48 protein-coding genes, 2 tRNA genes and 1 riboswitch (1 of these 51 running past the window's edge) are annotated in these 56735 nt (G+C 72.4%); of the genes, 35 read left to right on the top strand and 15 right to left on the bottom strand.

Features of this window, described 5'->3' with window-relative positions; all coding sequences use genetic code 11:
* Together ACWDR0_RS09660 and nudC are read left to right on the top strand one after the other, a co-directional pair.
* On the top strand, positions 1 to 976 hold the 3' portion of the coding sequence (locus tag ACWDR0_RS09660) for a dipeptidase (protein ID WP_456351094.1). It extends 422 nt beyond the left edge of the window; only the last 976 of its 1398 coding nucleotides appear in the window; the start codon falls outside the window, past its left edge; it ends in the stop codon at positions 974 to 976.
* Between the two features lie 189 nt (positions 977 to 1165).
* Positions 1166 to 2134, top strand: a complete 969-nt coding sequence (nudC, locus tag ACWDR0_RS09655) for an NAD(+) diphosphatase (protein WP_456351093.1) — start codon at positions 1166 to 1168, stop codon at positions 2132 to 2134.
* Between the two features lie 230 nt (positions 2135 to 2364).
* Here nudC and ACWDR0_RS09650 read toward each other — a convergent pair whose 3' ends face one another.
* Entirely contained in the window at positions 2365 to 2622 is a 258-nt protein-coding gene (locus ACWDR0_RS09650; protein WP_456351092.1) for a mycoredoxin, read from the bottom strand.
* A 475-nt stretch (positions 2623 to 3097) separates the two neighbouring features.
* Between ACWDR0_RS09650 and ACWDR0_RS09645 the strand changes: the two genes are divergently transcribed.
* From ACWDR0_RS09645 to ACWDR0_RS09625, 5 genes are all read left to right on the top strand, one after another.
* Positions 3098 to 5272, top strand: a complete 2175-nt coding sequence (locus ACWDR0_RS09645) for an ATP-dependent DNA helicase UvrD2 (RefSeq protein WP_456351091.1) — start codon at positions 3098 to 3100, stop codon at positions 5270 to 5272.
* 163 nt (positions 5273 to 5435) lie between these two features.
* Entirely contained in the window at positions 5436 to 5804 is a 369-nt protein-coding gene (locus tag ACWDR0_RS09640; RefSeq protein WP_456351090.1) for a hypothetical protein, read from the top strand.
* A 190-nt stretch (positions 5805 to 5994) separates the two neighbouring features.
* On the top strand, positions 5995 to 6363 hold the full coding sequence (locus ACWDR0_RS09635) for a WhiB family transcriptional regulator (protein WP_456351089.1): 369 nt from the start codon (positions 5995 to 5997) through the stop codon (positions 6361 to 6363).
* Positions 6360 to 6683, top strand: a complete 324-nt coding sequence (locus ACWDR0_RS09630) for a hypothetical protein (RefSeq protein ID WP_456351088.1) — start codon at positions 6360 to 6362, stop codon at positions 6681 to 6683. Before ACWDR0_RS09635 ends, ACWDR0_RS09630 begins: the two co-directional genes overlap by 4 nt.
* A gap of 108 nt (positions 6684 to 6791) precedes the next feature.
* A complete protein-coding gene (locus ACWDR0_RS09625) occupies positions 6792 to 6995 on the top strand; it encodes a hypothetical protein (RefSeq protein WP_456351087.1) in 204 nt (67 codons plus the stop codon).
* A gap of 66 nt (positions 6996 to 7061) precedes the next feature.
* Here the strand turns inward: ACWDR0_RS09625 and ACWDR0_RS09620 are convergent, their stop codons facing one another.
* Entirely contained in the window at positions 7062 to 8651 is a 1590-nt protein-coding gene (locus ACWDR0_RS09620; protein ID WP_456351086.1) for an AarF/UbiB family protein, read from the bottom strand.
* A gap of 59 nt (positions 8652 to 8710) precedes the next feature.
* Positions 8711 to 9877, bottom strand: a complete 1167-nt coding sequence (locus ACWDR0_RS09615) for a TOMM precursor leader peptide-binding protein (protein ID WP_456351085.1) — start codon at positions 9875 to 9877, stop codon at positions 8711 to 8713.
* Positions 9878 to 10175: 298 nt separating this feature from the next.
* Here ACWDR0_RS09615 and ACWDR0_RS09610 point away from each other — a divergent pair, with 298 nt between their 5' ends.
* The 4 genes from ACWDR0_RS09610 (at position 10176) to ACWDR0_RS09595 (ending at position 14182) form a co-directional block, all read left to right on the top strand.
* A complete protein-coding gene (locus tag ACWDR0_RS09610) occupies positions 10176 to 10808 on the top strand; it encodes a M48 metallopeptidase family protein (RefSeq protein ID WP_456351084.1) in 633 nt (210 codons plus the stop codon).
* A gap of 239 nt (positions 10809 to 11047) precedes the next feature.
* A complete protein-coding gene (locus tag ACWDR0_RS09605; protein WP_456351083.1) occupies positions 11048 to 12730 on the top strand; it encodes a TerD family protein in 1683 nt (560 codons plus the stop codon).
* 14 nt (positions 12731 to 12744) lie between these two features.
* Positions 12745 to 13425 carry an AIM24 family protein gene (locus ACWDR0_RS09600; RefSeq protein WP_456351082.1) on the top strand — a complete coding sequence of 227 codons (681 nt, stop codon included), beginning with the start codon at positions 12745 to 12747 and terminating at the stop codon, positions 13423 to 13425.
* A gap of 16 nt (positions 13426 to 13441) precedes the next feature.
* Positions 13442 to 14182 carry an AIM24 family protein gene (locus tag ACWDR0_RS09595; protein WP_456351081.1) on the top strand — a complete coding sequence of 247 codons (741 nt, stop codon included), beginning with the start codon at positions 13442 to 13444 and terminating at the stop codon, positions 14180 to 14182.
* A gap of 180 nt (positions 14183 to 14362) precedes the next feature.
* On the opposite strand, the gene ACWDR0_RS09590 is transcribed toward ACWDR0_RS09595, so the two are convergent.
* Both ACWDR0_RS09590 and ACWDR0_RS09585 read right to left on the bottom strand, forming a co-directional pair.
* Positions 14363 to 14908, bottom strand: a complete 546-nt coding sequence (locus ACWDR0_RS09590) for an NUDIX hydrolase (RefSeq protein WP_456351080.1) — start codon at positions 14906 to 14908, stop codon at positions 14363 to 14365.
* Positions 14905 to 16416 (bottom strand): zinc-dependent metalloprotease, encoded by a 1512-nt coding sequence (locus ACWDR0_RS09585; protein WP_456351079.1) that lies wholly within the window; start codon positions 16414 to 16416, stop codon positions 14905 to 14907. The genes ACWDR0_RS09590 and ACWDR0_RS09585 overlap by 4 nt, the downstream gene beginning before the upstream one ends.
* Positions 16417 to 16609: 193 nt before the next feature.
* Between ACWDR0_RS09585 and ACWDR0_RS09580 the strand changes: the two genes are divergently transcribed.
* From ACWDR0_RS09580 to ACWDR0_RS09565, 4 genes are all read left to right on the top strand, one after another.
* The gene (locus tag ACWDR0_RS09580) at positions 16610 to 17737 is read left to right on the top strand and encodes an SDR family oxidoreductase (RefSeq protein ID WP_456351078.1); all 1128 of its coding nucleotides are present in this window, start codon (positions 16610 to 16612) and stop codon (positions 17735 to 17737) included.
* Between the two features lie 212 nt (positions 17738 to 17949).
* On the top strand, positions 17950 to 18408 hold the full coding sequence (locus tag ACWDR0_RS09575) for a molybdenum cofactor biosynthesis protein MoaE (protein WP_456351077.1): 459 nt from the start codon (positions 17950 to 17952) through the stop codon (positions 18406 to 18408).
* A gap of 182 nt (positions 18409 to 18590) precedes the next feature.
* On the top strand, positions 18591 to 18764 hold the full coding sequence (locus ACWDR0_RS09570) for a hypothetical protein (protein WP_456351076.1): 174 nt from the start codon (positions 18591 to 18593) through the stop codon (positions 18762 to 18764).
* 187 nt (positions 18765 to 18951) lie between these two features.
* A complete protein-coding gene (locus ACWDR0_RS09565; RefSeq protein ID WP_456351075.1) occupies positions 18952 to 20040 on the top strand; it encodes a YlbL family protein in 1089 nt (362 codons plus the stop codon).
* 232 nt (positions 20041 to 20272) lie between these two features.
* Here ACWDR0_RS09565 and ACWDR0_RS09560 read toward each other — a convergent pair whose 3' ends face one another.
* Positions 20273 to 20860 carry a PPA1309 family protein gene (locus tag ACWDR0_RS09560; RefSeq protein ID WP_456351074.1) on the bottom strand — a complete coding sequence of 196 codons (588 nt, stop codon included), beginning with the start codon at positions 20858 to 20860 and terminating at the stop codon, positions 20273 to 20275.
* Between the two features lie 473 nt (positions 20861 to 21333).
* Here ACWDR0_RS09560 and ACWDR0_RS09555 point away from each other — a divergent pair, with 473 nt between their 5' ends.
* From ACWDR0_RS09555 to ACWDR0_RS09540, 4 genes are all read left to right on the top strand, one after another.
* The gene (locus tag ACWDR0_RS09555; protein WP_456351135.1) at positions 21334 to 24321 is read left to right on the top strand and encodes a UPF0182 family membrane protein; all 2988 of its coding nucleotides are present in this window, start codon (positions 21334 to 21336) and stop codon (positions 24319 to 24321) included.
* A gap of 89 nt (positions 24322 to 24410) precedes the next feature.
* Positions 24411 to 24484 (top strand) — tRNA-Met (locus ACWDR0_RS09550).
* 218 nt (positions 24485 to 24702) lie between these two features.
* The gene (locus tag ACWDR0_RS09545) at positions 24703 to 26736 is read left to right on the top strand and encodes a sel1 repeat family protein (RefSeq protein WP_456351073.1); all 2034 of its coding nucleotides are present in this window, start codon (positions 24703 to 24705) and stop codon (positions 26734 to 26736) included.
* A gap of 336 nt (positions 26737 to 27072) precedes the next feature.
* Positions 27073 to 27146 (top strand) — tRNA-Met (locus tag ACWDR0_RS09540).
* Between the two features lie 179 nt (positions 27147 to 27325).
* On the opposite strand, the gene ACWDR0_RS09535 is transcribed toward ACWDR0_RS09540, so the two are convergent.
* Positions 27326 to 27739, bottom strand: coding sequence for a Fur family transcriptional regulator (locus ACWDR0_RS09535; protein ID WP_456351072.1), 414 nt, complete (start codon positions 27737 to 27739; stop codon positions 27326 to 27328).
* A gap of 127 nt (positions 27740 to 27866) precedes the next feature.
* On the opposite strand from ACWDR0_RS09535, the gene ACWDR0_RS09530 reads away from it, so the two are divergent.
* A complete protein-coding gene (locus ACWDR0_RS09530) occupies positions 27867 to 29339 on the top strand; it encodes a catalase (protein ID WP_456351071.1) in 1473 nt (490 codons plus the stop codon).
* Between the two features lie 126 nt (positions 29340 to 29465).
* Here the strand turns inward: ACWDR0_RS09530 and ACWDR0_RS09525 are convergent, their stop codons facing one another.
* Entirely contained in the window at positions 29466 to 29867 is a 402-nt protein-coding gene (locus ACWDR0_RS09525; protein WP_456351070.1) for a CBS domain-containing protein, read from the bottom strand.
* 265 nt (positions 29868 to 30132) lie between these two features.
* Positions 30133 to 30780 (bottom strand): TetR/AcrR family transcriptional regulator, encoded by a 648-nt coding sequence (locus ACWDR0_RS09520; RefSeq protein WP_456351069.1) that lies wholly within the window; start codon positions 30778 to 30780, stop codon positions 30133 to 30135.
* Positions 30781 to 30919: 139 nt separating this feature from the next.
* Between ACWDR0_RS09520 and hisN the strand changes: the two genes are divergently transcribed.
* Positions 30920 to 31729, top strand: coding sequence for a histidinol-phosphatase (gene hisN, locus ACWDR0_RS09515; RefSeq protein ID WP_456351068.1), 810 nt, complete (start codon positions 30920 to 30922; stop codon positions 31727 to 31729).
* Between the two features lie 194 nt (positions 31730 to 31923).
* The gene (locus ACWDR0_RS09510) at positions 31924 to 32247 is read left to right on the top strand and encodes a DMT family transporter (RefSeq protein ID WP_006346730.1); all 324 of its coding nucleotides are present in this window, start codon (positions 31924 to 31926) and stop codon (positions 32245 to 32247) included.
* A gap of 26 nt (positions 32248 to 32273) precedes the next feature.
* Here ACWDR0_RS09510 and rsgA read toward each other — a convergent pair whose 3' ends face one another.
* The 3 genes from rsgA to ACWDR0_RS09495 all read right to left on the bottom strand — a co-directional run bounded on the left by rsgA (position 32274) and on the right by ACWDR0_RS09495 (position 35545).
* Positions 32274 to 33287, bottom strand: coding sequence for a ribosome small subunit-dependent GTPase A (rsgA, locus tag ACWDR0_RS09505; RefSeq protein WP_456351067.1), 1014 nt, complete (start codon positions 33285 to 33287; stop codon positions 32274 to 32276).
* Between the two features lie 15 nt (positions 33288 to 33302).
* Positions 33303 to 34649 (bottom strand): 3-phosphoshikimate 1-carboxyvinyltransferase, encoded by a 1347-nt coding sequence (aroA, locus tag ACWDR0_RS09500; protein WP_456351066.1) that lies wholly within the window; start codon positions 34647 to 34649, stop codon positions 33303 to 33305.
* Between the two features lie 128 nt (positions 34650 to 34777).
* Positions 34778 to 35545, bottom strand: a complete 768-nt coding sequence (locus ACWDR0_RS09495) for a M50 family metallopeptidase (protein WP_456351065.1) — start codon at positions 35543 to 35545, stop codon at positions 34778 to 34780.
* A gap of 591 nt (positions 35546 to 36136) precedes the next feature.
* Here ACWDR0_RS09495 and ACWDR0_RS09490 point away from each other — a divergent pair.
* The 8 genes from ACWDR0_RS09490 (at position 36137) to def (ending at position 44942) form a co-directional block, all read left to right on the top strand.
* Positions 36137 to 36952: an SOS response-associated peptidase gene (locus ACWDR0_RS09490; RefSeq protein WP_456351064.1), complete on the top strand. Its 816-nt coding sequence runs from the start codon at positions 36137 to 36139 to the stop codon at positions 36950 to 36952.
* A gap of 198 nt (positions 36953 to 37150) precedes the next feature.
* Positions 37151 to 37915, top strand: coding sequence for an alpha/beta hydrolase family protein (locus ACWDR0_RS09485; protein WP_456351063.1), 765 nt, complete (start codon positions 37151 to 37153; stop codon positions 37913 to 37915).
* Between the two features lie 323 nt (positions 37916 to 38238).
* Positions 38239 to 38970 (top strand): sigma-70 family RNA polymerase sigma factor, encoded by a 732-nt coding sequence (locus ACWDR0_RS09480; RefSeq protein WP_456351134.1) that lies wholly within the window; start codon positions 38239 to 38241, stop codon positions 38968 to 38970.
* Complete coding sequence (gene rsrA / locus ACWDR0_RS09475) at positions 38967 to 39281, top strand: mycothiol system anti-sigma-R factor (RefSeq protein WP_456351062.1); 315 nt, start codon at positions 38967 to 38969, stop codon at positions 39279 to 39281. Before ACWDR0_RS09480 ends, rsrA begins: the two co-directional genes overlap by 4 nt.
* Before the next feature lie 243 nt (positions 39282 to 39524).
* Entirely contained in the window at positions 39525 to 41186 is a 1662-nt protein-coding gene (locus tag ACWDR0_RS09470; protein ID WP_456351061.1) for an HD-GYP domain-containing protein, read from the top strand.
* A gap of 392 nt (positions 41187 to 41578) precedes the next feature.
* Positions 41579 to 42853, top strand: a complete 1275-nt coding sequence (locus ACWDR0_RS09465) for an HD-GYP domain-containing protein (protein ID WP_456351133.1) — start codon at positions 41579 to 41581, stop codon at positions 42851 to 42853.
* Positions 42854 to 43011: 158 nt separating this feature from the next.
* On the top strand, positions 43012 to 44022 hold the full coding sequence (locus ACWDR0_RS09460) for a tetratricopeptide repeat protein (RefSeq protein ID WP_456351060.1): 1011 nt from the start codon (positions 43012 to 43014) through the stop codon (positions 44020 to 44022).
* 287 nt (positions 44023 to 44309) lie between these two features.
* Positions 44310 to 44942, top strand: coding sequence for a peptide deformylase (gene def, locus ACWDR0_RS09455; protein WP_456351059.1), 633 nt, complete (start codon positions 44310 to 44312; stop codon positions 44940 to 44942).
* Between the two features lie 236 nt (positions 44943 to 45178).
* On the opposite strand, the gene ACWDR0_RS09450 is transcribed toward def, so the two are convergent.
* The 3 genes from ACWDR0_RS09450 to ACWDR0_RS09440 form a co-directional block, all read right to left on the bottom strand.
* Complete coding sequence (locus tag ACWDR0_RS09450) at positions 45179 to 46210, bottom strand: ribonucleotide-diphosphate reductase subunit beta (protein ID WP_456351058.1); 1032 nt, start codon at positions 46208 to 46210, stop codon at positions 45179 to 45181.
* The gene (locus ACWDR0_RS09445; RefSeq protein WP_456351057.1) at positions 46210 to 48618 is read right to left on the bottom strand and encodes a ribonucleoside-diphosphate reductase subunit alpha; all 2409 of its coding nucleotides are present in this window, start codon (positions 48616 to 48618) and stop codon (positions 46210 to 46212) included. Before ACWDR0_RS09445 ends, ACWDR0_RS09450 begins: the two co-directional genes overlap by 1 nt.
* Before the next feature lie 142 nt (positions 48619 to 48760).
* A riboswitch (cobalamin riboswitch) is annotated at positions 48761 to 48918 on the bottom strand.
* A gap of 492 nt (positions 48919 to 49410) precedes the next feature.
* Positions 49411 to 50175, bottom strand: coding sequence for a GntR family transcriptional regulator (locus ACWDR0_RS09440; protein ID WP_456351056.1), 765 nt, complete (start codon positions 50173 to 50175; stop codon positions 49411 to 49413).
* A gap of 389 nt (positions 50176 to 50564) precedes the next feature.
* On the opposite strand from ACWDR0_RS09440, the gene ACWDR0_RS09435 reads away from it, so the two are divergent.
* From ACWDR0_RS09435 to ACWDR0_RS09415, 5 genes are all read left to right on the top strand, one after another.
* A complete protein-coding gene (locus ACWDR0_RS09435; protein WP_456351055.1) occupies positions 50565 to 51842 on the top strand; it encodes an extracellular solute-binding protein in 1278 nt (425 codons plus the stop codon).
* A gap of 86 nt (positions 51843 to 51928) precedes the next feature.
* Entirely contained in the window at positions 51929 to 52909 is a 981-nt protein-coding gene (locus ACWDR0_RS09430; protein ID WP_456351054.1) for a carbohydrate ABC transporter permease, read from the top strand.
* On the top strand, positions 52906 to 53736 hold the full coding sequence (locus ACWDR0_RS09425) for a carbohydrate ABC transporter permease (RefSeq protein WP_456351053.1): 831 nt from the start codon (positions 52906 to 52908) through the stop codon (positions 53734 to 53736). Before ACWDR0_RS09430 ends, ACWDR0_RS09425 begins: the two co-directional genes overlap by 4 nt.
* Before the next feature lie 15 nt (positions 53737 to 53751).
* Positions 53752 to 55335: a glycoside hydrolase family 3 protein gene (locus tag ACWDR0_RS09420; RefSeq protein WP_456351052.1), complete on the top strand. Its 1584-nt coding sequence runs from the start codon at positions 53752 to 53754 to the stop codon at positions 55333 to 55335.
* A 100-nt stretch (positions 55336 to 55435) separates the two neighbouring features.
* Positions 55436 to 56518 (top strand): SIS domain-containing protein, encoded by a 1083-nt coding sequence (locus tag ACWDR0_RS09415; protein ID WP_456351051.1) that lies wholly within the window; start codon positions 55436 to 55438, stop codon positions 56516 to 56518.
* Positions 56519 to 56735: the final 217 nt, after the last annotated feature.

Genomic DNA, 56735 nt, shown 5'->3' with positions numbered 1-56735 from the left:
CGCCGCCACCGGCCGTACCGCCCCCGCCGTTCATCTCAAGCTGCTGATCGAGGGCGAGGAGGAGTCCGGTTCGCCGCACTTCCGGGCGCTCGTCGAGGAGCAGTCGCAGCGGCTGGCCGCCGATGCCGTGATCGTCTCCGACACCGGTATGTGGTCGGAGAACACTCCCACCGTCTGCACCGGGATGCGCGGACTCGTCGACTGCGAGATCGAGCTGTACGGACCGGAGCAGGACATCCACTCCGGCTCCTTCGGCGGCGCCGTACCCAATCCGGCGACCGTCGCCGCACGGCTCGCGGGCGCCCTCCACGACGCGGACGAGCGCGTCGCCGTCCCCGGCTTCTACGACGGTGTGGTTCCCGTCGGCGAGGCCGAGCGGGAGCTCTTCGCCGAGCTGCCGTTCGACGAGTCGGAGTGGCTCGGCACCGCGAAGTCCTCCGGCACCCTCGGCGAGGCCGGCTACACCACCCTGGAGCGGATCTGGGCCCGCCCCACCGCCGAGGTCAACGGCATCGGCGGCGGATACCAGGGCGCCGGCGGGAAGACGATCATCCCCTCCGCCGCCCTGCTGAAGATCACCTTCCGGCTGGTGGCGGGCCAGGACCCCGACGCCGTCGAGGTCGCCGTCAGCCGCTGGGTGGCCGGCCGGGTACCCGACGGAATCCGCTACGACCTCACCTTCGCGGCCTCCACCCGGCCCTGTCTCACACCGCTGGACCACCCCGCCCTCCAGTCGGTCGTCAGGGCCATGAGCACCGCCTTCGACGGACAGAAGATCCGCTACACCCGGGAAGGCGGCTCCGGCCCGGCGGCCGACCTCCAGGACGTCCTGAAGGCACCCGTCCTCTTCCTCGGGATCTCGGTACCCTCCGACGGCTGGCACGCCCCGAACGAGAAGGTCGAGATCGACCTCCTCCTCAAGGGCGTGGAGACCGCCGCCCATCTGTGGGAGGACCTCGGAGGCGCCCTGCGCTGACCGCGGCCGGGACCGCCGCCGACCCACCGGCACCGCCGGAGTACGCGGCCGACCGCGACCGACACCGACGACCACGCGAAGCACCCTTCGGAACCGCCGGACGGCGCCCGGGAACCGCCCGGGGCCGTACCGGGGCCGCCGAACCGCCCGACCGCCGAACTGGAACCCGTCCGGGGGAGTTGCACGTACGTGAGCACCGAGAGCCATGCCACCGCCGACCAGCCCATCAGTCTGACCGCGCCCAGCGGAATCGACCGCGCGGCCCACCACCGGCTCGACGAGGCGTGGCTCGCGGCGGCCTGGAGCCACCCCACGACCCGGGTGTTCGTGGTCTCCGGCGGCCAGGCGCTGGTCGACGACACCGCCGACGGCCGTACCGAACTGGTCATGACCCCGGCCTTCGAAGCCCCCGTCACCGAGACCCACCGCTACTTCCTCGGCACCGACGAGGCGGGCGTCCGCTACTTTGCCCTCCAGAAGGACACCCTGCCCGGGCGCATGGACCAGTCCGCCCGCCCGGCGGGACTCCGGGAGGCCGGGATGCTGCTGTCCGCGCGCGACGCGGGGCTGCTGGCACACGCCGTCGCCCTGGAGAACTGGCAGCGGCTCCACCGCTTCTGCTCGCGCTGCGGCGAGCGCACGGTCATTGCCGCGGCGGGCCACGTCCGCCGCTGCCAGGCCTGCGGCGCCGAGCACTACCCCCGTACCGACCCGGCCGTGATCATGCTGATCACGGACGAGGAGGACCGGGCCCTGCTCGGCCGGCAGTTGCACTGGCCCGAAGGGCGCTTCTCCACCCTCGCGGGCTTCGTCGAGCCGGGGGAGTCCATCGAGCAGGCGGTGCGGCGCGAGGTCCGGGAGGAGGCGGGGGTGACCGTCGGCGACGTCGAGTACGTGGCCAGCCAGCCCTGGCCATTCCCGTCGAGCCTGATGCTCGGCTTCATGGCCCGCGCCACCTCCGCCGGGATAACGGTCGACGGCGAGGAGCTGCACGAGGCGCGGTGGTTCTCGCGAACCGAGCTGACCGCGGCCTTCGAGTCCGGCGAGGTCCTGCCTCCGTACGGCATCTCCATCGCGGCCCGGCTGATTGAGATGTGGTACGGCAAGCCGCTCCCCAGGCCCGGTACGGCGGGCCCCACGGGCCCCGCCACGGACTGAGCCCACACCGGCCCGCTACCGGCTGAGTCCACTCCGCCACCGGCCGGGACCGCAGGCGGGGCCCGGCCGGCCCGCGGGCGGGCCCCGGGAAACGCGACGGCCGTCCCGCCCGCCGCGAGGGCGGGCCGGACGGCCGGAGAAACGGCGGCGGACCGGACGGCGGCCGGTGGGCCCCCGGCGGGCCGCGGACCGGCACCGGGCGGGACGCCCGGGGCGCCCCGCCCGCCGGGTCAGGCGCCGAGTGCCTGCTTGACCTGCGCCAGGCTCGGGTTCGTCATCACGACCTCGGCCCCGCCGCCCACGGGCACGACCTGCACCGTCGGCACGGTCTGGTTGCCGCCGTTCGCCTTCTCGACGAAGGCCGCCGACTCCGGGTCCTGCTCGATGTTGATCTCGGTGTACGCGATGCCCTCGCGGTCCAGCTGGCTCTTCAGCCGGCGGCAGTATCCGCACCAGGTGGTGCTGTACATCGTCACAGTGCCCGACATCGTCCTCAGACTCCTCTGCTGTGTCACCGGGGTGTCGAAGCACCCACCCGGCGCGGTCCGGTCCGGTGCGATCCGCACCGCCAGAAGAACGTACGTGACGTGACCGGCATTCCCGTATCCGGTACCCCCGTCAGGGCTCCGTCCCGCCTCCGGCCCTGCCGCCCTCGCCCCGTGCCCGGCCTCTGCCACCGCCTCTGCCCACCGCCCCGCCTCCTGCCCTCCTGCCCTCTGCCCTCCTGCCCTCTGCCCACCGTCCCGGCCCCGTGCCCCGCCCCGCCCTCACCCCGTGCCCGGCGCCCGCACCCGTGACCTCGCCCACAGCGGTACGCCCCGGGCCGGCCGAGCCCGTACCGGAGGCATCCCCTCCCCGCCGGTCCCCCTCCCGGGACCGGTACGCCGCGGGCCGGTACGACAATCCATCGCCACCTGTGGACAACCGCCGCACCCGCCCCTCGGGACCTGGCAGCATGGCGGGGTGACAGCAGCAACGCACCCCTCCCTCTTCCCGCAGGTCCCCGAGACCGCCGACGCGGTGCTCGACGGGCTCGACCCCGAGCAGCGCGAAGTCGCGACCGCCCTGCACGGCCCGGTGTGCGTGCTGGCCGGCGCCGGCACGGGCAAGACGCGTGCCATCACCCACCGCATCGCCTACGGCGTCCGCGCCGGGATCCTCCCGCCCGCCAGTGTGCTCGCCGTCACCTTCACCAATCGCGCCGCCGGCGAGATGCGCGGCCGGCTGCGCCAGCTCGGCGCCGGCGGGGTCCAGGCCCGGACCTTCCACTCCGCCGCCCTCCGGCAGCTCCAGTATTTTTGGCCGAAAGCAGTCGGTGGCGAAATGCCCCGTCTTCTGGAGCGCAAGATCCAGCTCGTCGCCGAAGCCGCCGCGCGCTGCCGCATCCGGCTCGACCGCAATGAGCTGAGGGATGTGACCAGCGAAATCGAGTGGGCGAAGGTCACTCAGACAGTGCCCGCCGACTATCCGGCCGCCGTCGCCAAATCCCTCCGCGATGCCCCCCGCGACCCATCGGAAATCAGCCAGATCTACGCGTTGTACGAACAGCTCAAGCGTGATCGCGCGGTGATGGATTTCGAGGACGTCCTCCTCCTGACCGTCGGCATCCTCCAGGACCGCCACGACATCGCCGACCAGATCCGCCGCCAGTACCAGCACTTCGTCGTCGACGAGTACCAGGACGTCAGCCCCCTCCAGCAGCGCCTTCTCGACCTCTGGCTCGGCGACCGCGAGAACCTCTGCGTCGTCGGCGACGCCAGCCAGACGATCTACTCCTTCACCGGAGCCACCCCGGACCATCTGCTGAACTTCCGCACCCGCCACCCCTCGGCGACCGTCGTGAAACTGGTCCGCGACTACCGCTCCACCCCCCAGGTCGTCCATCTCGCCAACGGACTCCTCAACCAGGCCCGCGGCCGCGCCGCCGAACACCGCCTGGAACTGATCTCCCAGCGCGACCCCGGACCCGACCCCGCCTACACGGAGTACCCGGACGAGCCCGCCGAAGCCGAAGGCACGGCCCGCCGCATCCGCGACCTGATCGCCGCCGGTGTCCCCGCCGGAGAGATCGCCGTCCTCTACCGGATCAACGCCCAGTCCGAGGTCTACGAGCAGGCACTGGCCTACGCCGGAGTCCCCTACCAGCTGCGCGGCGCCGAGCGCTTCTTCGAACGCCAGGAGGTCCGCGAGGCCGGAGTCGCCCTCCGCGGCGCCGCCCGCGCCGGATCCAACGACGCCCTACTCGACGATGTCGAAGACCTCCCGGCCCAGGTCCGGGCCGTGCTCTCCACCAAGGGCTGGACCTCCGAGCCCCCCACCGGCTCCGGAGCCGTCCGCGACCGCTGGGAATCCCTGGCCGCCCTGGTCCGGCTCGCCGAGGACTTCGCCGGGGCCCGCCCCGGCGCCGGCCTCGCCGACCTCGTCACCGAACTCGACGAACGCGCCGCCGCCCAGCACGCCCCCACCGTCCAGGGCGTCACCCTCGCCTCCCTGCACGCGGCCAAGGGCCTCGAATGGGACGCCGTCTTCCTGGTCGGCCTCACCGAGGGCATGATGCCCATCACCTACGCCAAGACCGACGAGCAGATCGAGGAGGAGCGCCGGCTGCTCTACGTCGGCGTCACCCGCGCACGGCTCCACCTCACCCTCTCCTGGGCCCTCTCCCGGGCCCCCGGCGGCCGCGCGGGCCGCCGCCCCACCCGCTTCCTGAACGGACTGCGCCCCGGCTCCACCGCCCCCGGCGGCCGCGGCTCCGCGGGCGGGACGGGCGGCGTGGAACCCGGCTCCGGCCGCCGGAAGCGCCGCGGCCCCGTGCTCTGCCGGGTCTGCGGCAAGACCCTCACCGACGCCGGTGAGATGAAGCTGATGCGCTGCGAGGACTGCCCCTCCGACATGGACGAGGCCCTCTACGAGCGGCTGCGCGACTGGCGCTCCGGGCAGGCCAGGCTCCTCGGCCAGCCGGCCTACTGCGTCTTCACCGACAAGACCCTGATGGCCATCGCCGAAGCCGTCCCCGAGGACGAACGGCAGCTGTCCGCGATCTCCGGAGTCGGCGGCCGCAAGCTGGACCGCTTCGGTGCCGATGTCCTCGCCATCTGCGCAGGCCAGGACCCCGACGAGGCCCAGGACGAGGACTGAGGAAAACTCGTCGGAAAAATAGTTTGCGCATGCCCCGACCGTCCCCATAGGTTCTTAACTACGCGAACGGGAGCTTCTCCGAAGCCCTGTCCTCGTGATGTACTTATCCGAATACAGCGACCGGCCCCGGCCGGTCCCGAGACGCCGAGAGGAGGCGAGACCAGTGATCACCATCAAGAACCCGAACACCACCCGCAGCTTTATGACCGATCGCTTGGTCACCGTCTCCGCCTGCTCGCTCGGCTTCTCCGCGTCGCTGCTGATCGATGGCCCCGGCCTCGGCAATGGCACCGGTCTGTCCGGTGGTCTCGTCGCCGCTCACGCCACCCCCATGCCTGCCACCGGACTGTCGGTCCTGGGCGGCCTGGAGCGGGTCGAGCGACCGACCGAGGCACCGACTGCCGTCGAAACGGAGACGCAGGCCAAGACCTACGTCTCTGCGGCAGCCAGTGCCAAGACCTCGAAGCAGACCCAGCAGTACCCCACCAAGTGGGCCTTCCGTGGGCTCGAACCCTGGAGTGATCCAGCCTGATCTGATCAGGCCGGCGCCTTCAGGGCCGCGGAACCCACCAGGGATCCGCGGCCCTTCTGTTTGCCCCGAACCGGGGACGACGGAGCGAAGGGGCCTCGGGACAGCACCACCCGGTACCAAAGCACCCCGGCTCCACCGGGGAACCGCCTACCGGCCACCGGCCGGACCGACCTGACGAGGAAGACACACCGTGCAACTCGAAGCGCACGCCCCGTCCGTACCGCCTTCCCAGACGATCTCCCCGCCCGCGCACACGGAGGACTCCCTCTTGACCACCCCCACCGCGCTCACCGCGCTCGACGACGCCATCGAGAACCTCGGCGTACCCGTCCCCTGCCGGACCTACGACCCGGAGGTCTTCTTCGCGGAGTCGCCGGCCGACGTCGAGTACGCGAAGTCCCTCTGCCGTACCTGCCCGCTGATGGAGGCCTGCCTCACCGGCGCCAAGGACCGCCGCGAGCCGTGGGGTGTCTGGGGCGGAGAGCTCTTCGTCCAGGGTGTCGTCGTCGCCCGCAAGCGGCCCCGTGGTCGCCCGCGTAAGAACCCGGTCTCGGCATGAAAGCCCTCGGAACCATCGACCGCCCCTACGCGCACGACCCCCAGAAGCAGGACCCCATGCCCACTGCCGTTCACGAGCTCCCGGGCTCGGCCACCCCAGATGTGAACACCACCGGCGCCGCCGTCGCGCGCCAGAACAGGACCCACGCCATGCAACTCATCCCAGAAGCCATGGCTCGTGCGCAGATGCACGACCGGCTGCGTGAAGCCGACGCGGAACGCCGGGCCATGCGCCTGGTCGCCGCGCGGCGCATGCAGCGCCGGGCCGAGCGCGCCTCCCTGCGCGCCCGCCGTGCGCTCGCCATGGCCGTCATGAACTGACGTCGCTCCGAGAACAGCGACAGCAGCACCGCGGGGGCCGGTCCGGACGGACCGGCCCCCGCGGTGCGTTGAACCCCGGCCGGCCCCGCCCGGGGTTATCGTCACCGGGTGGACCAGCAGAACACCTCCCGCCCGGACGGAACGGGCGCCGAGCGCACCGTGTGCTCCCGCTGCGGCAGCACGGCCGAGGGAACGATCCCCCTCACCTGGACCTGCTCCGTGGAGAACGGCACCCGCCACTACTTCTGCGACACCTGCGCCCGAGCCAACCTCCGCTCCATCGAAGGCCGCCTCGACTCCACCTGGTGGTAAAGGGACAAGGGGCCCTCCCCCCCGCCCCCTCCCCCCCGCCCCTCCCCCTCCAGGTCCTTTCTTTGGTCAGGCCGGTGCCGGGGCCGGGGTCTGACCGTCGCCGGGACCGCCGGCCGGTTCCGGTTCCGGTTCCACGGCCGGATCACCCACGGGCTCCGCCGAGTCGTCAGCCGCGCCCTCGGCGGGCTCCGCCGGGCCATCGGCCGTAGCCCCGGTGGGCTCCGCCGGTGCATCGGCCGGATCACCGACGGGTTCCGCCGAGTCGTCAGCCGCGCCCACGGCGGGCTCCGCCGGGTCACCGGCCGGATCTCCGGTGGGCTCGTCCGGGTAGTCGGCGAGGAAGCCCGGCAGCCAGTCCTCCAGCTCGTCCCGGAGGCGGACGGTCGCGTTCAACTGGCAGAGCACCCCGATCGTGCTGAGCGTCACCCGGTGGATCAGCAGATACGACGGCGGAAGGTTCAGCTGCTTGCCGAGCTGATGCGCGGGGGAGCGGATATCGGCGATCCTGGCGGCCTGCGCCCGTATCCAGCCCCGGGTGAAGGTGAACTCGTCCACCTCCGCGGGCTCGATGATCGGCAGCAGATACTCCAGCACCGCATCCGGATCCAGGTCGATCTTCTCCCTGACGAAGCCCTCCTCCCGCAGCCCCTCGTAGACCGCTTCCGCCTCGCCCTCCAGCGTCATCCGCAGACAGTCGCCGATCTGCGGCGGCAGCCCGCCGGGAAGCCGGTCGACCGTGCCGAAGTCGAGGACTCCCAGCCGCCACTCCTCCCCTTCCTCTCCGGGCACCAGCCGGAAGTTCCCCGGATGGGGATCCGCGTGCAGCAGCCCGGTGCGCGCCGGACCGGAGAAGAGGAACCGGGCCAGCAACTGCCCCGCACGGTCCCGCTGCTCCGGGGTGCCCCGGTCGATCACCTCAGCCAGGGGTATCCCGTCCATCCACTCCGTGACCAGCACCTGATCCGACTGGTGCACCACACCGGGGACCAGCACATCCGGATCGTCCGCGAACTCCGCCGCATGCGCCCGCTGCGCCTCCGCCTCCAGCGCGTAGTCCAGCTCCTCGGCGATCCGGTCCCGCAACTCCGTGATCAGCGGCTTGATGTCCATGCCCGGTATCAGCGGGCCCAGCAGCCTGGCGAACCGGCTCAGCTGGGAGAGATCGGAGAGCAGCGCCTCCCCGGCCCCCGGGTACTGCACCTTCACCGCCACCCGCCGGCCGTCGTGCCACACGGCCCGGTGGACCTGGCCGATGGACGCCGCGGCCGACGGCTTCTCCTCGAACTCCAGGAACAGCTCCTGCCACTGATCACCCAGACGCTCCTTCAGCACCGTATGCACCGTGCTCGTCGGCATCGGGGGAGCGGCGTCCTGGAGCTTCGTCAGCGCCGCACGGTACGGCCCGGCGATGTCCTCCGGGAGCGCGGACTCGAAGACGGACAGCGCCTGCCCGAACTTCATCGCCCCGCCCTTCAGCTCCCCCAGCACCTTGAACAACTGCTCCGCCGTGCGCTGTTGCAGCTCCCGGGCGACGATCTCCGCCGGTCTGCCTCCGATGCGCTTGCCCAGACCCCAGGTGGCCCGGCCCGCGAACCCCAGGGGAAGTGCGGCCAACTTGGCGGTCCGGGTGACCGCCTTCCGGGGAAGATCAGACATACGCCCCTCCTCACAGCCGTGCCGCGTGAGCCCGCCGGTGTGGGTGGCCCCGTGACGCGTTACCCCGTCATTGTCTCGTGAGACCCCGCCGGCCCGGAGGTGTCCTCCCCCTCAGTTTTCCCGGATGCCCCCGGACCCCGGGCGGCTCCACAGACACACCGCGGATGCGGAACGAGCGCCTCCCGGCGCCAGTCCAGCAGCGGCAGCGATGTCTCCCAGCGGGCGCCCGCCGTCAGCGGCAGCTCCCCGTCCAGAAAGGAGAGCGCATGCGCCGCGGTCAGCCCGGCGACCGCCGAGGCCAGCGCCACATCACAGGCGGGCACCGGTATCCGGCGGCCGCCCGAACGCCACTGCGCCAGCAGCCGCGGCCTGCCCGGATCCCGGTCGGCGCGGTCCAGCTCAAGACAGCCCGCGCAGGCCGTCCCGCCGGGCAGCACCAGCGGACCCACCACCCCGGTCGCCTCGACCACCCCCGCATACAGATGAGGAACACCACCCGTGATCCACCCGGCCGCCGGACCCGGATCGGGCGCATAGGCACCCAGACCCTCCCGGGGACAGACCACCACCAGGGACAGACCCGGCTCGGCGCCCCCGGCAGCGGTACCTCCCGCCGCCGAACGGGGCGGCGGCTGCGGGGCGCAGCGGCGCACCACTCCCCGGGCCGCCAGATCACGGCGCTCACCGACCGCTCCCGCGGGCAGCCCGCCGGGCGTCACATCTCCCGGCTCGGCCCGGCCCCCGTCCAGCACATCGACCCGACCCACCCCGGCGGCGGAGAGCAGCGCCGCCACGGACGCGCCCACCCGGCCGGCGCCGCGCACCTGGACCCGGGTGCCCCGGCGGGCCGCCAGCCGCCGCATTCCGCCGCCCGGCTCACGGTCCACGACCGACAGGGCGGCCGCGTCCGGCCGCAGCCGGTCGACCACGGCGGTCCGTCGGCGCAGGGCGTCGGCCGCGGGCCCGCCGCAGGTCGCGTCGTCGATCAGACCGGCCGCCGTCAGCCGGCGCACCAGCTCCGGGACCAGTCCGTCCGGCAGCCCCATCGCCCGCGCCTGTGCCTCCAGGAGGTCCAGCCCGCGGGTCCCGTCGAGCAGCTCCAGCAGCGAGCCGGTCGCGGTGTCCACCGGGCCGATCGTCACCGCGTGCGCCGGTGTCACCCCGAACTGGACCGTCTGCCGCTCCCGCCAGGCCCGCCGTAAGGCAGGCTTCACCATCGGATGCATATCGGTTCCCCCGTCTCTCCAGCCTTGTCTTCTCCGGCACGGTCAGAATGCCCGGCGGAGGAGGCGGGCGGGAAAAGTTGTCCACAGGGCCGGGGTATTAGTCGTTCTAATGCTGCGAACGTTGCCGTTGCCGCCGCCGTTGCCGTCGCCATGGTCGTTTCAGTAGCCGTTGCAGTAGTCGGCGGTGCGGATGCCGGTGCGGCCGTTGGTGCGGCCCTGGGGTGGTTCATGGAGCGGTTCGGCGGAGAACCGACGCGGAGCCGGTGCTTCGGAGGCATTCAGCGGGTAACGTCGTGGCGTGTCAGCCGACCCTTCCTCCCGTATCGCCGGGCGGACTCCGTCGCACGGCGGGGAAAGCCCGCGGCACAGTGCGACCGGCCGCGTCCCCCGCGGCGCGGCGACGAGCGCGGTCGAGGTCCGCCGGAGCGCCCGCCGGAGCCGGACCGTCTCCGCCTACCGCGAGGGCGACCGTACGATCGTGCTGATCCCGGCCCGGATGTCGGAGGCCGAGGAGCGGCGGTGGGTCGGCGTGATGCTCGACAAACTGGCCGCCCAGGAGAGCAAGCGAATCCTCGGCGACGGGGAGCTGGCCGAGCGCGCGGAGCGCCTCTCCGCGCAGTACCTCGACGGCCGGGCCCGGCCCGCGTCCGTCCGCTGGGTGACCAATCAGAACACCCGCTGGGGCTCCTGCACCCCCGCCGAGGGCAGTATCCGGCTCTCCCACCGGCTCCAGGGCATGCCCGAATACGTCGTCGACTACGTCCTCGTCCACGAACTGGCGCATCTGCTCGTTCCCGGACACGGCCCCCGCTTCTGGCGGCTGCTGGAGGCGTATCCCCGCACCGAGCGGGCCCGCGGCTATCTGGAGGGCGTCGTCGCCGCGCAGCGCCTGCCCCGTACCCATCCCGGTCCCGGTACCGACGCGGACTGACACCGCCGGAGCGGTCGACCGGACGGCCCCGCGGGCGGTGCGGCGGGCCGTCGCACCGGGAGGCGCCGGCGAACGCGCCGGGGAACGCGCGAGGGAACGCGCCGGTATCACCGGACGTTGATCGGCATGTATCGAATGTGTCCCGGCGCGGCTTCAGCCCTTGGCCGGAAGTGGTGGGCAGCCGTTAGCCTGGCGCGACGCATTCGTAGTTTTTTCGGGATGGGGGACGGTCGTTACGCATGGCCAGGGAATTCCAACGCGGCCACAAGGCCAAGATCAGTGATCTCACCGCGGGTACGGATCTGTATGTCGGCGTATCGATCGCCGCTCCCGGTCTGACCTTCGACATCAGTTGTTTCGGCCTCGACGCCGCCGAAAAACTCTCCGACGACCGGTACTTCGTCTTCTTCAACCAGCCGAAGTCGCCCGAGGAGTCCATCCAGCTGCTCGGCGCGCAGTCCGGGGACACCGAATCCTTCCGGGTGACCCTGGACCGTATTCCGCCGCACATCACCAAGCTCAGCTTTACCGCCACCATCGACGGCGACGGTGTGATGTCCCAGGTCGGACCGGGTTACATCCGGATCGTGGCCGGTGGCGAGGAGGTCGCCCGCTACCCCTTCACAGGGGCGGAGTTCAGCACCGAGCGCGCGGTCATGCTGGCCGATTTCTATCTGAAGGACGTCTGGCGGTTCGCCGCCGTCGGCCAGGGCTTCGACGGCGGGCTGGACGCCCTCCTGCGGAACTTCGGCGGTGAGGTCGCGGAGGACCAGCCGGCCGCCGCTCCCGAGGCGCCCGCGCCTGCCGCCGTGCCCGCGCCCGCGCCGACGTTCGCGGCGCCGCCGCCGCTCCAGGCCGTGGCGCAGCCGCCCCAGGCGTACACCCCCCAGCCGCCCGCTCCCGCTCCCGCGTTCGGCGCGCCCGCGGCCGCACCCCCCGGCGCCGTACCTCCGGCCGTGGTGCCCCCGGCCGCGCCGCGCGCCGCGGTACCCCCCGCCGCGGCGCCGCCCGGCGCCGTACCGCCGCCCGGTCAGCCGCAGTTCGCCCAGCCGCCGTTCGGCCAGGTCCCGGGCCAGCCGCCGTTCGGGCAGGTGCCGGGCCAGATTCCGGGGCAGCCCCCCGGCCAGATGCCCGGCCAGCTACCCGGGATGGCGCCGCCGCCCGGCGCCGGGGGATTCGTACAGCAGGCGCCCTTCGCCTACGGCCAGACCGGTATCCAGGGACAGCCCGGCGGCATCCCGCAAGGTGTGCCCGCCGCGGGCCCCGGGCTCAACGCGGCCCTCCAGGCCTACCGCGAGACCCCCACCGGCCAGCGCTGGACCCCGCAGAACCAGCACCTGATGCGGGTCGACGTCGCCATGGGCGGCACCGCCGTCCTCGCCCGCAGCGGCAGCATGGTGATGTACCAGGGGAAGATCGACTTCAGCCACAAGAGCGGCGGCTTCACCGGCCGCGTCGTCGGCAATGCCACCGGCCAGGAGATGCAGCTCATGCGCTGTACCGGCCGCGGCCAGGTCTTCCTCGCCGAGGACAACGCCCATCTCCACCCCATCGAACTCCAGGGTGACGCGATCTGCGTCTCCGCCGAGAACGTCCTCGCGTTCGACGAGTCCCTCCAGTACGAGGTCCGCCGGATCGAGGGCCACGGCATCCCGGGCGGGGTGCTGTTCACCCTCCAGTTCCAGGGCACCGGCACCGTCGTCGTCAAGACGCACGGCATCCCCGTCGTCCTCCCGGTGACCGCCTCCACCTTCGCCGACACCAACGCGATCGTGGCCTGGTCGGCGGCCTCGCAGGTGAAGCTCGCGTCCCAGGTCCGGCTCCGCCGCAACTCCTACCCCGGACACAGCGGCGAGACCGTCAACCTGCAGTTCCGGGGCGCCCCCGGCAACTTCATCGTCGTCCAGCCCTACGAGGTCTGAGGGAGCCCGGATCCATGAACCAGCAACTCGCGGGCTACGCCCCGACCCCCCTCGCGGCCCGGATGGAGAACCACGGCCGCACCATGCTCAAGGTGGCCATGGCCACCGGCCACGACCTCTTCGCCCGCACCGGCTCCATGGTCGCCTACGAGGGCTTCGTCCAGTACGAGGCCAATCCGCCGTCCGCCCAGCAGGCCGTCGCCCAGTGGGCGACCGGCGAAGGCGCGCCCATCATGCGCTGCCACGGCGACGGCGTCCTCTATCTCGCCGACTACGGCGCCGACGTGGTCGTCATCTACCTCAACAACGACTCCCTGTCCGTCAACGGCTCCAATGTGCTCGCCTTCGACGCCCACCTCCAGTGGAGCGTCCAGAAGGTCAAGGGCATGGCGAAGCTCGCCGGCACCGGCCTGTGGAACGTGGAGATCGCGGGCACCGGCTGGGTCGCCCTGACCTCCCGCGGCACGCCCATCGTCGTCGACTGCGGCCGCGGCCAGGACGAGACCTACGTCGACCCGGACGCCCTGGTGGCCTGGTCGCCGCATCTGAAGGTGAAGGCCAAGCGGAGCATGAAGGCGAGCGCCCTCATCGGCCGCGGCACCGGCGAGGCGTACCAGATGGCCTTCTCCGGCGAGGGCATCGTCGTCGTCCAGCCGAGCGAGGACAACACCGACCGGCTGCGGATCCGGGGCTGAGGGAGCGGGAAACATCATGCAGAGCCCACTTTTCACCTATGGCGAGCAGCAGACCCAGGAACGCATCGCCGTCCAGAACCCGCAGCTGCTGCGGATCACCCTCCAGGGCAATGACGACATCCTCGCCCGCAAGGGCGCCATGGTCGCCTACCAGGGGCTGATCGACTTCGACGGCGAGTACCAGAGCGCCAGCGAGCGCCGCAACCGGCAGCGGACCGGCGAGGGCCTCGACCTGATGCGCTGCTCCGGCCAGGGCACGGTCTACCTCGCCAACCTCGCCCAGTACATCCATGTCGTCGAGGTCGACAGCGGCGGGCTGACCGTGGACAGCGACTATGTGCTGGCGCTCGACCCCGCGCTGAACACCGAGGTCCTCGCGGTGGACAGCGAGTACGGGATCTCCGGATCCGGCAAGTACCAGCTCAACATCACCGGCCACGGCAAGGTGGCCCTGATGACCTCCGGGCAGCCGCTGATGCTCCCGGTGAGCGCGGAATCGCCGGTGAACGTCGACTCCGACGCCATCGTCGCCTGGTCCACCCGGCTGCGCGTCCAGATGGAGGCGCCGACGACCTCCACCAGTGTCCGCACCCGCCGCGGCAGCACCGGCGAGGGCTGGGAGCTGAGCTTCCTCGGCCAGGGCTTCGTCCTGGTGCAGCCCAGCGAGGTGATGCCGCCGCAGAACGCCCAGATCGGCGAGGGCATCCGCGGCCAGTTCGGCGCCGACGGCCGTAACCGCGGCAACTCCTGGAACTGAACCGCACTGAACCGAACCACGCTGAACCGAACCACGCTGAACTGAACCGTGCTGAGCTGAACCGTGCTGAGCTGAACCGCGCCGGGCCCGTTACGGCGAAGGGCGCCCGTGGTCACCGGAATCCCCGGTGACCACGGGCGCCCCGCGCGTTGCCGGGCGCAGCAGGCCCGTACGGGACCGTCAGAGCACGGCCCGGGCCCGCTCCAGCAGCCGGACGACGGACGTGTCCGCGACCTCCGGCACCTCGTCGTAACCGAACCAGCGCAGGTCCAGCGACTCGTCACTGATCACCGCGGCGGCGCCCGCCGGGGCCAGCGCCGCGTACTGCACATCCAGATGCCAGTGGCAGGGCGCCGGAATCGGATGCCGGTCGAGCCGCACCGGCTCCGGCGCACCGCCCGGGAGCAGCGTCAGCCCGGGGATACCCGATTCCTCGGTGGCCTCCCGCAGCGCCGCCGCGGCCAGCGTCGGATCGCCGGGCTCGCAGTGGCCGCCCATCTGGAGCCACATACCGAGCTTCCGGTGGAGGGTCAGCAGCACCCGCTGCCGCTCCGGATCCACGATCAGGGCGCTCGCCGTCAGATGGCCCGCCCCGCACGCCTTCCACAGTCCGTCCGGATGGGCCGACAGGTGGTCCAGATACCGCTGTCGCAGCTCCGCCTGCTCCGGGTCGCCGCCATCCCGGTAGGACTTCAGCACCAGGACGGCGTCGTCGTGCAGGCTCACCGGCCGGAACCTCCGGGCCCGGCCCCCGGCGTGCCCTTGCCGCCGCCGCTGTCGCCGTCACTGCCGGCGTCGCCCTTGCCGTCACTCTCCGTGCCGGTGCCGGTGCCGGTGCCGGTCTCCGGGGCCTTGCCGCCGGACGCGGCCTCGCCCAGTATCCGGTCCAGCTCCGAGAAGTCGAGCTGCTCGCGGTGGACGAAACCGTCCGGGTCGTCCAGGTCGGTTGCGGTCGGCAGCATGTCCGGGTGCTCCCAGAGCGCGTCCCGGCCGTCCATACCGCGGGCGTCCGTCAGCGACGCCCAGAGCCGGGAGGCGTCCCGCAGCCGGCGCGGCCGCAGCTGGAGCCCGATCAGCGTGGCGAACGTCTGCTCCGCGGGCCCGCCGGACGCCCGGCGGCGGCGCAGCGTCTCCCGCAGCGCCGAGGCGGACGTCAGCCGGGCCGCGGCGGCCTCGTGGACCACCGCGTCCACCCAGCCCTCGACCAGCGCCAGCGCCGTCTCCAGCCGGGCCAGTGCCGCCTTCTGCTCCGGGGTGTCCTCCGGCTGGAACATGCCCTGCTGGAGTGCCTCCTGCAACTGCTCGGGATGCGTCGGGTCGAACTGCCCGACGACGTCCTCCAGCTTCGAGGTGTCGACCTTGATACCGCGGGCGTACCCCTCGACGGCGCCGAAGAGATGCGAGCGCAGCCACGGCACATGGGCGAAGAGCCGCTGGTGGGCGGCCTCACGCAGGGCGAGATAGAGCCGCACCTCGTCCTTCGGGACACCGAGGTCCTTGCCGAGCGTCTCCACGTTCAGCGGCAGCAGGGCGGCCTTCCCGGCCGGACCCAGCGGCAGACCGATGTCCGTGGAGCCGACGACCTCGCCCGCCAGCACACCCATCGCCTGCCCGATCTGCTGGCCGAACATCGCGCCGCCCATCGAGCGCATCATGCCGATCAGCGGGCCCGCCATGGCCTGCATCTCCTCGGGCAGCACCCCGCCCATGGCCGCGCCGACCCGCTCGGCGACCGGGTCGACCAGCTGCTTCCACGCCGGAAGCGTCGCCTCCACCCATTCGGCCCGGCTCCACGCCACCGCGGTGCCCGCGCCGGACGGCAGGGACGTCACCCCGTCCAGCCAGACATCGGCCAGCCGCAGGGCCTCCTCCACCGCCGTACGGTCGGCGGGGCCCACGGAGGCGTCCTTGACACCGTCCGCCGTGCCCTGGGAGACGGTCTGCCGGGCGATCTGCTTGGCCATGTCCCAGTTCACCGGCCCGCCCTCGTAGCTCAGCATCTGGCCGAGCTGCTGGAAGGCGGCGCCCAGGTCCTGGGGATCGAAGGAGCCGAACATGGCGGCGAAGGGATTGTCGCCGCCCGCCCCGGGGCCGAAGCCGAACGGATTCTGCGGATTCCGCGGGGACGAGCCGCCGCCGCTGCTGCCACCGTCCGCGGCATCCTTCTTCCTGCCCTCGTCGCCGGGCTCCGGCTCCTCCGGCGGGAGGCCGAATCCGAATGGGGTGTCACTCACGGGTTTCCTCGGCTCGTAGGGCCGCCGGCGCCCGGCCGGCGGCGAATGCCCTCACAACACCACCCAGCGTAGACATCCCGGCCCGCATCCGGGCTCGGTGCTCCGCCGGCTCGGGGCCTGGGGCAGGATGGACGCCACCTGGTACGTACGCGTCATGACCGTACGTACTGAAGACAACCGCTGGAGACGCCTGGTGAGTTCCCCAGATCCGCAGGTTCGCGGAGCGCGAAACCGCTCAACCCCGGCCCCCGGCGACCGCGCCGCGGGCCGCGGACCCGTCATCGCGGTCACCGGCGCCGCCACCGGCATCGGTGAGCTGCTGGCCCGGCAACTGGCCGGGTCCGACGAGGTCGGGCGGGTCGTCGCGATCGACGAGCGCCGGGGCGATGTCCCCGGGGCGCAGTGGCACGTCCTCGACGTCCGCGACCCGGCCATCGCCGAGAAGCTGCGCGGCGCCGACGTCGTCGTGCACCTCGCGCTCGACCTCGACCTGGAGTCCGACTCCGCGGCCCGTACCGCGTACAACGTACGCGGCACCCAGACGGTCCTGACGGCGGCCGCGGCCGCCGGGGTGCGCCGGGTGGTGCTCTGCACCTCCGCCATGGTGTACGGAGCGCAGCCGGACAACGACGTTCCGCTGTCGGAGGACGCCGAACTGCGGGCCACCGCGGAGGCCACCGGCGTCGGCGACCTGCTGGAGATCGAGCATCTGGCCCGCCGGGCGCCCCGCGCCCACCCCGGGCTGAACGTCACCGTGGTGCGCCCCGCCGTCCTGGTCGGCGGTACGGACACCGCCCTGACCCGCTATTTCGAGTCGCCCCGGCTGCTCGTCGTCGCCGGATCCCGCCCCACCTGGCAGTTCTGCCATGTCGAGGACCTGGTCGGCGCCCTGGAGTACGCGGCCCTGGAGAAGGTCGACGGCGAGCTGGCCGTCGGCTGCGACGGCTGGCTGGAACAGGAGGAGGTCGAGGAGCTGACCGGAATCCGCCGGATGGAACTGCCGTCCGCGATCGCCCTGGGGGCCGCCGCCCGGCTCCACCGCATCGGGGTGACACCCTCCCCGGCCGGGGACCTCGCGTACACCATGCACCCCTGGGTGGTCAGCATCGGCAGGCTCCACGACGCCGGATGGCGGCCCCGCTGGACCAACGAGGAGGTGCTCGCCGCGCTCCTGGAGGAGGTCGCCGGACGCCATACGGTCGCCGGCCGCCGACTGGGCCGCAAGGACGCCGCCGCGGCCGGTGCGGCGGGCGCGACGGTCGCCCTGCTCGGTACGGCCGCCCTGGTGCGCCGCGCCCGCAAGGCCCGCCGCCGGCTGTAGCCCGCCGGGCCCCGCAGTCCCAGCCCCGGGCCGCCCGGCCCGGTCCCCGGCCCCGGCGGGCCGCCCGGCCCGTTCCCGGGCGGCCCCGGCCGCACCCCCCGGCTCCCGGCCCCGCCGTGCCCTGGCCCGCCCCGCGGCGGTGTCCGCGGCGGTCCGTGGCGGGCCGCGGCGGGCGGTGGCCCGGCGGGGACGGCGTACGGCACGATGTGGCCATGACCACCAGGCACGATCATCCCGGCGAGCGGGCGGGGCACGACCCGCTGCGGCTCGTCGCCGTCCGTGACGCCCCCCTCTCCGTCGACGAGGTCTTCGCCGCCGTCGGCGACCCCGCGGCGGGCGGTACGGCGCTGTTCGTCGGCACGGTCCGCAACCACGATGCCGGATCCGACGTCGACGCCCTCGGCTACTCGTGCCACCCCACCGCCGAGGCCGAGCTGCGGCGCGTCGCCGAGAAGGTCGCGGCCGACTTCCCGGTCCGCGCGCTCGCCGCCGTCCACCGGGTGGGCGACCTCGCCGTCGGCGATATCGCGGTGATCGTCGCGGTGTCCTGCCCCCACCGGGCCGAGGCCTTCGACGCCTGCCGCAGGCTGATCGACGACCTGAAGCGCGAAGTCCCCGTCTGGAAGCACCAGACGTTCTCCGACGGCACCGAGGAGTGGGTCGGCGCCTGACCCCCGCACCGGTTCCCGGACCCCGCCCCGGTACTCCGCCGCCGCCTCCCGCCCGCCCGATTTGCGTAACCGGGCCCCTGCCACGAGCGTTGAACCGGTGGACCATTAATCTGTTGATCACTCAGCCGGATGCGCCCGTACGGCGGCCCGGCCGTGTCGTTCCATGGGGTAGGGAGGTCGCGATGGCAGCACTCGCGTGGTTGCTGATTCCGCTGTTCGCTGCCGTCGGTGCCGCGATATGGGGAGGCTGGGCGTCACGGAACCGGACCACCGGGGACGTCGCCGAACTCGCCGGGTACGCGCGGTTCCGCGACGCGATGGAGAAGACCGGCTCCGCAGGCCCGCCCGGCCCGTAGCGCCCGCGGTTCCGTACGGTTCGGGACGCTCACGGCCCGCCCCCGAGCCCGCTCGTACGACGGGAACCGGCCGTTTCCGCGGCGGGCCCGGATCCGGTCCGGACCCTTCCGCCGGAGGCCCCCCGGGCCTCCCCGTACGGACCGGCCCGGACGGCGTACCGGGGGGCCCGTCCCGTACTGTCGTTCCATGCCACGCCGCACCGCGACGATGCTCGCATCCACGCTGATCGCCATCGCGCTGCTCTGCGCGGGCATCCTGATCCCGGTGAAGTACGCGGAGATGTCCCCGGGGCCCACGGTCAACACCCTCGGCGACGCCGGTGGCGAACCGGTTCTGCGGATCGACGGGCGCAAGACCTACCCGGCGTCCGGGCACCTCAACATGACCACGGTCCGGGTCACCGGCGCCGACTACCGGATGAACCTCGTCGAGGCCGTCCACGGCTGGCTCGCCCACGACAACGTCGTCGTCCCGAAGGACACGCTCTACCCCGACGGGCAGACCGAGGAACAGTCCACCCAGGAGAACGCCGAGGAGTTCAGCCAGTCCCAGGAGAGCGCCAAGGTCGCCGCCCTGAAGCAGCTGAAGATCCCCGTCACCTCGCGGGTCGTGGTCGCCACGGTCGTCAAGGACAGCCCCGCCGAGGGCCGGCTGCACGCCGGAGACGTGATCAGGGCGGTGGACGGTACCGCGGTCAAGGAGCCCGGCGATGTGGCGAAGCTGGTCACCAAGCGCCGCCCCGGCCAGCAGGTGGTCTTCACGATCGTCCCGGCGAAGACGGCCGCCGCGGCCGAGAAGGCGGGCCGGGAGCCCACCACCACCGAGGACGTCACCATCACCACCGCCAAGGCCGAGGGCGCGGACCGGGCGATCGTCGGCATCCAGGCGGGGACCGACCACACCTTCCCGTTCACCATCGACATCAACCTCGCCGACGTCGGCGGCCCCAGCGCCGGGCTGATGTTCGCCCTCGGCATCGTCGACAAGCTCACCCCCGGAAATATGACCGGCGGGAAGTTCGTGGCGGGCACCGGCACCATCGACGACGCCGGACGGGTCGGGCCGATCGGCGGGATCGCCATGAAGCTGGTCGGTGCCAGGGCCGCCGGCGCCGAGTACTTCCTCACCCCCGCCGACAACTGCGAGACTGCCGCCGCGGACATCCCCGAGGGGCTGACGCTGGTCAAGGTCGACACCATCGCCGACGCCACGAAGTCCCTGGAGAAGATCAGCAGCGGCCAGCGGACCGGGCTGCCGTCCTGCGCCAAGGGCTGATCCCCCCGGCCGGGGGGGATCAGACCGCACCCGCGCGGGTCCGGAACGGCGGACCGCCCGCCCGGCCCTCGCGCCGCCCGCCCGGCCCTCGCGCCGCCCGCCCGGCGGCGCGCCCGGACCGCCGCCCGCCCCCGCGTTTCCGCCGGAGCAGGCCGAGCGCCGCGTTCCCGCCGAGCGGACCGTGCCGCCGCGTCCACCGGGGCGGACCGGCGCCGCCCGCGCCCTTGCCGTACTACGCCTCGAAGGTCGCCGCCAGCGCCTCCGACAGACCCGGCACCAGGTCCGGGCCGGTGAGCACATCGGTGGCGGAGTCCTTCTCGCGCAGCCGCAGCGCCGACTCGCGCGCCCCGTCCCGCAGCACCGCCACGGTCATCCGGACCTCCTGCCGGTCCGGGTGCGACGCCACCCACTTCGCGAGCGCGCTCTCGCCCAGCTTCTCCGGTACCGACGCCTCCGCCGACGGGGGCAGCATCTGCCGCTCCACCGTCAGGGCGCAGCCCGCCACCGCGTCGGGCCAGGCGATCGTGGCGAGGAACTCGTCGAGCGGCGCGCCCGCGGGCAGCTCGTCCTGCTCGACGGGCGTCAGCGGCGACGCCGTGTCGTCGTCGCCCTCCAGCCCGAGCTGTTCGGCCAGCGCGGGCTCCTGGGCGCGCAGCGCGGCCGTGTCGACCAGGGCGAAGAGCCGTGCGGGCTGGTCCCAGCCGAGGGTGGCGGCGTATTCGTCGATCTCCAGTACGGCCCGGGTCAGCGGGCTCGCGGCGATCGGTCCCGGCGAGGACGGCGAGACGGGGGAGGGGGAAGCGGAGGATTCATTGGACATGGTTCATATCCTGCCCCGTCGGCGGCTTCCGGCGGGAACCGGCCACTCCGCCCGCCGCCCCCGGGCGGTCCCGCCGGGCCCGACCGCCCGGCCACCCCACCGCCGGGCCGCCTGACCGCCGGGCCCGGTCTCCCGACCGCCCGGCCGTCTGCGCCGCCCGCCACCCCACCGCCGGACGGCTCCCGGGCGCGGCCGGGCCCGTCCCGGAGCCGGTCCCCGGCCGGACGCCGGGACCGCCTCGGGGACCGCCGCCGGGACCGCCTCCCGGCCGGGATACGAAACAGCCACGAACCGGACACGGAAGGGCCACCGGACCGGGCCGGATCGATACCCCATGACGGGAACTAGGTAAAGCCTCAGTAAGTTGCATCAATGGGCTCTACGATCGCGGGGCCCGCTTGACACGGCCGTCCGGTACCCGTCCGGGCGGTCATACGATCGCGAACTTCGAGGTGCGCACGTTGGCTTTCCAGATGCCGGACCGCGGCGGAGGCCCCCCGACCGGGCCACGGATCAGGGTGGGACGGCCGTCCCGGCGTGTCCGCACCCTGCTGATGACACTGGGCGTGCTGGCGGTGCTGGCGATGGCGTTCGTCATGTTCGCCGGGTTCTGGACCGACTGGCTCTGGTACCGATCCGTCGAGTACTCGTCGGTGTTCACCACCACCCTCTGGACGAAGATCGGCCTCTTCGCCGTCTTCGGCCTCCTGATGGCGACCGTCGTGGGCCTGAACATCTGGCTCGCGCACCGGCTCCGCCCGCCGCTCAGCGCGATGTCGCTGGAGCAGCAGAGCCTCGACCGCTACCGGATGGGCATCGCCCCGTACAAGAAGTGGGTTCTCCTCTCGGTCACCGCGCTCGTCGGGCTGATCGCCGGAGCGTCCGCCACCGGTCAGTGGAAGACCTGGCTCCAGTGGGTCAACGGGGTGCCGTTCGGCGAGAAGGACCCCCAGTTCGGTCTGGACGTCGCGTTCTTCGCGTTCGACCTGCCCTGGTACCGCTTCCTCCTCGGCTTCGGCTTCGCGGCCGTGGTGCTGTCGCTGATCGCCGCCGCGCTGACCCACTATCTGTACGGCGGGCTGCGCATCACCAGCCCCGGCGCCCGGGCCACCGCCGCCGCCACCGGCCACCTCTCGGTGCTGCTCGGGATCTTCGTCTCGCTGAAGGCCGTGGCCTACTGGCTCGACCGCTACGGCCTGGCCGTGAAGTCCAGCGACTTCAAGGCCACCGGCAACTGGACGGGCCTGCGGTACGTCGACGCCAACGCCTACCTCCCGGCGAAGACCATCCTGTTCTTCATCGCCGTGATCTGCGCGGTGCTCTTCTTCGCCACCCTCTGGCGGCGCACCTGGCAGCTGCCCGTCATCGGCTTCGGCCTGATGGTGCTCTCGGCGATCCTGATCGGCGGGCTGTACCCGGCGATCGTGCAGAAGTTCCAGGTCCAGCCGAACGAGCAGGCCAAGGAAGCGCAGTACATCCAGAAGAACATCGACGCCACCCGCAAGGCGTACGGGATCGACCAGGCCAAGCCCGAGGACTATCCGGGCCGGTCGGCCGATCCGAGCCGCCGGGCCGAGCAGCGGGCCGAGGCCAATACGGCCGCCAGCTACCGCGTGGTCGACTCCAATGTGGTGTCGCCGGCGTTCCAGCAGCTCCAGCAGGAGCGGAAGTACTACCAGTTCCCGACGACCCTGGACGTCGACCGCTACCCGGGTCCCGACGGCAAGCCGCAGGACACCGTGATCGGTCTGCGCGAGCTGAACATCGAGGGCATTCCGAAGCGGAACTGGATCAACGACCACTTCACCTACACCCACGGCTACGGCGCGATCGCGGCCAAGGGCACCAGTGTGGTCACCGACCCCGGCAAGGGCACCGTCGGCTCGCCCGACTTCACCGAGTCCGGTATGCCCACCAAGGGCACGCTGATCGGCAAGGGCTCCTACGAGCAGCGGGTCTACTACGGCGAGAAGACGCAGCAGTACTCCATCGTCGGCGGCCCCCAGAAGGAGCTGGACTACGAGGCGGCCAGCGGTGACACGAAGTACACCAGCTTCAAGGGCAAGGGCGGCGTCAGCCTCTCCAGCACCCTGAACCGCGCCGCGTACGCGGTGGCCTTCGGCGAGCCGCAGATCCTCTACTCGGGCGCCGTGGGCGAGGGGTCGAAGATCCTCTACAACCGGACGCCCAAGGAGCGGGTCGAGGCCGTCGCGCCCTGGCTGACCATCGACGGAGACGCCTATCCGGCGGTCGTCGAGGGCCGGATCCAGTGGATCATCGACGCCTATACGACGACCAACGGCTATCCCTACGCCTCCCGCACCACGCTGGGCGACACCACGACCGACTCCACGACCACCAGTCAGCGGGCCGTCGTCGCGCAGCAGAACCAGGTCAACTACATCCGGAACTCGGTCAAGGCCACCGTCGACGCCTACGACGGCACGGTCAAGCTGTACCAGTGGGACACCAAGGACCCGGTGCTGAAGACCTGGATGAAGGCGTTCCCGGGGACGGTGAAGAAGAAGAGCGAGATCAGCTCCGAGCTGAAGTCGCATCTGCGCTACCCCCAGGACATGTTCAAGGTCCAGCGCGAGCTGCTGACCCGGTACCACGTCACCGAGCCCGACCAGTTCTACAGCGGCTCGGACGCCTGGCAGGTGCCGGACGACCCGACGAACAAGAAGGAGGCCAGCGCGGTTCCGCCGTACTACCTGAGCCTCAAGATGCCGGGCGACAAGGAACAGAAGTTCTCGCTGACGACGACGTTCACCCCCAACGGGCGGCCCAATCTGGGTGCCTATATGGCGGTGGACGCCGATGCCAACAGCCCCGAGTACGGCAAGATCAGGCTGCTGAGAGTCACCGAGACGGTCCAGGGCCCCTCGCAGGTGCAGAGCGAGCTGAACGGTGTGGAGGAAGTGGCGACCTTCGTCCGCGACCTCAGGGGCACCGACTCGGATATCGAGTACGGCAATCTGCTGACGATCCCCCTGGACGGCGGCTTCCTCTATGTGGAGCCCGTCTACGCCCGCGGCGGTAGTGCCAACTACCCGCTGCTGAAGAAGGTGGCCGCGGCCTACGGCGGCGGCAAGCCGGTCTTCAAGGACAGCCTGTCCCAGGCGCTGGACGCGGCCTTCGAGCAGCCGGTGAAGGAACCGACGACTCCGCCGGCCGAACAGCCGCCGGGCACCAAGCCGCCCGGGTCGGCCACACCGCCTCCGACGACTCCGCCGGCGACGGGCGACGCGGCCGTGAAGCAGGCCATCACGGAGGTCCTCGAAGCCCATGCCGCGGTCGACGCGGCGCTGAAGAAGGATCCGACCGACCGTGAGGCGGTCGGCCGTGCCGAGGACCAGCTCGATGCCGCGCTGGACCGGCTGGCCCGGCTTCAGGGCGGGTCCTCGGGCCCGGCGACGAAGCCACCGGCGGAATCGAAGAGTCCGCCGACGTCCACCTGACGGGAAGGCCGGTCCACCTCCGGGGGGACCGGCCTTCCGGCCGTATGTGCTGGTCATCCCGTGCGTCTGGTACTGTTGGGACATACCGACGCGGGGTGGAGCAGCTCGGTAGCTCGCTGGGCTCATAACCCAGAGGTCGCAGGTTCAAATCCTGTCCCCGCTACTGAATCATCGAGGGCCCGGATCCATTGAGGATCCGGGCCCTCGGTGTGCGTATTGCTGAGAGACGGCCCACAGCGGAGGGGGGAACCGTGCACCGCGCCCGGGGAGTTGAACAGATAAGTGTTTGACTTATCTCTCTGTGGGCATGTCGACAAAACGCTGAAGTGACCTCACCCACTGCGGTATACCAGGTGTGAGCGGGCTGCGGGTGGTGCGACGATGGAATTTATGGGGGACAGGGCGACTCTGTTGGAGACCGGGCGGTTTGTACGGCGAGATGCCGGTACGGCGGCGAACGCGCTGAATGCGGCGCCTCCGGCCGCCGTTGCGCGTCTCGCACGTCCCGCCACCGGCATCGGTCCCGGCACCGGTACCAGCCCGTCCGCAGCTGCTCTCCCGGGGCGTTCGGGGCGGGCATCCGGAGCAATTGATTCCCGTACGACATCTGGTGCGGGTGATACAGCTGATGCCAATGTGGACGCTGTGGAGACGGCCGGAGCGGAGGCGCGGCACCGCCGCGCGGCCGACGCCGGCGACCCCGCCGCCATGAGCGTGCTCGGCTCCCTCCTTCTCCGCCGCGGCGAACTCGACAGCGCCGAGCCCTATCTCCGCGGCGCCACCGCGGCCGGTGACCGGGCCGCGGCCAACAACCTCGGCGTCCTGCTCCACCAGCGCGGCCACCCGGAGGAGGCCGCGGGCTGGTGGCGGATCGCCGCCGTCGCCGGATCCGCCGCCGCCGCCCATGCCCTGGGCCGCCACTTCCGCGAACGCGGCGACGAGCCGGCCGCCGAGTACTGGCTCCGCCAGTCCGCCGAGCAGGGCCACGCCCTGGGCGCCTACGCCCTGGCCGATCTGCTGGAGCACCGCAGCGACGTGGGCGCCGAGCGCTGGCTGCGGGCCGCCGCCGAGCAGGGGCACCGGGAGGCCTCGTACCGGCTGGCCCGGATGCTCGACCTGCGCGCCGCCGACCAGGCCGCCCGGCCCGCGGGCGTACCGCGCGGCGGCCCCGGCCCCGAGACCGGCACCGGCGCGCGAGCCCTCTCCGCGCTGGACGAGGCCGCCCAGTGGTACCGGCAGGCCGCCGCCCGCGGCCACCGCCGCGCCGCCCTGCACCTCGGCGCCATCCTGGAGAAGCGCGGCGAACTCAAGGAGGCCGGGCGCTGGTATCTGACCTCCGCCAAGGACGGTGAGACCAAGGCCGCCTGCGCCCTCGGCTTCCTGCTGCGGGACGCGGGCGACGAGGAGAGCGCCGCGATCTGGTGGCTGCGGGCCGCCCAGGAGGGCGACGGCAACGCGGCCAACGCGCTCGGCGCCCTGCACGCCGCCCGCGGCGAGCCGCAGACCGCCGAGCGCTGGTACCGGGCCGCGATGAGCGCGGGCGATGTCAACGGCGCCTACAACCTCGGGCTGCTCTGCGCCGCCCAGGACCGGACTGCCCAGGCCGAACAGTGGTACCGCAACGCCGCCTACGCCGGGCACCGGGAGGCCGCCAACGCGCTCGCCGTGCTGCTGCTCCAGGCCGGTGACGCGGTCGGCGCCGAGCCCTGGTTCTCCAAGGCCGCGGAGGCCGGCAGCGTCGACGCCGCGTTCAACCTGGGCATCCTGTACGTCGGCCGGGACGACGACCGCACCGCCCTGAAGTGGTACGAGCGGGCCGCCGCCGCCGGTCATACGGAGGCGGCGCTCCAGGTCGGCATAGCCCGGCTGCGCGACGGCGACGAGCAGACCGCCGAACGGCATCTGCGCTGCGCGGCGGGCGGGGGCAGCGCGGAGGCCGCCTTCCGGCTGGCCACCCTGCTGGACGCCCGCCAGCCACCGCCCGGCCCGCCCGCACTGGGCGAGACCACGGCGGAGAAGACCGAGTGCGAGGAGTGGTACGAGCGCGCCGCCGAACAGGGGCACCGGCGTGCCCAGGTACGGGTCGGCATGCTGGCCGCCGCACGCGGGGACGTCACCGCCGCGGCCCGCTGGTACCGGGAGGCGGCCGAGGCGGGCAGCCGCAACGGCGCGTTCAACCTGGGGCTGCTGCTGGCCCGGGACGGCAATGAGCGCGAGGCGGCGCTCTGGTGGACCCGGGCCGCGCACGCGGGCCACGGCCGGGCCGCGCTGCGGCTCGCACTGCTGGCGGCCCGCCGCGGCGAGCTGGCCGAGGGCAAGCGGTGGTGCGCCCGGGCCGAGGAACTGGGCCCGGGCGAGGTCACCGAGCGCGCGGCGAAGCTGCGGGACGCGCTCCACCAGGAGCTGACGGCGTAGTCGCCTGCCGCCGCCGCCGCTGCCGCTGTGCCTGTGGCTGTGGCGGGAGCGCGGGCCCGGTGCGGGCACGTCTTCTACCGGGTCGGCGGCGCACCCGGCATCTCCGTGCACCGGGCATCTCCGTGCACCGGGGCATTCCGTGCACCGGGCCGGACCGGCGGATGCGCGTCCGTCCCGGCCCGCGAGGGCGGCCCGGGACGGTCGAGACGGTCGAGGGCTTCCCTGCCGCTGCGGCCCCGGGGGGCCTGCGGCCTCCGGGGCCGCCCGGTGTCCGCGGGGCCCGTGGGAAGGGATTTGCACCGACCGGCCGGGACACCGTAGAGTGGGGTTCACCGACGCGGGGTGGAGCAGCTCGGTAGCTCGCTGGGCTCATAACCCAGAGGTCGCAGGTTCAAATCCTGTCCCCGCTACTCAAGACCGAAGGCCCGGATTCCATGGAATCCGGGCCTTCGGTGCTTTCCGGGAAACGCGCCGGGAGCGCACTGTTCGGGCCGGTTGGCCGGTTGATTTCGGTCGTGCCCGGGGGGAACGGAAACGGCCGTCACGGGCTATGGGCCGTGACGGCCGGGTGGTGTCGTGCCGGGTGGTGTCAGGCCGCGCAGTTCGGGCAGATGCCCTTGTAGGTGACCTCGACGTCCGAGACCGTGAAGCCGAAGCGCTCCGAGTCGGGCAGATCGGCCAGCGGATTGCCCGCCGGGTGGACATCGCGGATGGCGCCGCAGCGGGCGCAGACCAGATGGTGGTGGGGGCGGTGCGCATTGGGGTCGTACCGCTTGGCGCGGCGGTCGGTCGCGACCTCCAGCACCTCGCCGAGGGCGACCAGCTCACCGAGGGTGTTGTACACGGTCGCCCGGGAGATCTCGGGGAGTCTGTCCACCGCCCGCGCGTGCACCTCGTCGGCCGTCAGATGGACGTGGTCGCCGTCGAGGACCTCGGCCACGACACGCCGCTGGGCAGTGAGGCGCCAGCCGCGTCCGCGGAGTCGTTCCAACAGGTCACTCATAAGGACCAGCCTAACAGTGGTGGGGAACAGATCCCGAACGGGTGTGACTCTGGAAGCGGACTTGACTTAGACAAAGTCCATCGTAGGATCGGTTTCGGCGAAACGCCAAGGGACAGGACACGCAGGGATGACGCAGGAGGCGCACGTGACGACGCAGGGACCGCTCACCACGGAGGCCGGAGCTCCGGTCGCCGACAACCAGAACAGCGAGACCGCGGGCGTCGGCGGTCCTGTTCTCGTTCAGGACCAGCTGCTGATGGAGAAGCTCGCGCACTTCAACCGCGAGCGGATCCCGGAGCGCGTCGTCCACGCGCGGGGCGCCGGCGCGTACGGCACCTTCACCGTGACCAGGGACGTCTCGCAGTGGACCCGGGCGGCCTTCCTGTCCGAGGTCGGCAAGGAGACCGAGACCTTCCTGCGCTTCTCGACGGTCGCGGGCAACCTGGGCGCGGCCGACGCGGTGCGCGACCCCCGCGGTTTCGCGCTGAAGTTCTATACCGAAGAGGGCAACTACGACCTCGTCGGCAACAACACCCCGGTCTTCTTCATCAAGGACGCCATCAAGTTCCCGGACTTCATCCACACCCAGAAGCGCGACCCCTACTCGGGTTCGCAGGAGCCGGACAACGTCTGGGACTTCTGGGGGCTGTCGCCGGAGTCCACCCACCAGGTGACCTGGCTCCACGGCGACCGCGGTATCCCCGCCTCGTACCGTCATATGAACGGCTACGGTTCGCACACCTACCAGTGGACCAACGAGGCCGGTGAGGTCTTCTGGGTCAAGTACCACTTCAAGACCGACCAGGGCATCAAGAACCTGCCGGCGGACGAGGCCAACCGGCTGGCCGGCGAGGACCCGGACAGCCACCAGCGGGACCTGCGCGAGGCCATCGAGCGCGGCGACTTCCCGAGCTGGACCGTCCAGGTGCAGATCATGCCCGCGGCGGAGGCGGCCGGTTACCGCTTCAACCCCTTCGACCTGACCAAGGTCTGGCCGCACGAGGACTACCCGCCGGTCGAGATCGGCAAGCTGGAGCTGAACCGCAACCCGGAGAACATCTTCGCCGAGGTCGAGCAGTCCATCTTCAGCCCCGCCCACTTCGTGCCGGGTATCGGCCCGTCCCCGGACAAGATGCTCCAGGGCCGGCTCTTCGCCTACGGCGACGCCCACCGCTACCGCGTCGGCATCAACGCCGACCACCTTCCGGTGAACCGGCCGCACGCCACCGAGGCCCGTACCCACAGCCGGGACGGCTACCTCTACGACGGCCGGCACAAGGGCGCCAAGAACTACGAGCCCAACAGCTTCGGCGGCCCGCACCAGACCGACCGTCCGCTCTGGTCGGCCACTGCGGTCTCCGGCGCCACCGGCACCCACCCGGCGGCGGACCACGCCGAGGACAACGACTTCGTCCAGGCGGGCAACCTCTACCGGCTGATGTCGGAGGACGAGAAGTCCCGGCTGATCGAGAACCTGGCCGGCGGTATCTCCGGGGTCTCCCGCGACGATATCGCCGAGCGGGCGATCAACAACTTCCGTCAGGCCGACGGAGACTTCGGCAAGCGGCTGGAGGCCGCGGTCCAGGCCCTGCGCGGCTGACGGGCGCCTGCCGTCGAGCGGGAGGGCCGGGCCGGCCGCCGGATCACGGCGGCCGGCCCGGCCCTGCTGCGTTCTCCGCGGCCCACCGGGGTCCCGGGTGCCGGGTCCGGCGGGCCGGTGCGCCGCTCAGCCGACCAGGGTCTCCCGGTGGCGGCGGGCCGGGGCCCAGCAGCGGACGATGTCCCGGACCGAGACGATGCCCACCGGGCCCGCGTCGTCCAGCACGATCAGGTGGCGGAAGCCGCCGCGGGACATGGCCTCGGCCGCCTCCTCCAGCGTCCAGGAGGGCGCCGCGAAGACGACGTCGGTGGTGGTGTGGGCGCCGGCGGTCTCCCGGTCGGGGTCCTGGCCGGTGCCGACCGATGTGAGGATGTCGCGCTCGGTGAGGATGCCGGGGCCCTCGGCATCACCGTCGAGGACGACGGCCGCACCGACCCGGCGGGCGGCCATCAGCCCGGCGGCCTGCCGGAGGGTATGGGCGGGGCCGATGGTGAGGACCACCGTGCTCATGGCGTCACGGACGAGCATGGACGGAGCCACCTCCTTGGGGAACCGGCCCTTTCGAGAACCGATTCACAAATTCACAAACGGGGGCACCTTCAGAGTCGCAGCCCGGCGGTGCCGCATCAAGGGGTGCGGCGGCAGCGGGTGGGACGGCAGGGGTACGACGGCAGCGGGCACGGCAGCGGCGGGCGGGACGGCAGAGGCACGGCGGCACTGGTTGCGGCGGCAGTGGTTAATGGCGGCACTGGTTACGGCGGCGGCCCGGCACCGGGCCCCGCGGCGGGCGCCGTCAGTCGGCGACCGGGGCCGGAACCGGCAGCCGGGCGGGCGTCAGGGCCGTACGGACCAGGGCGCCCACACCCCCGCGGCCCGGAGCGACCACATAGGACAGCGCCAGCCGGACCGCGAGTTCGCAGCGGTGCGCCAGCGCGGCGGCCTCGTCCGGCGGTGGCGGGCCGTCGTCGCGGGACCGTTCCAGAGCGGCCAGGGACCGGTCCCGTACCGCCGCCGCCACCTCCGACGGGGCCGGCGGGCCGGTGTCCACGGGGTGCCGGACCGGCGGCGGACCGGTGCCCTCGCCGGAGCGGGCGGTACGGGGCGCGGGCAGCCGCTCGCCCCAGCAGCCGGTCAGCAGGGCCCGCAGCAGCGGCCGGGCCCGGGCCTGGGCCACGGTCCACTCGGCGAGAGCGACCAGCTTCTCCGCCGCGGACGGGCCGGCCCGCTCCGTGAGCAGCCGGTCCACCCCGTGGAAGAAGGCGTCCGCCTCCCGGCGCACCAGCGCCCGGGCCAGCCCGTCCTTGCTGCCGAACTCGTTGTAGAGGGTCTGCCGGGACACGCCCGCCGAGGCCGCGACATCGACCATCCGCACCGCTGACCAGGGCAGTTGGTCGAGCGCCCGCAGGGCGGCGCTCAGCAGGGACTCTCGCGCTGTGGGCACGGTCACCTCCGGGCCGAGGGGGCTCGATGTCAGGGTTGACGCGGCCCCTTCAGGTGTCAAGAGGTACGGCCGCCCGCCCCGCCGCATGGCCGGATCCGGCCCCGGAACGCACCGGCGGAGCACCGATAGAGTGAGGATCATGCCCGAGTACGACGATGATCTGAGCCTCGCCCATGTCCTCGCGGACGCCGCCGACGCCGCCACCACGGCCCGGTTCCGGGCCCTCGACCTCCAGGTCGAGACCAAGCCTGATATGACCCCGGTGTCGGAGGCCGACCGGGCGGCCGAGGAGCTGATCCGGGCCCGGCTCCAGCGGGCCCGCCCGGACGACGCGATCCTCGGCGAGGAGTACGGGGTCGAGGGCACGGGCCCCCGCCGCTGGGTGATCGACCCCATCGACGGCACCAAGAACTATGTCCGCGGAGTGCCGGTCTGGGCCACGCTGATCTCCCTGATGGAGGAGGGCGAGGACGGCTGGCAGCCGGTCGTCGGCGTGGTCTCCGCCCCCGCCCTCGGCCGCCGCTGGTGGGCGGCCCGGGGCGCCGGCGCCCACACCGGCCCCTCGCCGGACGCCGGAACGCCGATCCGGGTGTCCTCGGTCTCCCGGATCGCGGACGCCTCCTTCGCGTACTCCTCGCTCACCGGCTGGAAGGAGCGGGGGAGCCTGGACGGCCTTCTCCGGCTGAGCGACGACTGCTGGCGCACCCGCGGCTACGGCGACTTCTGGTCGTACATGATGGTCGCCGAGGGCTCGGTGGACATCTGCGCCGAACCGGAACTGTCGCTCTGGGACATGGCGGCCGTGGCCGCCGTCGTCCAGGAGGCGGGCGGCACCTTCACCGCCCTCGACGGCCGGCCCGGCCCGCACGGCGGCAACGCGGCGGCGTCGAACGGCCTGCTGCACGAGGCACTGCTCGGCTATCTGGGTGACGAGCCGCGCCGGCGGTGATGTCCCGGGAGCCCTGACACCCCGGCCCTGTCCCTCCGGGCCCGGGGTGCGCGGTGAGCGGGCCGGAGGGCCCCGGGCGGCCGGGCGACGCGCAGTCGGGTGACGCGGCGACGTTTGCGGTGTACCTCCGTCGGCAAATGCATAATCGCATCACGTCCGACGAAGCAGTCACCGACTGTTGGGGAGGCACTCACATGGCGTGGCTGCTCGTGGTGGTCGCCGGAATCCTGGAGACGGGATTCGCCGTCTGTCTGAAGCTCTCCCACGGTTTCACCCGGCTCTGGCCCACCGTCGCCTTCGCGGCCTTCGCCCTCGGCAGCTTCGGCCTGCTCACGCTGGCCCTCAAGAAGCTCGACGTGGGCCCGGCGTACGCCGTCTGGACCGGTATCGGCGCCGCCGGAACGGCGATCTACGGGATGATCTTCCTGGGCGACCTGGTCTCCACCCTGAAGATCGTTTCCATCAGCCTGGTGATCGTTGGTGTGATCGGCCTCCAGCTCTCCGGCTCCGCGCACTGAATTCTCCGGCGCTCCCCGGCGCCGGATCAGTCGCCTTCGCGCCGCTCCCTGGTGGCCAGCAGCCGCCGGAGGGAGACCAGCCGGGCCGGGTCGGCATGCCCCTCGGCGACCCAGTCGTCGAGCGCGCAGTCGGGCTCGTCGTGGCTGCAGGCGCGGGGGCAGTTCTCGGTGCCGGGTTCCAGATCGGGGAAGGCGTGGATGACGCGCGCCGGATCCACATGGTGCAGGCCGAAGGAGCGGACGCCCGGGGTGTCGATGACCCAGCCGCCCTCGTCGCCCGCCAGCGGCAGCGCCAGCGCGGACGTGGTGGTGTGGCGGCCTCGGCCGGTGACCGCGTTGACATGGCCGGTGCTGCGCCGCCGGTCCTCCGGGACGAGCGCGTTGACCAGGGTCGTCTTGCCGACCCCGGAGTGGCCCACGAAGGCCGTGGTCCGGCCGTCGAGATGGGCCAGGACCCGGTCGGCGGCCCGGCCGTCCACGAACTCGTCCCGGGTGGTGACGATGTACGGGACGCCGAGCGCCCCGTACATCTCCAGCAGTCCGTCCGCGGGGGCCAGATCGGATTTGGTGAGGACGAGCAGGGGTGCGAGCCCGCCGTCGTAGGCGGCGACCAGACAGCGGTCGATCAGCCGGGGCCGCGGCTCGGGGTCGGCGAGCGCGGTGACGATCGCGAGCTGGTCGGCGTTGGCGACGACGACGCGCTCGTACGGATCGTCGTCGTCGGCGGTGCGGCGCAGTACGGAGGTCCGCGGTTCGATCCGGACGATCCGGGCGAGGGTGTCCTTGGTGCCGGACAGATCGCCGACGAGGGCGACCCGGTCCCCGACGACGGCGGCCTTGCGGCCGAGTTCGCGGGCCTTCATGGCGGTGACGACCCGGTCCTCGACGAGACAGGTCAGCCGGCCCCGGTCGACGGTGAGGACCATTCCTTCGGAGGCGTCCTCGTGTTTGGGCCGGATACTGGTCCGGGGCCGGTTGCCCTTCCGGTTGGGCCGGACCCGGATGTCGTCCTCGTCGGGGTTCTTGCCGTAGCGCCGCATTGCCTCAGATCCCGTTCAGCTTTCCGACCCCGCTGTTTCGGGCAGGCCGAGCATGGCCGCCCACATCGCCGGGAAGTCGGGGAGGGTCTTCGCGGTGGTGGCCACGTTCTCGATCTCCACGCCCTTGACGGCGAGGCCGATGATGCTGCCCGCGGTGGCCATGCGGTGGTCGTCGTAGGTGTGGAAGACCCCGCCGTGCAGGGTGCGGGGGCGGATGTGGAGACCGTCCGCCGTCTCAGTGACATCGCCGCCGAGCCCGTTGATCTCACGGGTGAGCGCGGCCAGCCGGTCCGTCTCGTGGAGCCGCAGATGGGCGACGCCCCGCAGGGTGGAGGGGGAGTCGGCGAGGGCGGCGACGGCGGCGATGCCGGGCGTCAGCTCCCCGACCTCGGAGAGGTCCACGTCGATGCCGTGGATCCGGCCGCTGCCGGTGAAGGTGAGGCCGAGGTCCGTCAGCTCGCAGGCACCGCCCATCTCGGTGAAGATCCGGCGCAGCGCGTCACCGGGCTGGGTGGTGCGCTCGGGCCAGTCGCGGACGGTGACCCGGCCGCCGGTGATCAGCGCCGCCGCCAGGAACGGCTGGGCGTTGGAGAGGTCGGGCTCGATCACCAGATCGCGGCCGAGCAGGGCGGAGGGGGAGACCCGCCAGACATTGGGCTCGCCGCCGGTCTCCGGCTCGTCGACCTGGGCGCCGACCGCGCGGAGCATATCGACGGTCATCCGGATGTGCGGCATCGACGGCAGCGTGGCGCCCACGTGCCGTACCTCGACGCCCTGGTTGAACCGGGGGGCGGAGAGCAGCAGCGCGGAGACGAACTGCGACGACGAGGAGGCGTCGATCTCCACGGAGCCGCCGTCCAGGGCGCCGCCGCCGTGGACGGTCAGCGGCAGCGCGCCGCGGCCGTCGTCGTCGATCCGGGCGCCCAGGGCGCGCAGCGCGTCGATCACGCCGTGCAGGGGACGCTCGTACGACCGGGGGTCGCCGTCGAAGCGGACGGGGCCGTCGGCGAGGGTGGCGACGGGCGGCAGGAAGCGCATGACGGTGCCCGCGTTGCCGACGTCGACGGTGGCGGGGCCGTGCAGCCCGGCCGGGATGACCCGCCAGACCTCGCCCTCGCCGTCGGGGCCGACGCCCTCCTCGATACCGACGCCCAGAGCGCGCAGCGCCTCGGCCATCAGCAGGCTGTCGCGGGAGCGCAGCGGGCGGCGCAGCCAGCCCGGCTCGGCGGCGAGCGCGGCCAGGACGAGGGCACGGTTGGTGACCGACTTCGATCCGGGCACGGTCACCGTCGCTTCGACGGCTCCGCTCGCGTAGGGGGCGGGCCAGAGGGCGGGGGCGGGGTGCGCCGGGGCTTCGGTCATGGCCAATACTTTAGTGGCTCGGCCGACGCCCCGATCTTGATCAAATCCACCGGAACCAGGACGTAATCCCTCGGTGGTACGTCACCGGAGTGCCCCGGCGGCGGCCGGTTCCCGCCCCCGGCCCCGGGTCACCTGAGGTCGAGCAGCCAGCGCCCGCCGCCGATCAGCGCGGTGAGCGAGACGGCGTGGAAGAGGAAGAGCCAGAGCCCGGCCGGTACATGGGTGAGCCGGGACAGCTGGTCGGCGTCGGAGTCGGGGGCGCCGCCGCGGCGCCGCTTGGCCTGGAGCTCGAAGGCCGGGCGGACCCCGCCGAGCAGCAGGAACCAGACCGCGGCGGCGGCGAAACCGGCCTGTACATCGGGTTCGGCCAGCCAGGAGACCAGCAGGAAGGCGGCGCCCGTCGACACGACGGTGAACACGCCCCACAGGTTCCGGATCATCAGCAGCATCGCCAGCAGCAGCGCCGTGGCCAGCCAGAGCAGCAGGGTGGTGCGCCCGGCGGTGAGCAGCGCGGCACCGCCGAGGCCGAGCAGGGACGGGGCGGGGTAGCCCGCGGCGGCGGTGAGGATCATGCCGATACCGGTGGGCCGTCCCCGGCTCACGGTCAGTCCGCTGGTGTCGGAGTGCAGCCGGATGCCCTCCAGACTGCGGCCGGTGACCAGGGCGAGCAGCCCGTGGCCGCCCTCGTGGGCGATGGTGACGGCGTTGCGGGAGAGCCGCCACAGCGGATTGGGGACCACCGCCATCAGGGCGAGGGCCCCGGTCAGCACGATGATCCACTGTTCCGGCGGGGGCTGGATCCCGGTCAGCCGGTCCCAGAGCCCGGTCGCGGAGGCGCTGCTCAGGAGGGGCCCGGTCGTGGCGTCGGGCAGACCGGCGACGGTGGTCCTGTCCATGGCGGGCGGCTCCTGGGTGGTCGGGACGGGCGGTGGACTGCTCCCGGGCCGGTGGGCGGATCCGGCCGATACGGCGGATACGGCGGATACGGGAGCAGGGACAGCGGATACGGGCGCGGGGATACGGGAGTGCAGTCTGGCATCCGGACATGTGCGCCCGGCCGGGTGCCTCCCGGGGTTCCGGTCCGCCGGCCGGTGGTGCGGTCTTCGGTGGTGCGTGTCCGAGGACGTGTACCGGGGGAGACGCCCGGACGGAGCGGATCGTTCCGGCCGGAGCCGGAGCCGGAGCCGGAGCCGGAGCCGGAGCAGGGGGCGGGGTCGGGCACGCGCCCGGTGCCGGGGTCCCGGTGCAGCCCTCCGCTGGGCTTTCCGGCCACCGGAGCGGCCCGGCCGGGCAGACTGCTGGGACGCACCGCCGCGGCCGCCGGGTACGGGGAGTCCCCGGACCGGCCACGGGAGCCGGTCCCGGGACGGGCCGGCCGGTGCGTCCGCCGCGGTGTGCGCGGCGGTCCCGCGGGCCCGGAACCACGGACCCGCCGGAATGACGGCGCACGGCCGTACGGTTGTGCAGGGCGAAGGGGTGGTTTGGAGATGTGCGGACGGTACGCGGCGAGCCGGGCGCCCGAGGACCTCGTCGGGCTCTTCGGCGTACAGAAATGGGAACCGGAGGAGACGCTCGCGCCCGACTACAACATCGCCCCGACCAAACAGGTCCAGGTGATAGTGGAGCGCCCGCTGCGGGACTCCGGGGATCCCGCCCCGGTCCGCCAGCTCCGGACGGTGAAGTGGGGGCTGGTGCCGTCCTGGGCCAAATCGCCCGAGGGCGCCGCCCGGCTGATCAACGCCCGCGCGGAGACCGTCCACGAGAAGCCGTCGTTCCGGCGGGCCTTCGCCGCCCGCCGGTGCATCGTCCCCGCCGACGGCTACTTCGAGTGGGTCACCGGCGCCGAGGAGCGGGAGCTGGAGGAGAAGGGCCGGAAGAAGCGGCCCCGTAAGCAGCCGTACTTCGTCACCCCCGCCGACGGTTCCGTTTTCGCCATGGCCGGGCTGTACGAGTTCTGGCGCGACCGTACGCTGCCGGACGACCATCCGCTGGCCTGGTGGGCGACCTGCACGGTCGTCACCACCGAGGCGGAGACCGGCCCGCTGGGCGTCGCGCCCGCCGACGGGCCGCGGACCCTGGCCGAGATCCACCCCCGGATGCCGCTGATGCTCACCCCGGACCGCTGGGACGCCTGGCTGGACCCGGCCCGGACCGACCCGGCGAACCTGCGGTCGCTGCTGGAGCCGCCGCCGGAGGGGCTGATGCGGGCCTATCCGGTCTCCACCGCCGTCAGCAACGTCCGCAACAACGGCCCCGAGCTGCTGACCGAGCTGGAAGGTCCGGAGGAGGGCACCCTCTTCTGACGCCTGACGCCTGACGCCTGACGCCCGTTTGCCACGGGCCCCGGCGGTCGGCGCCGGTCCCGGGCCGTCCCCGGCCCCGCCCGCCGCGGAATCCCCGGCGCCCGGCGCCCGGCGGGGCAGGATGGGGGCCGGCTTCCCGCGCCCTGCCCGCGCGGGCCCTCGGCGCCCCGGGGCCGGGGCGGGAACGGAGACATCGGCATGGAGCACGGCCGCGGGAACGGCACGGACAAGGGGCGCGGGGCGAGGACGGCGGGCGCCGCGGCCCGGGGCGAAGAGCCGCCGGCCGCGGCCGCGCCCGTACCGGAACCCGAGGCACCGGAACCCGAGGCGCCCGAGCCCGAGGACGTCGGGACGGACGCCGGTCCCGCCCGGATCCTCTGGCACCGGGCCCGCAGGCCCCGGCTGGTCCTCGCCCTCGGCCACGGCGCCGGCGGCGGTACGGGCGCCCGCGACCTCACCGCGCTCGCCGCGGCCCTGCCCGCCGACGGGGTGACCGTCGCCCTGGTGGAGCAGCCGTGGCGGGTGGCCGGGAAGAAGGTCGCCCCCGCGCCGAAGACCCTGGACACCGGGTGGCGCGGAGTCTGGCCCGCGCTGGCCCGGCCCGGGCTGCCGGTCGTCGCCGGGGGCCGCAGCGCGGGCGCCCGCGTCGCCTGCCGGACCGCACCGGAGCTGGGGGCCGCCGCCGTCCTCGCCCTGAGCTTCCCGCTCCACCCGCCCGGCCGCCCCGAACGGTCCCGCGCGGACGAACTCCTCGGCGCCGGTGTGCCGACCCTGGTCGTCCAGGGCGGCAACGACGCCTTCGGCCGTCCGGAGGAGTTCCCCCGCGGGCCGTACGAACTCGTCGAGGTCCCGTACGCCGACCACGCGTTCGCCGTGCCCAAACGCTCCGGCCGGACCGCCGGGGAGACCGTGACGATGATCACGGAGGCCGTCTCGGGGTGGCTGCGGACCCTGCGGGAATGACCGGCGCCCGCGCTCTGTTGTGCGGAATACCGAGTGATAACCGGGGCCGTTGCGCAGCACGAGGACGCGGCGGGACAGGGTCGGCGGCAGGGCCGGCAGCAGAGCCGACAACAAGCATGGAGTAGGGAGTCCGACGCATGGGATCGACCATCTGCCCCCGCCGTCCGCACACCGCTGACCTCGGCTGGACCGTGCTCACGTCGGAGGCCGCCGCCCCCGAGCGGGCGAAGGCCGGGGTCGATCACCGGGAGCCCGTGGCCGAGGGTCGACTATTCTCCGATTCGAGCGGGTCCGCATTCGGCCTCGCCACAGCGTTGGAGGAGGTGGGTCCGGTCACTGGGACCGACGCAGGGACCGACGGCGGCCAGGCACACAAGGCGCACGGGGCCGACCGGTCCGGCACGGCGGGCACCACCGCCGCCGGACAGACGGCGGAGCGCGGCGCGGCGGAGACCCCCGCCGAGCGCAACGCCCGTTTCGAGCGCGACGCCCTGGCCTTCCTCGACCAGATGTACTCGGCCGCCCTGCGCATGACGCGCAACCCGGCGGACGCCGAGGACCTGGTCCAGGAGACGTACGCCAAGGCGTACGGGTCGTTCCACCAGTTCCGTGAGGGCACGAATCTCAAGGCGTGGCTCTACCGGATCCTCACCAACACCTTCATCAACTCGTACCGCAAGAAGCAGCGCGAGCCCCAGCGCAGTGCGGCCGAGGAGATCGAGGACTGGCAGCTGGCGCGTGCCGAGTCGCATATGTCGACCGGTCTGCGCTCGGCCGAGTCGCAGGCGCTGGACCACCTGCCCGACTCCGATGTGAAGGCCGCTCTCCAGGCCATCCCGGAGGAGTTCCGGATCGCGGTCTATCTCGCGGACGTCGAGGGCTTTGCGTACAAGGAGATCGCGGACATCATGGGAACACCCATCGGGACGGTGATGTCCCGCCTGCACCGGGGCCGGCGTCAGCTGCGCGGTCTGCTGGAGGACTACGCCCGTGAGCGCGGCCTGGTTCCCGCCGGTGCGGGGGAGTCGGACGAAGCGAAAGGCTCGGGCTCATGAGCTGCGGAGAGCCGCACGAGACGGACTGCTCGGAGGTGCTGGACCACCTCTACGAGCTTCTCGACGGTGAGATGCCCGACGCCGACTGCACCAAGTTCGAGGTGCACTTCGAGGAGTGCTCCCCCTGCCTGGAGATGTACGGGCTGGAGCAGGCGGTGAAGAAGCTGGTCAAGCGGTGCTGCGGATCGGACGACGTCCCCTCCGACCTGCGCTCCAAGGTGATGGGCCGGATCGACCTGATCCGCGCCGGGCACCCCGTGCCCGAGGAGGACGTCACCGTCGGCGGACCGGAGTCCCCGGACCGCGACTGAACTCCGGGCCGTACGGCCCCGGCCTCCGGGCGGACGACGCTATTTGCCAGACACGGCCTTACCGGGCGCGCCGCGGCAACACCAGGCGGCGCGCCCTTCGGCTGCCCGCGACCACCCTTCCGGGGAGCGGATTCACCCGGATGCGGGAACCGTCGGGCGGCCCGTCACTCCTTCGCCCGCCGCTCGTTAGCGTGACACCCGGGTGCACCACCGGCGCGCGGAGCACGAAGGAGGGGTGGCGACGTGCGGTCCGTACCGGCTGCGGCCTTTGCCTATGTCCTCGGTGCCGTCCTCGGTGCCGTCTGGTGCCTGCTGCCCGCCCTGCGCGAGCCCGCCTCCTGGACCACTCTCGGCCTGCTCGCCGCGCTGTACGCGCTCTGCGAACTGCCCGGCCACTGTCCCTACACCGGTGATTCGCTCCCGGTCCGGCCCGGCTCCTTCTTCCCCGTCCTGCTGGCGGCCGCCTTCCTGCTGCCGCCCGCGGCGGCGGCGCTGGTCGCCGTGCCCGGTGCGCTGCTGTCGCGGGTCGACCGGCGGCCCGCCGCGGTCCGGCGGATCTGGCGGGCCGCGCAGCTCGCGCTGGCGACCTGGGCGGCGGCCCGGACCTACGACCTGCTCGGCGTCGACCACATTCCGGGGCCGCCGGACTTCCCCTACGCCCTGCTGCCCGCGGCCGCCGGGGCGCTCGCGTTCTGTCTTGTCCTCGGACTGCTGGAGTGCGGTGTCCTGGTCACGGCGGAACGGCTGCCGCCGCGGGCCGCCTGGCGTACGGCCGGGACCCCGGGCGGTCCGGGCGGCGGCGGGCGGCCGGGCGGACCCGGCGGCCCGCTGGGCGCGGCGGCGGTGCCGTATCTGGTCCACGGGCTGGCCGGACTGATGATGGCGGTGCTCTGGCGCAGCCCGTACGGCCCGGTGTCGGCGGTCTTCGTGCTGCTGCCGATGTACATCTCCTGCTGGCTGTTCGCCCAGTACCAGCGGGAGTCCGCGGCCCACCGGGCGACCATCCGCTCCCTGGTCCAGGCCGTCGACATCAAGGACCGCTACACCCGGGGGCACGGCGAGCGGGTGGGCCGGGCCTCGGTGCTGATCGCCCGGGAGCTGCGGATGGACGGGGACCGGCTGGAAGCCGTCCGGTTCGCCGGGATCCTGCACGACGTGGGCAAGCTCGGGGTGCCGACCCGGATCCTGCGCAAGGACGGACCGCTGACGCCGGAGGAGCGGCGGGTGATCGAACTGCACCCCGAGTACGGCCATGAGATCACCCGCGGTATCGGCTTTCTCCGCGAGGCGCGGACGGCGATCCTCCACCACCACGAACGTCTCGACGGCAGCGGGTATCCGCACGGGCTGGCCGGGGACGCCATCCCCGAGTTCGCCCGGGTGGTCGCGGTGGCCGACGCGTTCGACGCGATGACCTCCACCCGCTCCTACAGCCGGGCCCGGCCGGTGTCCGTCGCCCTCAAGGAGCTGGAGCGGTGCGCGGGCTCCCAGTTCGACCCGCGGATGGTGGCGGCGCTGGTCCGGGCACTCGCCCGGTACGGCTGGGAGACGGAGGTCACCTCGGACGAACCGCTGCTCCCGCCCCAGCGCTCCGGCGCCCCGGCCGCGGCGGCCCCGGTTCCGGGCCGGGGCCCGGCCCCCCGCCGCCGCCCGCCTGCCGCGGGCCCGGAGCGTGGTTCGCCGACCCCGAGGCCCGCGCCCGAGCCTCCGGATCGGGGGCCGTCGGCCCCGGACCCGGAGGCGGCGCCCGGTCGCCGAAGGCCCGCCCCGGCACCGGACCGCGGACCGGCACCGCCGGACCCCGCTCCTCCGGAGTCCGGCCTCCGGCCGTCCGGCGTCGTGCCCGGCCGGGGCCGGGCGGCCGGTCCCGGTGCCCGCCGTGACGGGGAAGGCGGCCGCCGGTGAACCGTCCCGACGAGCGGCACCCCGGGCCCGGCGGAGCCGGGACCCCCGGCCCGGGGACGGGTCCCCGGCGGATCCGCCGGGCCGGTCCGGACCGCGACCGCGACCCGGACGCCCGTGCCGCCCGCAACGCGGCGCGCGCCGTACCCCGGCAGGGCCCCGAGGGCCCCCGCCCGGCCCGCGCACCGGCCCCGGCGGCTGATCCCCGGGCGCGCCACGGCACCCCCGGGGACGGCGCGGGCTCCGCGGCGTACCGGAGCCCCGTCCCCGTACGGCCCGGGACGGCGAAAGAACCCGGCCGCGGCCCGGCCCCGGGCCGCCGGTCCCGGCGGGCGGCGCTTCTCACGGGGTACGGCGCCGCCGGGCTCCTCGCCTCCGCCGGGCTCGCCCACTGCCTGGTGCACGGCATCGAGCAGCCCGGGATCGCCCTGGCCGTCGGGCTGCTGATCGCCGTCGGCGAGGCCGCCCGCCGCCCGGTGCCCGCCGGATCGCGCGAGCCCGCGCCCCTCGCGGCCGCGGGGATGCTGGCGTACGCCCTCCTGGGCGAGTGCGCCGGGCGCACGACCACCCACGGCGCACTCCAGGTCGTCGTCGTAGTCCTCACCGCGACCCTTGCCGGGGCCGCCGCCCGGCCCGCCCGTGACCGCCGCCGGGTGCTGCGCGAACTCCCCGGCCATCTCGCCCGCCGGATCCTCGTCGCCGCCTTCGCCACCGTCTGCTTCCAGCCACTGTCCGCCGCCGGGACACCGGGCGACCCGTCCGCGGGCGCCGCGTACGCCCTGTTCCTGCTGCTCCTGCTGGCCCTGACCGCGCTCTGCGACACCGTGCTGCGCGCCGCGTTCCGCGGCTCCCGCACCGGCTTTCCGTACGGACCCCTGCTCCGCGACGAACTCCGCGCACTGCCCTCCATCGGCTCGGCGGTCTGCGCCACGGGCGTGGTGATGGCGCTCTCCGTCACCGTCGCCGGGCTGTGGGCACTGCCGGTTTTCAGCCTTCCCCTGCTGCTCACCCAGCTGTCCCTGAGCCGTTACGAGGCCGTGCGCGCGACCTACTGGCAGACCATCGCCTCCCTGGCCCGCGCCACCGAGATCGCCGGATACACCCCGCCGGGGCACTCCCGCCGGGTGGCCGGCCTGGCCGTGGCCGTCGGCCGGGAGCTGGGCCTCGGCTGCGCGGAGCTGACCGTTCTGGAGTACGCGGCCCTGATGCACGACATCGGCCAGCTGTCGCTGGTCGACCCGGTGCCCGACGGCGCCACCGCGCCGCTCCCGGCCGCCGAGCAGCGCCGGATCGCGCTGCTCGGCGGGGCCGTCGTCCGGCAGACGGGGGTTCCGGTCGCCGTCGCCGCCGTGGTGGAGCAGCAGGCCGATCCGTACCGTGACCAGACGGTCGCGGCCCGTATTGTCCGCACCGTCAACGCATACGACGATCTGACCGGGGGAACCGGTAGGGAGAGCGGCGTCGGCGCGGACGCGTCCTTCGGTGTGCGCTCCCGCGCGCGCCATGCGGTGACCGCGCTGGAGGCGCTCGAAGAACTCCGGCTGGGCACCGGCCGGGACCACCACCCCGAGGTCGTCGAGGCCCTCGGCCGGGTGCTGGCGCGGGGCGGCCGCGCCGGTGCGGTGCCCGGCCCCGGACCCGGCGGGCCCGCGGCCCGGACCTCCTGGTGACCCATGGGTAAGGAGCCGGTCCCCGGCCCGGCATGGTTGGATGCGAAGAGAGGAGCGGTACGGCGCACACGGAAGGCAGCGCGGCACGGCAGCGCCGGAGACGGCGGAACGAGACAGCGTCCGGGGGAACTGACCCGAGCGACCGGCAGGCGGGAATCGTGAGGATCTTCGGGAAGGTACGGCATCGGCCCTCCGCCTCGTGGCGGCAGGCCACCGACCGCGCGTTCACGCTGATCGGCGACGGCCGTTACGAGGACGCGGGCGCCCTGCTGACCAGGGCCGCGGATCTGGAGCCCTGGCTCGCGGAGTCCTGGTTCAATCTGGCCCTGCTGCACAAGTTCCGGCACGACTGGGAACAGGCGCGGGCCGCGGGCCTGCGCGCGGTGGCCCTGCTCGACAAGGACGCCGGAGCCCCGGACTGGTGGAACGTCGGGATCGCGGCGACCGCCCTCCAGGACTGGCCGCTGGCCCGCCGCGCCTGGCAGGCGTACGGGCTGAAGGTGCCCGGCGCCCCCACACAGACGGGTGCCGCCGGGACCGGCCTCGGAGCCGTCGGCGAACCCCTCGCCATGGACCTCGGCAGCGCCGCCGTACGGCTCTCGCCCGAGGGAGAGGCCGAGGTCGTCTGGGGCCGCAGGCTCGACCCCGCCCGGATGGAGGTCCTCTCCATCCCGCTGCCGTCGTCCGGCCGCCGCTGGGGCGAGGTGGTCCTCCACGACGGCGCCGCGAACGGCGAGCGCGTCACCTCCGCGGGACCGGCCTACCCCGTCTTCGACGAGATCGAACTCTGGGCGCCGTCACCGGTGCCGACCTGGGTCGTCCTGCTGGAGGCCGCCACCGAGGCCGACCGCGACGCCCTGGAACAGCTCGCCTCCGACACCGGGTTCGCCGCCGAGGACTGGTCGTCGTCGGTGCGACTGCTCTGCCGCACCTGCTCCGAGGGGTCCATGCCGAGCGCGGAGGGCGAGGGCGAGCACCTCGACCCCCATGACCACAGCGAACCGGGCCACCCCGGGCCGCTCGGGCACCGGACCGCGGGCGAGCTGTGGTCCCCGGAGCGGGAGTGCGGTATCGCGGCCCCGCCCGGTCTGGTACGCGGACTCCTCGACAGCTGGGTCGCGGACAGCCCGGACAGCCGGGAGTGGCGCGATCTCGAAGAGGTCTGCTGACCCCGGCCGCCGTCCGGTGCCCCGGCTCCGCCCGGCCCGGCCCGCCCGCCGAAGTCCGCCGTGCCGGACCCCGTACTGCCGGATCCCGCCCCGCCCGGCCCGGCCCTCCTGACCCCGTAGTGCCGCGGCGGCCACCGGCCGCGGTCCGGGGTTCCCGGGAGGGCCGTAGGCTGTATCCCCGCACCATCCCCCGTACCACCCGCGCGCCGCCCGGCGCACGGAGCGTACGGGGCCGTCACCACCCAGTCACCGTCATCACGACCATCACCCGGGGTATCGAGGAACACATGGCGTCGCAGCAGGACACGGACCAGTCGCCCGTCGACGAGTTCATCAACGACACGGAGGACGCCGAGGAGCGCGAGCGGGCCCACCGCGAGCGCGGTACGTCCCGCCCCATCACGGTCGTCGGCAACCCGGTCCTGCACCGGGAGTGCCAGGACGTCACCGCCTTCGACGACGAACTCGCGGCGCTGATCGACGACATGTTCGCCAGCCAGCGCACCGCGGAGGGCGTCGGCCTGGCCGCCAACCAGATCGGCGTCGACCTCAAGGTCTTCGTCTACGACTGCCCCGACGACGACGGCGTCCGCCACGTCGGCGTCGTCTGCAACCCGGTCCTGGAGGACCTGCCCGCCGACCGCCGGGTGCTGGACGAGTCCAACGAGGGCTGCCTTTCCGTTCCCACTGCGTACGCCGCCCTGGCCCGCCCCGACTACGCGGTGGTCAGTGGACAGGACCCGAAGGGCAACCCGATCCGGGTCGAGGGCACCGGCTACTTCGCCCGCTGCCTCCAGCACGAGACGGACCATCTCTACGGCCGCCTCTACATCGACCGGCTGTCGAAGCGCGACCGCAAGGACGCGCTGAAGCAGATGGAAGAGGGCACTCCGCGGTACGCGGTCGTCCCGAACGAGTGACGTTCCGCCCGTCCGCAGCTCTTCGGCTCTTCAGCTCTTCGTGAGGCCGCCCGCAAGGGCGGCCTCACGCCGTTGCGGCGGGCCCGCGCGGGCCCGGAACGGGGAATCCCTCCCCGGCCGGGGCCGGAGAGGGATTCGGGAGGATCCGGGTGTCGCCGGACCGCCGCCGGACCGCCGTGGGGCAGCACCCGGACCGTCGCCGGACCGCCGCGGGACGCGGCGGCCCGGCGGACCGGCTAGAAGTCGTCGTCGAAGGCGACCGAGCCCTCCACCGCGACCTGATAGGCCGAAGGCCGGCGCTCGAAGAAGTTGGTCAGCTCCTGCACACCCTGCAGCTCCATGAAGGAGAACGGGTTCTCCGAGCCGTACACCGGGGCGAAGCCCAGCCGCACCAGCCGCTGGTCGGCGACGCACTGGAGGTACTCGCGCATCGACTCGGTGTTCATGCCCGGCAGGCCGTCGCCGCACAGGTCGCGGCCGAACTGGAGCTCCGCCTCCACGGCCTCCTTCAGCATGTCGGTGACCTGCTGCCGGAGCGCGTCGTCGAACAGCTCCGGCTCCTCCTTGCGGACCGTGTCGACGACCTCGAACGCGAAGTTCATATGCATGGTCTCGTCACGGAACACCCAGTTGGTGCCGGTGGCCAGGCCGTGCAGCAGACCACGGGAGCGGAACCAGTACACGTAGGCGAAGGCCCCGTAGAAGAACAGCCCCTCGATACAGGCCGCGAAGCAGATCAGATTGAGCAGGAAGCGCCGGCGGTCCTCCTGAGTGTCCAGCTGGTCCAGCTTCTCGACCTGGTCCATCCAGCGGAAGCAGAACTGGGCCTTCTCCCGGATGGACGGGATGTTCTCGACCGCCGCGAAGGCCGCGTTGCGGTCCTCCGGGTCGGGGAGATAGGTGTCCAGCAGCGTCAGATAGAACTGGACGTGCACCGCCTCCTCGAAGAGCTGACGGCTGAGGTAGAGCCGTGCCTCCGGGGAGTTGATGTGCTTGTAGAGGGTGAGCACCAGATTGTTGGCGACGATCGAGTCGCCGGTGGCGAAGAACGCCACCAGCCGTCCGATCAGGTGCTGCTCGCCCGGGGTCAGCCTGGCCAGGTCGGCGACGTCCGAGTGGAGGTCGACCTCCTCCACCGTCCAGGTGTTCTTGATGGCGTCGCGGTACCGCTCGTAGAAGTCGGGGTAGCGCATCGGCCGCAGGGTGAGCTCGAAGCCCGGGTCCAGCAGGTTCTGCGGACGGGCGGCGGGCGTTTCCGGGGTGGGCATTACTGGCAGGCCTCGCAGGACTCGGGGTTCTCCAGGGAGCAGGCGACCGCCTCTTCGGGGGTGACCTGCGCCGGTACGGGGGCGGTGGCGGCGGCCGTGCCGCTCGCGGCCCGGGCGATCCGGGTCGCGGGGCGGGACCGCAGGTAGTACGTGGTCTTCAGACCCTGCTTCCAGGCGTACGCGTACATCGAGCTGAGCTTCCCGATGGTCGGCGTCTCCAGGAACAGGTTCAGCGACTGCGACTGGTCGAGATAGGGCGTCCGGGCCGCCGCCATGTCGATCAGACCGCGCTGCGGGATCTCCCACGCCGTGCGGTACAGCTCGCGGATCTCGGACGGGACCCAGGAGAAGCCCTGGACCGAGCCGCTGGCGTCGCGCAGCGCCTCCCGGGTCTGCGCGTCCCAGACCCCGAGCTTCTTCAGGTCGGCCACCAGATAGGAGTTCACCTGGAGGAACTCGCCCGAGAGGGTCTCGCGCTTGAAGAGGTTGGAGACCTGGGGCTCGATGCACTCGTACACACCGGCGATGGACGCGATGGTCGCGGTCGGCGCGATGGCGAGCAGCAGGGAGTTCCGCATGCCGGTACGGGCGATCCGGGCGCGCAGCGCCTCCCAGCGCTCCGGCCAGTTCCGCTCGGTGCCGTAGTGGTCGGGGTGCAGGACGCCCCGGGCGGCCCGGGTCTTCTCCCAGGCGGGGAAGGTGCCGTGGCGCTCGGCGAGATCCGCGGACGCCTCGTAGGCGGCCAGCATGATCCGCTCGGCGATCCGGGTCGACAGCGCGCGGGCCTCGGGGGAGTCGAAGGGCAGCCGCAGCTGGAAGAAGACGTCCTGGAGGCCCATGGCGCCCAGGCCGACCGGGCGCCAGCGGGCGTTCGAGCGGCCCGCCTGCTCGGTCGGGTAGAAGTTGATGTCCACGACCCGGTCGAGGAAGGTCACCGCGGTGCGGACGGTGGCGTCCAGCCGCTCCCAGTCGATGTCCCCGCCGGCCACGAAGGCGCCGAGGTTGACCGAGCCCAGGTTGCAGACCGCGGTCTCGCCGTCGTCCGTGACCTCCAGGATCTCGGTGCAGAGGTTCGACGAGTGGACCGTGTGGCCCTTCTCCGCGGTCTGGTTGGCGGTGCGGTTGGCGGCGTCCTTGAAGGTCATCCAGCCGTTGCCGGTCTGGGCGAGGGTCCGCATCATCCGGCCGTACAGATCACGGGCGGGCATGGTCTTGCGGGCCAGGCCCTTCGCCTCGGCGGCCCGGTAGGCGGCGTCGAACTCCTCGCCCCACAGGTCCACCAGCTCGGGAGTGTCGGCCGGGGAGAAGAGCGACCAGTCGGCGTCGGCGTCGACCCGGCGCATGAACTCGTCCGGAATCCAGTGCGCGAGATTGAGGTTGTGGGTGCGCCGGGCGTCCTCGCCGGTGTTGTCGCGCAGCTCCAGGAACTCCTCGATGTCCGCGTGCCAGGTCTCCAGGTAGACGGCGGCGGCGCCCTTGCGCCGGCCGCCCTGGTTCACCGCGGCGACCGAGGCGTCGAGGGTCTTCAGGAAGGGCACGATGCCGTTGGAGTGGCCGTTGGTGCCGCGGATCAGGGAGCCGCGGGCCCGGATCCGGGAGTACGAGAGCCCGATACCGCCGGCGTGCTTGGAGAGCCGCGCCACCTGGTGGTAGCGGTCGTAGATGGAATCCAGCTCGTCCAGCGGGGAGTCCAGCAGATAGCAGGACGACATCTGCGGATGACGGGTGCCCGAGTTGAAGAGCGTCGGCGACGACGGCAGATAGTCGAGGCGGCTCATCAGCCCGTACAGGGCGAGCACCTCGTCCAGGGCGCGGACGGACTCGTCCTCCGCCAGTCCGCAGGCCACCCGGAGCATGAAGTGCTGCGGGGTCTCCACCACCTGGCGGGTGATGGGGTGGCGCAGCAGATAGCGGCTGTACAGGGTGCGGAGCCCGAAGTAGCCGAAGCGGTCGTCGGCGGCCGGGTCGACCGCCGCGTCCAGCCGCTCGGCGTGCAGCTCCGCGAAGGCGGCCGTACGGTCCGCGATCAGGCCCTCCGCATGGCCCACCCGGACCGAGGCGGAGAAGGAGTCCGAGCCCTGGCCCGCGGCCTCGTCGGCGATGGTCCGGGTCAGCAGCCGGGCGGCGAGCCGGGAGTAGGAGGGGTCCTCCGAGATCAGGCCCGCGGCGGCGTCGGTGGCGAGCCGGTGGAGTTCCGCCGCGTCCGATCCGGGGTGCCGGCCGCGGAGTGCGGCGGCGGCGACCCTTCCGGGGTCGGTGTCCGGCAGATCGGCGGTGAGGTCGGTCAGGGTCCGCAGCAGGGCGGTCCCCGGCCCGTCCTCGGGCGTCGCGGCAGCGGCGGGCCCGGGGGTCTGCCCGGGAAGCTGCTGGGCGGTGCCTGAAGCCGGATCGGCTGGCGCGATGGTCACGTGGGGCTCTCCCTCGCTCGGCTCACGGGCCGCGGGCGGGGGAGGGTGGGCAGGCCGGATGCGCCATGCCGGAAAAGGGCAGCGCGTACGGCGTCCACCGGCCCAACCGCGAGGCCCGGACGTCTCGGCACCCGGGTCGGACGATCCGGGTGCGCTGTCGGCAGACGGCCGGACTCGCCCGGCCCGACAAAGCAGGCCGAAGCACACCGTTGCGGGACAGTTCCGGATTCACACCGGATTCCTCTGCGGTGACAGCGAGATGAGCATACATGTGGGGGCACCGCCGAAGCGTTGCCCCCACATGTTGTGTCGTGCCTCTCACGCTCCCGCACGGTTCGGGGACGCCCCGCCCCATGATCGCCCCTTCGTGAGCGGGCGGCTCCCCTGCCGGGGCGGGCTGGCCGGGCCCTCTTCCAGGGGTGGGTACGCGCCGGATCCCAAGGAGGCCGGGTCCTTTTCCGGGGCGGGGGCGGTGAAGGCCGTAGGGGCGCGGGGAACTGCGCGACCAGCCGCGGCGGAGTGGTACTCGGCGGGCGGCATGGAGTGCCGTGACGGATTCCGTCTTGCGCCCGGCCCGGTGGCGACCATCCGCGACCGTGCGCTGTCGTGGGCCGATCGCGCGGTTCCTCCCCCTACGCCTTCGGCGTGGGACCCCCGGCGCCCCTGAGCTGTCCGGCCTTGCCCACTCCGGAAAGGTGCGCCGCGCCTCTGGGCTGCTCCGCCTCGTCCGGCCCGGAAAGGGCCCGGCCCCGGAGCGGGGCTCCGGGGCCGGGCGGGACGAAAACGGGGGCTCTAGTCCTGGGGGCGGCGGAGGCGGGCGACGAACTTGTAGCGGTCGCCGCGGTACACCGAGCGCACCCACTCCACCGGCTCACCCTGCGCGTCCAGCGAGTGCCGCGAGAGCATCAGCATCGGCAGGCCGACGTCCGTACCGAGCAGCCCGGCCTCCCGCGGGGTGGCCAGGGAGGTCTCGATGGTCTCCTCGGCCTCGGCGAGATGGACGTCGTAGACCTCGGCCAGTGCCGTGTAGAGGGAGGTGTACTTGACCAGGCTGCGCCGGAGCGCCGGGAAGCGCTTGGCCGACAGATGGGTGGTCTCGATGGCCATCGGTTCGCCGCTGGCCAGCCGGAGGCGTTCGATCCGGAGCACCCGGCCGCCGGTGGTGATGTCGAGCAGCCCGGCGAGGGTGTCGTCGGCGGTGACATAGCCGATGTCGAGCAGCTGGGAGGTGGGTTCGAGGCCCTGCGCCTTCATGTCCTCGGTGTACGAGGTCAGTTGCAGAGCCTGGGAGACCTTGGGCTTGGCGACAAAGGTCCCCTTGCCCTGGATGCGCTCCAGCCGGCCTTCGACGACCAGCTCCTGGAGCGCCTGGCGCACGGTGGTGCGCGAGGTGTCGAATTCGGCCGCGAGCGTGCGCTCCGGCGGTACCGGAGTCCCCGGGGGCAGGGTCTCCGTCATGTCGAGGAGGTGCCTTTTGAGGCGGTAGTACTTGGGCACGCGCGCGGTCCGGGTCGGTGTCCCGGTCTCCGTCTCCGTGCCCACCCCGTCCGTCGTCATGGCCCGCCTTCCCGTTCCCGACTGCGCTGCTGCCGTCACCGGCTCCTCCGTCTGTAGCGGATCACATCGTGGCACGGGCCGGTCCCGGGGAGTGACCCTGTCCCTCCTGTTTTCTGCCTTCAGGCTGGACACCACTGCTTCTTATACACCGAGGGGACTAGGGTTGGTCTAGTCCAAGCGGAGGCCTCAAGCCTGCCCGGATGATGCCCAGATGTCGGTCCGATAACGGACTGGACAGGCATGTTTATCGAGCCTTGACAGCCCGAAAGGTCTAGGCCAAGCTCCGGGTACTGGTCTAAACCATTAAAGACCGGGTCCCAGCCCCAGGCAGTACTTTCGCGTATGGCTTCGTTTTGGGCGGGGTGGCAGGCATCCCTTAGGAGGGTGGCGTGAAGCGCAAGCTCATCGCGGCGATCGGTGTCGCGGGCATGTTGGTCAGTGTTGCCGCGTGTGGCTCGGACGACAAGAAGGACAACGAGGGCGGTTCCGGTAAGGACGGCTTCAAGGGTCAGACCCTGACGTTCTGGGCGATGGACGGTTCGACGCCCGACGCCTGGCTGGCCGATCTGACTGCCGAGTTCGAGAAGCAGACCGGTGCCACGCTGAAGTACGAGAAGCAGGCGTGGAACGGTATTCAGCAGAAGCTGACGACCGCTCTTTCCGAGGACACCCCGCCGGACGTCTTCGAGATCGGTAACACCCAGACCCCCGCCTACGCCAAGACCGGCGGCCTCGCGGACCTGGGTGACCTGAAGAAGGAGATCGGCGCCGACTGGTCCGAGTCCCTCAACAAGGCGTCCGTCTTCGACGGCAAGCAGTACGCCGCCCCGTGGTACTTCGCGAACCGCGTCGTCGTTTACAACAAGTCGGTCTTCGCCGAGGCCGGCATCACCGCGCCGCCGAAGACCCGCGCCGAGTTCTACGCCGCGCTCGACAAGATCAAGGCGAAGGGCAAGGAGCCGATCTACCTGCCCGGCCAGAACTGGTACCACTTCGTGGGCCTGGTCATCGGTCAGGGCGGCGAGCTCGTCAAGAAGGACGGCGACAAGTGGGTCTCCAACCTCGGTGACCCGAAGGTCCAGGCCGCGGCCGAGGAGTACAAGAAGCTCCAGGCCTACTCCAAGGCCCCCAAGGACAAGGACGAGGCCACCCCGCAGCAGGCCGACATCTTCGCCCAGGGCAAGACCGGTGCCTTCATCGGCATGGGCTGGGAGGGCGCCACCGCCATCAAGGCGAACCCGGCCATCGAGAAGGAGCTCGGCTACTTCACCATCCCCGGTGAGACCGCCGACAAGCCCGAGGGTGTCTTCCTCGGTGGCTCCAACCTCGCCGTCGCGCAGAACAGCAAGAAGCAGGCGCTCGCCAAGGAGTTCCTGAAGATTGCGCTCTCCGACAAGTTCGAGGGCGGCCTGGCCAAGGCCAGCGGCGTCATCCCGAACAAGGAGTCCCTGAACTCCAACCTGACGGGCAACCCGGTCGCCGAGGCCGCCGCCCCGTCCGCGAAGTTCGGCGGCACGACCCCGCTGATCGCCGAGTGGGCCGCCGTCGAGAACGCCCCCAACCCGATCAAGACCTACCTCACCGCCGTGGTGAACGGTAAGACCCCGGCGGAGGCCGCCAAGCAGGTCGAGGGCGAGTTCAACAAGCGCCTGGCTCAGAAGCAGTAACTGTCACGGCGGCCGGGGCGGGGGCGAACGCCCCTGCCCCGGCCGCCGACTGCTGTCCCCAAAGCGCCTAGGAAGAGATGGCGAGCATGACCGTGCAGACCGAACGGGCGCCGTCCGGCCCCGCGGAGGCGTCCGAGCCTCCGGTCAAGGGCAAGGGCAGGCCCTCCGCACCGCGTAAGGCGGGCGATTTCGTTCCTTATCTGCTGCTGCTTCCCGCGGTGGCCGCCACCCTGGTCTTCCTGGGCTGGCCCCTGGTCAACAACGCGATTCTGTCGTTCCAGAACCTCAATATGAGACAGCTGATCCAGCGTCTCACCGAGTGGAACGGCATAGACAACTACCGGGATATCCTCACCGGTCCGGACTTCTGGCGGGTCACCGGCCGCTCGATCGTCTTCGCGGGCGTCAACGTCCTGCTGATCATGGTCCTGGGCACCATCGTCGGTCTGCTGCTCGCCCGCCTCGGCAAGAAGATGCGCATCACCCTCATGATTGCGCTCGTCCTCGCCTGGGCCATGCCGGTGGTCGCCTCCAGCACGGTCTACCAGTGGCTCTTCGCCCAGCGGTTCGGCGTCATCAACTGGGTCCTCGTCCAGCTCGGCTTCGACGGGATGGCCGACCACAACTGGTTCGGCACCCAGTTCTCCACCTTCTTCGTGGTGACCCTGCTGATCGTCTGGCAGTCCATACCCTTCGTCGCCCTCAGCCTCTACGCGGCGACCACCACGATCCCCAAGGAGCTGTACGAGGCCGCCGCACTGGACGGTGCCAACGCCTGGCGCAGCTTCACCTCGGTGACCATGCCGTTCCTGCGGCCGTTCCTCTACGCCACCACGTTCCTGGAGATCATCTGGGTCTTCAAGGCGTTTGTCCAGGTCTACACGATCAACGCCGGCGGTCCGGACCGGCTCACCGAGATCCTCCCGGTGTACGCGTACATCGAGGGCATCGGCAACCAGCACTACGGCATGGGCTCGGCCATCGCGATGCTCACCATCGTCATCATGCTGCTGCTGACCGCCTACTACCTCCGGATCGTTCTCAAGCAAGAGGAGGACCAGCGATGAAGCGCTCGCTGTTCGGCCGCTTCTGGCCCAATGCCACCGCCGTAATCCTCGTGCTGGTCTTTATCTTCCCGGTCTACTGGATGTTCTCGACGGCATTCAAGAAGACCACGGACATCGTCACGGACACCCCGGTCTGGTTCCCGACCGATCCGACGATGAAGCATTTCAAGACGGCAGTCGACGCGGACAATTTCTGGACGTTCGTCGGAAACTCGTTCACCGTCACCCTGCTCGCGGTGATCTTCTCGCTGATCATCGCCCTGGCCGCGTCCTTCGCCCTGGCCCGGATGCGCTTCAAGGGCCGCCGCGGCTTCATCATCGGCTTCATGGTCGCCCAGATGGCGCCCTGGGAAGTCATGGTCATCGCCATCTACTTCATCGTCCGCGACGCCGACATGCTCAACAGCCTGGTGCCGCTGACGCTCTTCTACATGGTGATGATCCTGCCCTTCACCCTCCTGACGCTCCGCGGCTTCGTCGCCGCCGTGCCGGCGGAGCTGGAGGAGGCCGCGATGGTCGACGGCTGTACCCGCCGCCAGGCCTTCCTCAAGGTGATCCTGCCGCTGCTCGCGCCCGGTCTGATGTCGACGTCGATGTTCGGCTTCATCACCGCCTGGAACGAGTTCCCGATGGTGCTGGTCCTCAACAAGCAGGTCGAATACCAGACCCTGCCGGTCTGGCTCGCCGGCTTCCAGTCCGTCTTCGGCAACGACTGGGGCGCCACCATGGCGGCGTCCACCCTCTTCGCCATTCCGGTCCTGCTGCTCTTCCTCTACCTCCAGCGCAGGGCGGTCGGCGGCCTCAGCGACGGCGCTGTGAAGGGATAACCAGGGATGACCTCCATGACCAACGACGTACGCACCACCGACCGGCTGAGCCGGGACGCGCTCGCCGTTCTCCAGCCCGGTTTCGAGGGCACCACAGCCCCCGAGTGGCTGCTCCGGCAGATCGCCGACGGCCTCGGCGCCGTCGGACTCTTCGGACGGAACATCACCACCCCCGAGCAGCTGACCGCGCTCAACGCGCAGCTCCGGGCCGAGCGGGACGACCTCCTCGTCGCCATCGACGAGGAGAGCGGTGACGTCACCCGGCTGGAGGTCGTCAACGGCTCCTCCTTCCCCGGCAACTACGCGCTCGGCACCGTGGACGACACCGCGCTCACCCGCGATGTCGCCCACGAGCTGGGCCGGCGGCTCGCCGCCTGCGGGGTCGACTTCAACTGGGCGCCGTCCGCGGACGTCAACGCCAACCCGGACAACCCCGTCATCGGCGTCCGCTCGTTCGGCGCCGACGCGGCCCTGACCGCGCGGCACACCGTCGCGTACGTCCAGGGGCTCCAGGACGCCGGTGTCGCGGCCTGCGTCAAGCACTTCCCCGGCCACGGGGACACCAACGTCGACTCGCACCACTCGATGCCCCGCATCGACGTGGGCCTGGAAACCCTCCACGCCCGGGACCTGCTGCCGTTCCGCGAGTCCATCGCGGCCGGCACCAAGGCCGTGATGAGCGCGCACATCCTGCTGCCCGTGCTCGACCCGGACCGCCCGGCGACCCTCAGCCCCCGGATCCTCACCGGGCTGCTCCGCGAGGAGCTCGGCTTCGACGGGCTGATCGTCACCGACGGTATGGAGATGCAGGCCATCGCCGCGGTGTACGGAATCGAACGAGGCTCCGTCCTCGCGCTCGCCGCCGGTGCCGACGCGATCTGCGTCGGCGGCGGACTGGCGGACGAGGGGACCGTCCTGGCCCTGCGGGACGCGATCGTCACCGCGGTCCGGGAGGGCGACCTGCCCGAGGAACGTCTGGCCGACGCGGCGGCGCGGGTCCGCGCCCTCGCCGACTGGACGCGCCGGGCACGGGGGGCCGTCGCGGCGCCGGGCGCGGAAACGCAGGAGGGGACCGCGCCCGGCGTCCGCGGCGGGGAAACCGGCGGCATCGGCCGCGACCTGGCCGACATCGGTCTCGTCGCCGCCCGCCGGGCCGTCCAGGTGACCCCCGGCAAGGAGCCGTACAAGCCGCTCAGCGAACCGGCGTACGTGGCGACCTTCGCCCCCGAGGCGAACATCGCCGTCGGCGACGAGACCCCCTGGGGTGTCGCCGGGGAACTGACCGCCCTGGTGCCGGGCACGCTCTCGGCCACCCACGGCGACGTTCCCGCCGACCAGGCCGCCGGCCTGGCCGGCGAGGTGCTGGCCGCGGCCGGGGACCGTAGGATCGTCGCAGTGGTACGCGACGTCCACCGCCACGACTGGATGGCGGCGGCTCTCGACGCGCTCGTCACCGCCCGGCCGGACACGGTCGTGGTGGAGATGGGCCTCAACGGGGCCGAGCCGACCGGGGCGCTGCACATCGCGACCCACGGCGCCGCCCGCGTCTGCGGACGCGCCGCCGCGGAGGTCATCACCGGCGCGAGCCCGGTGGTCTGACCGAAACGGACCGTGTGCTGTACCGGGGGGCCGCCCCGGGCGTTCGACGCCCGGGGCGGCCCTCGCGGTACCCGGACCGGCTGGGCTGGAGGCGCGACACATGGCTGCGACGGATACGGCGTCGGCGGGCGGTGAGCACCGGGAGCGCCCCGGGCGCATCATGGCCGGCGAAATGGCGGAACAGCCCGCCGTCCTGCGGCGCATCCTCGACGAGGGCGCACCGCGCATCCGGGAGACCGCCGAGGCCGTCGCGGCCCGCGCGCCACGGTTCGTCCTGCTGACCGCGCGCGGCACCTCGGACAACGCGGCGCTCTACGCCAAATATCTGCTGGAGATCAAACTCGGGCTGCCGTGCGGGCTGACCTCCATGTCCACCACGACGGCGTACGGGGCCCGGCCCGATCTGCGGGACGTCCTGGTGATCACCGTCAGCCAGTCCGGCGGCTCCCCGGACCTGGTCGCCTCCACCCGGGCCGCCCGGGACGCGGGCGCGGTGACCCTGGCCGTCACCAACAACCCCGACTCACCGCTGGCCGCGGTCTCCGAATTTCACATCGACATCCTCGCGGGCCCCGAGAAGGCACTCCCCGCGACCAAGACGTACACGGCGTCCCTGCTGGCGCTCTACCTCTTCGTGGAGGGCCTCCGCGGCGCCACCGGCACGGACGCCGAGGCCCTGCCCGCGCTGGCCGAACGCGTGCTGGCCCGCGGTGACGAGGTACGCCAGCTCGCCTCCCGGTACCGCTTCGCCGAGCGGATGGTGATCACCTCCCGCGGCTACGGCTACCCGACGGCGAAGGAAGCCGCGCTGAAGCTGATGGAGACCAGCTATATCCCGGCCCTGTCGTACAGCGGCGCCGATCTGCTGCACGGGCCGCTGGCCATGGTCGACAACATCTCGCCGGTCATCGCCGTGGTCACCGACGGGCGCGGCGGCGAGGCGCTCCAGCCGGTCCTGGACCGGCTCCGGGGCCGCGGCGCGGACCTGGTGGTCGTGGGCCCGGCGCGGCAGGTGGCGGCGGCGTCCGCGGGCTTCGTCCTGCCGGTGAACGGGTTGCCGGAGGATCTCCAGCCGATTCTGGAGATCCTGCCGCTCCAGTTGCTGGCGTACGAGGTGACCCTGGCACGGGGCCAGGACCCCGACGCCCCGAGGGCCCTCGCCAAGGTCACGGAGACCCACTAGTTCGCCTCCCGCCGGGGTGCCTCCCGCTGGGGTTGCTTGCCCCCTGGGGCCCGGGGGTGTGCCTTGCCCGCGGGGTGCGGGCGGCTTCTGCGCCTCAAACGCCGGCGGGGCTGAAAAGCTGGGTGACCGTTGCTACGTGGGGTCGTGACCCGCCTTGTCTGGGTTCGGGTGGGTCGTGGGCCTCCGGGCTCACCTCCTCGCCGACGGCGATGCACCG

The organism is Streptomyces sp. NPDC003691, assembly GCF_053981115.1.
This window is presented reverse-complemented; position numbering and strand designations above follow the sequence as displayed.

Excerpts from the sequence above, each read along its gene's own strand:
- ACWDR0_RS09440 (WP_456351056.1), bottom strand. The coding sequence starts at position 50,175 with ATGACGACGGACGGGGTGGGCACGGAGACGGAGACCGGGACACCGACC.
- ACWDR0_RS09565 (WP_456351075.1), top strand. The coding sequence starts at position 18,952 with ATGCCACGCCGCACCGCGACGATGCTCGCATCCACGCTGATCGCCATC.
- ACWDR0_RS09425 (WP_456351053.1), top strand. The coding sequence starts at position 52,906 with ATGAAGCGCTCGCTGTTCGGCCGCTTCTGGCCCAATGCCACCGCCGTA.
- ACWDR0_RS09485 (WP_456351063.1), top strand. The coding sequence starts at position 37,151 with ATGGAGCACGGCCGCGGGAACGGCACGGACAAGGGGCGCGGGGCGAGG.
- ACWDR0_RS09595 (WP_456351081.1), top strand. The coding sequence starts at position 13,442 with ATGCAGAGCCCACTTTTCACCTATGGCGAGCAGCAGACCCAGGAACGC.
- ACWDR0_RS09570 (WP_456351076.1), top strand. The coding sequence starts at position 18,591 with ATGGCAGCACTCGCGTGGTTGCTGATTCCGCTGTTCGCTGCCGTCGGT.
- ACWDR0_RS09600 (WP_456351082.1), top strand. The coding sequence starts at position 12,745 with ATGAACCAGCAACTCGCGGGCTACGCCCCGACCCCCCTCGCGGCCCGG.
- rsrA (WP_456351062.1), top strand. The coding sequence starts at position 38,967 with ATGAGCTGCGGAGAGCCGCACGAGACGGACTGCTCGGAGGTGCTGGAC.
- ACWDR0_RS09535 (WP_456351072.1), bottom strand. The coding sequence starts at position 27,739 with ATGAGTGACCTGTTGGAACGACTCCGCGGACGCGGCTGGCGCCTCACT.
- ACWDR0_RS09620 (WP_456351086.1), bottom strand. The coding sequence starts at position 8,651 with ATGTCTGATCTTCCCCGGAAGGCGGTCACCCGGACCGCCAAGTTGGCC.
- aroA (WP_456351066.1), bottom strand. The coding sequence starts at position 34,649 with ATGACCGAAGCCCCGGCGCACCCCGCCCCCGCCCTCTGGCCCGCCCCC.
- def (WP_456351059.1), top strand. The coding sequence starts at position 44,310 with ATGGCGTCGCAGCAGGACACGGACCAGTCGCCCGTCGACGAGTTCATC.
- rsgA (WP_456351067.1), bottom strand. The coding sequence starts at position 33,287 with ATGCGGCGCTACGGCAAGAACCCCGACGAGGACGACATCCGGGTCCGG.
- ACWDR0_RS09420 (WP_456351052.1), top strand. The coding sequence starts at position 53,752 with ATGACCAACGACGTACGCACCACCGACCGGCTGAGCCGGGACGCGCTC.
- ACWDR0_RS09510 (WP_006346730.1), top strand. The coding sequence starts at position 31,924 with ATGGCGTGGCTGCTCGTGGTGGTCGCCGGAATCCTGGAGACGGGATTC.
- ACWDR0_RS09560 (WP_456351074.1), bottom strand. The coding sequence starts at position 20,860 with ATGTCCAATGAATCCTCCGCTTCCCCCTCCCCCGTCTCGCCGTCCTCG.
- ACWDR0_RS09525 (WP_456351070.1), bottom strand. The coding sequence starts at position 29,867 with ATGCTCGTCCGTGACGCCATGAGCACGGTGGTCCTCACCATCGGCCCC.
- ACWDR0_RS09615 (WP_456351085.1), bottom strand. The coding sequence starts at position 9,877 with ATGCATCCGATGGTGAAGCCTGCCTTACGGCGGGCCTGGCGGGAGCGG.
- ACWDR0_RS09605 (WP_456351083.1), top strand. The coding sequence starts at position 11,048 with ATGGCCAGGGAATTCCAACGCGGCCACAAGGCCAAGATCAGTGATCTC.
- ACWDR0_RS09555 (WP_456351135.1), top strand. The coding sequence starts at position 21,334 with ATGCCGGACCGCGGCGGAGGCCCCCCGACCGGGCCACGGATCAGGGTG.
- ACWDR0_RS09450 (WP_456351058.1), bottom strand. The coding sequence starts at position 46,210 with ATGCCCACCCCGGAAACGCCCGCCGCCCGTCCGCAGAACCTGCTGGAC.
- hisN (WP_456351068.1), top strand. The coding sequence starts at position 30,920 with ATGCCCGAGTACGACGATGATCTGAGCCTCGCCCATGTCCTCGCGGAC.
- ACWDR0_RS09545 (WP_456351073.1), top strand. The coding sequence starts at position 24,703 with ATGGAATTTATGGGGGACAGGGCGACTCTGTTGGAGACCGGGCGGTTT.
- ACWDR0_RS09630 (WP_456351088.1), top strand. The coding sequence starts at position 6,360 with ATGAAAGCCCTCGGAACCATCGACCGCCCCTACGCGCACGACCCCCAG.
- ACWDR0_RS09495 (WP_456351065.1), bottom strand. The coding sequence starts at position 35,545 with ATGGACAGGACCACCGTCGCCGGTCTGCCCGACGCCACGACCGGGCCC.
- ACWDR0_RS09490 (WP_456351064.1), top strand. The coding sequence starts at position 36,137 with ATGTGCGGACGGTACGCGGCGAGCCGGGCGCCCGAGGACCTCGTCGGG.
- ACWDR0_RS09415 (WP_456351051.1), top strand. The coding sequence starts at position 55,436 with ATGGCTGCGACGGATACGGCGTCGGCGGGCGGTGAGCACCGGGAGCGC.
- ACWDR0_RS09575 (WP_456351077.1), top strand. The coding sequence starts at position 17,950 with ATGACCACCAGGCACGATCATCCCGGCGAGCGGGCGGGGCACGACCCG.
- ACWDR0_RS09430 (WP_456351054.1), top strand. The coding sequence starts at position 51,929 with ATGACCGTGCAGACCGAACGGGCGCCGTCCGGCCCCGCGGAGGCGTCC.
- ACWDR0_RS09650 (WP_456351092.1), bottom strand. The coding sequence starts at position 2,622 with ATGTCGGGCACTGTGACGATGTACAGCACCACCTGGTGCGGATACTGC.
- ACWDR0_RS09530 (WP_456351071.1), top strand. The coding sequence starts at position 27,867 with ATGACGCAGGAGGCGCACGTGACGACGCAGGGACCGCTCACCACGGAG.